Below are 57,332 nucleotides of genomic sequence, written 5' to 3'. Positions count from 1 at the left end.
ACCTAATGGCTGTGTCGCGGCGGATGCCGGCGCAGACAAAGCTGCGAGCCCAGCGGCGAGTGTTGCAACCGCCGCCGCATTTCTGAAAACCGAAAACGGCTTTATTTCCATCAAGGGCATTCGCCTCTCCTATCGGTAGCGAGGCCCCCTTAGCGCCCAACTGCAATCTGCGTCAGTGAAATTCTTACGTCAATGTAAACATGTTCACGCTAAAGCGATAAGTGCTTGAATTGCGGCGGAAACACGGCAATCGTGTCGCAAATGTGGCGCGCCCCCATGCGTATGCGGATGATTGTGGCGGGAATGCGGCGCGCGGCCAATGACGAGACAGAACACCCGATGAGACAAACGCAGAAAACATTTCTTGAGTTCTTCGCCGGCGGAGGAATGGCGCGTTTGGGGCTTGGCGATTCGTGGCGCTGTGCGTTGGCGAATGATCTGGACCCCGCAAAATGCGCTGCGTATCGCGCGAATTTCGGCGGCGGCGATCTGATCGAAGGCGATATCGCCGCGCTAAGCGCTGAAGATTTGCCGGGTGAACGCGTCGACCTCGCCTGGGGATCGTTTCCCTGTCAGGACTTGTCTCTCGCCGGGGCCCGCGGCGGCATGGGCGCCAAACGATCCGGCGCGTTCTTTCCCTTTTGGTCGCTGATGGAAGGTCTGATCGCCAAGGGCAAAGGCCCGCGCATCATTGCGATCGAAAATGTGGTTGGCTTGCTCACTTCCAATGGAGGCCGCGATTTCGCCGGTGTTGTCAATCGCATGGCGAAAGCCGGTTACGCTGTGACAGCGAGCGTGCTCGACGCAAAATCCTTTACGCCCCAATCACGCCCAAGACTTTTTATCCTCGGCTTTGCGGCGGACCTGCAATTGACCAACGCTGCATCGCTTCCCGATGACAATGCGACGCCCGCGTTGATTTCTGCTTATGAACAGATATCGGCGCAATCAAAGGCGCACTGGTTCTGGCTTGCCTCTGCTCCGCGCGCCGGACGCAACATACGCTTCTCCGACATTATCGAGTGGGATGCGCCGGAATGGCATATGCCCGCGCAAACGGAAAAACTCATCGCCATGATGGCGCCGCATCAGCGCGCCCGCATCGACAAGCTGATCGAACATGGCGCGCGCCGCGCCGGCGCCGCTTTTCGGCGTACACGCATCGAAAATGGCGAAACCGTCCAGCGCGTCGAGGCGCGCTTTGACGGCCTTGCGGGATGCCTGCGCACGCCGGCCGGCGGTTCATCCCGGCAAATTGTTTTTGCGATTGAGAATGGCGAAGTCCGCTCGCGCCTTATTTCCCCGCGCGAGGCCGCAAGGCTGATGGGCTTGCCGGAAGATTACCGTTTGCCGCAAAGCGCCAATGCAGCGCTGAAACTCGCCGGTGACGGCGTCTGCGTCCCGGTGGTGCGATGGCTGGCGGAAAATGTGTTTGAGCCGGCGCTTGGCGCTGCAAAATCCCGCAAAGCTGCGTGACGGCGAAGAGCACAGACGTTTTCTCAAAAGAAAAGCGCTCTGAAGTGATGCGCGCGGTCAAAGGCCGCGACACCAAGCCGGAAGTCTTCCTGCGCAAACGGCTTTTCGCCCTCGGCTATCGCTATCGCCTCAATGTCAAAGGGCTTCCGGGCAAACCCGACATCGTTTTTCCAAAACACAAGACAGTGATTTTCGTGCATGGCTGCTTCTGGCACGGTCATCGCTGCAAGCGCGGAAACCGGCAGCCGAAACAGAACGCCGAATACTGGCGCGAAAAAATCGCGCGCAACAAGGCGCGAGACAAAGCCAATGAAGCAGCTTTGAAAAAGCTTGGCTGGCGGGTGATCACCATTTGGGAATGCGAGATTAAAACGCTTGAGCCGGCAAGTCTCAAGATCAAGAAATCTTGATTTGAATTGGCGCCCGCGCGCGGCGCTGGTCTGCTACAAAGCGCCGACGCTATGGATTCCAGAAAGGCCGTCATGACCGAGTCCAGCCCCGACAATGACTTGAATATTCAGCATCAACGCCAGGATGGTCGCGGGCGCTATTGGGCTCGCGTCTCCGGCGGCGAGGCGGAATTGACCTACATATTGCGCAACGACGGCGTGATGATCATCGATCACACTTTTACGCCGCCACAAGCGCGTGGCCAGAGCATTGCGCGCAAACTCGTGGAGCACGTCATCGCGGAGGCCCGCAAGGACGGATTTCTCATCGAGCCGCAATGCCCCTATGTGGACAAGCTTTTTCAGCGGCGCGCGGAATGGGCGCCGCTGCGCGCATAATTGCGCGCTAAGCGCGATAGGCGGCGTGAACCGCCCGCCCCTTTTCCTCATAGCCAAAGGCGGCGGCCGCCTCCGGTGTTTCGTTGAGAAGGGAAACCGCACGCTCGAAAGCGTCAATATTGGTGCAGCGAAGCGAAACCCGTTTCACTTCGGCGCCCTTATTGTTCACAAGCTCGAACCGGTAAGGTTTTTTGGTCATTTCTTTACTCCATCGGCGTTCAAAACGCCTGTTCGTCACATGGAGCAACAGCACTTTTTGCAGATCATGCACGCACAATCTTCTGCATGGATTGGGCTACGCCTGGGCGGTTAACAACCTCCTAATGCGCAGCCCAACCGAGATGAACAATTGGTGAGCTTTGCGGCCGGTCAATCGGCCTTTTCTTTGGCGACCCACTCATCAACACGGCGTTCCAGAATCTCCAACGGCAGCGCGCCGCCGCCCAGCACCGTGTCGTGGAAGCCCCTAATGTCAAATTTTTCGCCGAGTTCGGATCTCGCTTCTTCGCGCAGCTCCAATATCTTCAGCATACCGATTTTATAAGCGGTCGCCTGTCCCGGCCAAGCGATATAGCGCTGAACCTCAGATCTGATCTGGCCTTCTGCGGCGGGAGAATTGGCCATGAAGTAAGCGACGGCTTCTTCCTCGGTCCAGCCCTTGGAATGCACGCCCGTATCGACAACCAGGCGGATGGCGCGCCAGATTTCGGTCGTCAGGCGGCCAAAGTCAGAATACGGATCCTTATAAGCGCCCATTTCCTTGGCCAGGAGTTCGGAGTAAAGCCCCCACCCTTCCTGATAGGCGGTGAACCCCGCTTGCGTGCGGAATTGCGGGACGCTTGTCAGCTCTTGCGCGATCGAGATCTGCATATGATGACCCGGATTACCTTCATGATAGGCGATCACTTCCAATTGCGGGATCGGCATCGCACCCATATCCGACAAATGCGCGTAATAGACACCGGCGCGCGAACCATCCGGCGTGCCGGGGAAGTAGTGTTGCGCGGCGCCGGGCTGCTCGCGGAACGCCTCTACCCGTTTCACTTCAAGGCCGGCCTTTGGCAATATGCCGAAATAGTCCGGCAGCTCCGCATTGATGTAATCGAGATACGCCGTCGCCGCATCAATATAGGCTTGGCGTCCTTCATCGGTGTTCGGATAGTAGAATTGCTTGTCTTCGCGCACGAACTCAAAAAATTCCTGCAAGGTTCCTTCAAACCCGACCAGCGTCTTGATCGCCTCCATCTCGCCCTTGATGCGCGCGACCTCGCTAAGGCCGATCTGATGGACTTCTTCCGGGGTCAAATCCGTCGTCGTCGAATGCGCAAGCCGTTCGGCGTAATAAGCTTCGCCATTGGGGTTTTTGCCGACACCGGTGGCGATCTCGTCGCTATTGAGGCGATCTTCTTCAAACCAGGCGATCAGCGCTTCATAGGCCGGCGCCAATTCATCGAGCAGCGCAGCGCGCGCCGCCGCCTGTAACTCGTCCGCTTTCGCCTGATCGATCTTTCCCGCATCGACAAGCGCCGCGATTTTTGTTTTTGCGTCGGCCCAGATCGGGCTGTCACCCTCGCCTGCAAACGGCGCGCCGGTGATGATCGCACGGGATTGCTCCAGCACGCCGTCATAAGCGAAGCGCGGCGGGCGCGACCCTGCCTCTGCGTTCAGCTTCGCCGATTCCAGCAGCTGCCCCAACGCCCGCGAGGCGCCGCCAATACGCGCAACATAGGCGTCCATGTCGGAAGGCTCATCGACTTTGTGGAACGCGATCAGGAATTGCGCGAGGAATGCCTGCGGCCCCTGCATCTGTGTGAAAACATAAGCATTGCGACGAAACTTGTCGGCCTCCGCCGCGCGCTCATACTGGTAGACCCAGATATCGTAGGAAGTCTTCGCTTCAGGCGTCAGCTTGGAGCGGTCGAAGGTTTTCTTCAGCTCTTCGACAGACAGACGCCGCCATTCGAGTTGCGCATCCTGCCCCGCTTCAGACAGGTCGTCGATTTTGTCATAGTCTGTTTTGTCGCCCAGAAAGGTGCGCTGAATCGGGCTGAATTCAAGCTGCTCTTCGTATTTGGCGTCGAACCATGCATTGAGCCTCTCCGTTTCCGCCGCGATATCTTCCGCTGAGGGCGTGGCCGCGACGGAAACCGCCTTGGGGTTTTCCGGCGCGCCTTGCTGTCCGCACGCCACAAGCGAGGTTGTTCCCAAAAGCAAAGCAATCATCAAACGCATAGCGCACCTTTTTGTTCGGTTCATTTCGGCCGAGGCCCCCAAAAATTTCCGGCATCGTAAAGGGTTCACGAATGACGGCAATTGAAATACGGCGAGACGAATAAAAAAGGCGGCGCCCGGATGCATTCTCTGGGCGCCGCCTGTTTTCGCGGGAAATCTTGGAGGATCGCTCTAAAAAGCCTCCGCCGGAAGCGCCATCATCGCGTCAGCGCCGGTTTTCACCTTGTCGAGATGCATGCCGGTTTCCGGCAGAATGCGCTCGACGAAATAGCGCCCGGTGATGAGCTTGTTCTTGTAGAACTCGTCGCCGGAGTCCTTTTTCTCAATCGCCGCCTTCGCCGACTGCGCCCAGGCATAGGACAAGGCCGTAAGCGCGAACAGGCAAAGATAGTCCATCGAGGATGCGCCCGCATTGTTGAAATTGGACATGGCGTTGGCGCCCATCCATTGCGTCGCCTCAAGCGTACGCCCCTTGGCCAGCGCGAGCCCGTCAAGGAAAGGCTTCAATTCTTCGTCGCCCTGATTGTCGGCGATGAATTCATCGACTTCCGCAAAGAAGGTTTGCCAGGCGCGGCCGCCATCCTTCATGAGCTTGCGGCCCACAAGGTCGAGCGCCTGAATACCGTTCGCGCCCTCATAGATCATGGCGATGCGCGCATCGCGCACAAACTGCTCCATGCCCCATTCCTGAATATAGCCGTGACCGCCCAGCACTTGCTGTGCGTTGGTGGCGTGCCAATATCCTTTTTCCGTCAGATAGGATTTCAGGATCGGGGTCATTAGCCCCATATAATCATCCGCCTTCTGACGGGTTGCTTCATCTTCGGCCTTGGTGTGAAGATCGCCATATAGCGCTGACCAATACATCCAGGCGCGCGCGCCCTCCGTAAAGGCGCGATGATCCATCAGCATGCGCCGCACATCCGGGTGCACGATAATCGGATCAGCCGCCTTTTCAGGCTCGGCAGGCCCGGTCAGCGCCCGCCCCTGAAGGCGGTCTTTCGCATAGGCGGCGCCATTCTGATATGCGACTTCTGAAATCGCCATGCCCTGCAGGCCGACGCCGAGCCGCGCTTCGTTCATCATGGTGAACATGGCGCGCAGGCCTTTATTCTCTTCGCCAAGCAAATAGCCCACCGCGTCATCGTAATTCAGGACGCAGGTGGAATTGGCGTGAATGCCCATCTTTTCTTCGATGGAGCCGCAAGTGACGCCATTGCGTTCACCGAGCGAGCCGTCTTCCTTGATGAGGAATTTCGGCACGATGAACAGTGAAATGCCTTTCACCCCTTCCGGCGCGCCTTCAATGCGCGCGAGGACAAGGTGGATGATGTTATCGGTGAGGTCATGCTCGCCGGCGGAAATGAAAATTTTCTGGCCGGAGATTTTGTAGCTGCCGTCGCCCTGCGGTATCGCCTTCGATTTGAGCAAGCCGAGATCGGTGCCGCAATGAGGCTCCGTGAGGTTCATCGTTCCGCCCCACTCGCCGGCGATCATATTCGGCAGATAGGTTTTCTTCTGCTCGTCCGTACCGTGGTGATAGATTGCGTCCGCGGCGCCGCGCGCCAGTCCCGGATACATGCCGAACGCCATATTCGCCGCCGACACCATTTCCGACACCGCCACCGCCAGAATATAGGGCAAGCCCTGACCGCCATATTCAGGATCGAAGGACAAGCCCTGCCAGCCGCCCTGCTTGTAGATCTCATAGGCTTCCTTGAAGCCTTTGGGCGTGGTCACCGAACCGTCCGGGTGACGGGTGCAACCTTCCTTGTCGCCGGAGTGATTGATCGGGTGGAGGACATTCGCCGCCAGCTTGGCGCCTTCCTCAAGAATGGCCTCGACCACATCCTCGCTCGCATCCGAGAAACCGGGGAGGTTCGAGTATTTCGAAATCTGCAGGACGTCATTGAGGACGAACTGCATGTCTTTTAGCGGCGCATTATAGCTGGTCATGTTTTTCCTCGGCTGGTCGGTGGTCGGCGTTCAGGGTTGGGTCGCGGCGCATGGTCATGCATAGGCGAACATTCAGGGCGGCATTTACACCAGTTTGCCAGCAACAGCGGTAAAAAACACGCGTGAATGGCAGTTCTCCACAGATTAACGCCCTTTTAACCCGCCCCTGCGGCAAGACATTATTAAGGAATGAAGCCCGCCGGCTTCAAGATCAGGCGCTGCGGCGCGCCTGTGCGTCCGCCCTTACCCAACGTAAAGGATTTCCACAGCATACTAGTCACGGGAAAGAAAAAACGACTAAAGCCCAAGATGAGCCGATGGGAAACGCTCTATGACCAAGCAACGTCAGGCGGAGGTAGACCTCCTTGCCAGTGATCGCGACGCCCTTGCGGCGCTTGTCGAGCAGCATGACATGCTGGTGCAGGCCATCCATGCGATGCCGCAAATGTTCTATGTCGTCAAAGACGACAAAGTTCTGTTTTGCAATCGCCAGCTCGCCGAATTTTACGACCTGCCCGAAGGCGTAACCGTCGCCGGAACGCCCTGGAACGAGATGATGCAGGCAATGCTGTCTGCGAACATGTCCGACAAGGCGACGCGCGTTGAGGAAATGAAGTCCGAAGTCCTTCGGCGGCTTCATGACAATGGAAAATTCCGCCGCTCCTGGGCGCTCGAAGACGGACGCCACCTCGTCATCGAGGCGATGGAGTGCGACGACGAAACCATCATCGTCACCTACTCCGATGTCACTGCGCTGAAAAACGCGCAGCGCAAAGCGGAAGCCAGCGAACGCGCCAAGGCGGCGTTCCTCGCCAATATGAGTCACGAGATCCGCACGCCGATGAACGGCGTCATGGGCATGGCCGAATTGCTATGCGCGACGCCATTGTCTGATGCGCAGACGGTCTATGCGTCGACCATTATGAAATCCGGCGAAGCGCTCCTCACGATCATCAACGATATTCTCGACTTTTCGAAAATCGACGCCGGACAGATGAAGCTGCATACGGCGCCGTTTTCCATCGCTGAAGCGATTGAAGATGTGGCGGTGCTGATCTCCTCGCGCATTCGCGACAAGGATCTGGAACTCGCGGTTCGCATACAACAGGACTTGCCGGCGATTTTTGTCGGCGACGCCGGCCGGATCCGCCAGATTCTCACCAATCTTATGGGCAACGCCTCCAAGTTCACCGATGCCGGTCATGTGCTGACGGATTTATCCGGCGAGCCATGCGACGAAGGTTACAAGCTGACCTTCAAGATTATCGACACCGGCATGGGCATCCCTGAAGAAAAATGCGCCAGCATTTTTGAAAAATTCAGCCAGGTCGACGACTCCGCTTCGCGCAAGCATGAAGGCACCGGGCTCGGCCTCGCGATTTCCGCGTCGCTTGTGCATTTGATGGGCGGTGAAATCGGCGTTGAAAGCCGTCCCGGCGAGGGGTCCACATTCTGGTTTTCAATTACGCTGCCGGTTTTCGCCGCCGAAGAAAAACCCGCCACACTGCCTGTCGACGTGTCCGGCGCCTATATCGCCGTTATCGACGACAATGAGGTGAACCGGACGATCCTGAAGGAGCAACTGAGCGGCTGGGGCTACAAATGCTCTTTGTACCAGAGCGGGCATGAAGGGCTTTCCGCCATTAGAGAGCAAGCCCAGCAAGGCGCCGCGCCAGACCTGCTGATCCTTGATCACCACATGCCCGGCATGACCGGCGCCGATGTCGCGACGTTGCTGCGCGGCGATCCGACCTTCAAGACCCTGCCGATTGTCATGCTGACCTCCGTCGATGAAGCCACCGGCGGCGCCGAGTTCATGTCGCTGGGCGTTAATGCGCATCTGACCAAGCCCGCCCGTTCGACCTTGCTGTTCGATACGATTATTCGCGTCCTGCAGGATCATGCGCGGTCGCAACACCAAACCGACGCCGCGCCCGAAGCGAAAACGGGGGCGATTGCGGAGACAGCGCAAGCCGGCGCGCCGACGGATGAAGCCGCGCCATTAGCCACGCCGACAGGCGGGCTGGACGTGCTCGCCGCCGAGGACAATGAGGTCAACCGCCTCGTCCTCACCCATATTCTGAAAGAAACCGGCCTGACCTTCAAAATCGCGATGAACGGCAAAGAGGCCCTGGAGCTTTACGCCGAACGCTCGCCAGCGGTTATCCTGATGGATATCTCGATGCCGGATATGAACGGCCTCGACGCCACGCGCGCGATCCGCGAGGCCGAGGCGGAAAGCGGCAAGCACACGCCGATTATCGCCCTCACCGCCCATGCGATGAAAGACGATAAAGACAAATGCCTCGAAGCGGGCATGGATGATTACATCTCAAAGCCGATTTCGGCGGCGCGCTTGAAAGACCGGTTGGCGCACTGGATGCGCACCGCTGCGGAAGCCGCAGCCTAGGCGGTCACTGGTTTTCCCCGGACCGCAATCCGCACCCCCCTTGCGGGCCGAATCAGCTTTAACGTTTCATTAATAATTGGAGCTTTTTCCTGTCCGCTTAAGGCTTTGCGCCCCTCGCGAAGCAGCTTAACGGTGACCTGTTCGACTTGGAGCATTATTGTGCCTGGCGCACTGGCTCTAGTTGGCGGGAGGGGAACTCGCCCCAGCGAAACACGGTGGAAGACCATGAAATCGAACGCCCCCTGGAGCGTCAAAGGAATTGAACGCGATGCGCGCGAGACGGCGAAAGAAGCCGCGCGCCGGGAGGGCATGACCGTCGGAGAATGGCTGAATCAGATGATTTACAGCCAGGCCGAGGGCGGCGAAGGCGCCGCGCTTGCCGATTCCGAGGTCGAAGGCCTGAAGCTCCGCGATATCGTCACCGCAATCGAGCATTTGCGCAATCGTGTCGTCGATGCTGAATCCAAACAATCCGCCGCGCTTTCCGAACTCACCCGCAGCATGGGCGGCTTTGTCGAACGCGTGCAGCGCCTTGAGCGCGTAAAACCGGTGGATGGCTCCTATCAGGATATCGCCCAGCGCGTGGAATCGCTGGAACGCGCCGGCGGCGACCGCCATCGCATCGACGCCTTGAAGGCGCTTGAAAAAGCCGTGGCGCAGGTCGCGATCCAATTCAACAACGCCCAACGCACGACCCTGACCCGGCTCGACTCCGCCGAAGCCCAGCTTCAGGAATTCGCCGCACGCATCGACAATGTCGGCGATAGCGGTTCGAGCGATCCTGCTGAAATCGGCTCCCTGAAAACCGCCATTGAAGGTCTCGCGGAACGCGTCGCAAAAGCAGAGCGCATTGCGGAGGAAGCGGCGAGCCTGCGCGGTGAAGCCGCTGAGTCTTCCGATCCGGAATTCATTGAACGGACCGGCGCGCGCCTGCGCGTCCTGGGCGATGAGATCAAGCGCGGCGGCGACCAGATCCGCACGCTTGAAGGCACCATCACCAAGCTGTCCGGCCAGATTGAAGCTGCAGAAAAGCGCAGCGCCGACGGCGTCCAGAAAGTCGCCGAGACCATCGCCGAAGTGCGCTCGCAATTGCTCAAGGAAGATGGCGGCGGCACGGAGGAAGTCGAAGCCTTGCTTGCCAGCGTCAAGCGCGAAACCGAAGAACGCCTTGAAGGGCTGCAAAGTTCGCTCGAAGAAATGAATGCGCGCTTTGATGCGCTGGCCAGCGCCGCCGCTGAAGCGCCCGCGCCTGCGGCGGAACCCGCCGCCACTGTTGAAACGGCGGAAGATGACAACCTCGCCGCCGAAATAGAAGACGCGCTTTCCAGCACGCCCGCATCGGCGCCGGCCCGCTCCGCCGCCGCGCGCGCCCCTGCCCCGAACATCATCACGGCCGAGCCCGGCGATGTCGCCGAAGAAATCGAAGACGCCGTCGCCGCCATCGAAGCGGAGGCGGAGGCCGAAACGGATTCCGATCCCTTTGCTTTCTCCGACGAAATTGACGCTGAAAGCGAAGATGACAGCGCAGATGATTTCAGCTTCCAGATCGACGATGAAGCAGGCGCGGCGGATGAAGAAGACGCCGACGACGACATCACCGTCAGTGCCGAAGACGACAATGAAAGCGCAAAAGACGCGCGGTCGCTGCTCGCTGAAGTGCGCAACGCCCTTTCCGGCGACGGCGTAGCGGAAAAAGCTGCGCCGCAAGACGATGAGGATGACGACATCAGCGCGCTATTCGCCGATGACGAAGATAACGACGGTAGCGATGAAGACGATGACCGGCAGGCGCCCAACACCGCCTCGCTTGCACCTGCCGCGACAGATGTAAGCGACGATGAAGAGGCTGACGCTGGAGAAGACGAAAAGCCAAAAGAAGACATGGTGCAGGCTGCACGCCGCCGCGCGCGCGAAGCCGCCGAGCGCAACGCCGCGATGGAAAACCGTCCGCGCCGCGGACAACTGACGGCGAAGCAGCGCGCCATTCTGGCCGCCCGCGCGCGCCAGAAACGCGCCGCCGAAGAAGACGACACAGCGCAAGAACTCGCAGCGCCGGCAATGGCAATCCCCGGCGACGCTCCGACAATAGATCGCGATGAAGACGAAGATGAGAGCCCGCAGGGCCGCTTCGGCAAGATCGCGGCGGCGCTGTCATCTGCGCGCGCACGGATCGGGCGCAAGAAAGACAGCGACGAAGACGATGTTGAAGAGGCGCCGGCGGCGACCGATGAGCGTATCAAGTTCGATGACGAATCCGTTCAGCGCAATGGCGACCGGGCCGCGCTCGACACGCTGCAATCCACTGCTTCTGCACGGCCGCTGACCATCGCTCTCGCCGTCGCCATCATTCTGGCGATCGCGGCGCTTGCCTATCTCGTCAAGGATTTCGTCTTCAAACCGGATGCCGCCGCGACCCGTTCCGCCGCGCAGACGGAACGCCCGACCATCGAGCCCGTCGCCGAAGGCGAAACGACGCTGACATCGGTTCCCGACGCCCCGGCGATCGATCCGCAATCGCTTTATCTTGAAAGCATGAATTCGCTCGCCGCCGCGCAGACGGAAGACGAAGCGCTGGGCGCCGTTCGCCAGCTTCAGGACGCCGCCGCCCTAGGCTTCCCGCCGGCGCAATTACAGCTTGGCGAACTCTACAAAACCGGCCAGGGCGTTGAACAGGATCTTGGCCAGGCGCGCGTCTGGTTCCGCCGCGCCGCGAATGGCGGCAATGTTCTCGCCATGCACCGCATCGGCGTCATGACCGCACGCGGAGACGGCGGCGCCGCCGATCCGCAGGAAGCCATCGCCTGGTTCGAGCAGGCGGCGAATTTCGGCCTTGTCGATTCACAATATAATCTTGGCGCGATCTTCCACCCGAGCGATGACGCCGCTTCTTCGGTACAGGATGCCGGCAAGGCCTATTACTGGTACTCGCTGGCCGCGCGGAACGGCGATGATCAGGCCCAGCCGCTCGCCGCCGGCGTCGCTGTCGCCTTGTCACCGGAGCAACGCGCAGATCTTGATGCGCGCGTCTCCGCCTGGACAGCCAAACCCGCCGACCAGGTCGCCAACACCACCGCCGCCGCGAACTAAGCGCGCCCGCTCCATTGCTCGGGTTTGCTTGCTTCGCGCCGCCGGGCGCGCCTATAAGATTCGCACCGCAGCAGCGTTCCTGATTTCCGGCGTAGCCTCATGCAACTCTATCTCCCCATCGCGGAGATGCCCGTCGATCCGTTTGTGGTGATCACCATGGGCGCCGCTGTCGGGTTTTTATCGGGCATGTTCGGCGTTGGCGGCGGCTTTTTAATGACGCCGCTGCTGATCTTCTACGGCATTCCCCCCGCCGTCGCCGTCGGCAGCGAGACCGTGCAGATCACCGCCTCATCCGTTTCCGGCGCGCTCGGCCATATCAAACGCAAGACCGTCGATTTTCAAATGGGCGGCTTTCTGGTCGCCGGCGGCGCTGTCGGCTCGGTCATCGGCGTCTTGTTGTTTCGCGCATTTTTGAAAACCGGGCAGATCGAAACCCTGATCTCGGTTTCCTATGTGATTTTTCTCGGCGCTATTGGCGCGCTGATGCTCACGGAATCGCTGCGCGCGCTGTTTCGCTCAACCGATGTGAAACGCCGTGCGAGAAAGCGCCGGAGCCCCGCCTGGATGGCCGGCCTGCCCTTTCCCATGCGCTTTCGCACCTCCGGGCTGTATATCAGTCCCTTGCCGCCAATCGTGCTCGGTTTCCTGATCGGCATGCTGGGCGCGGTGATGGGGGTCGGCGGCGGCTTCATCATGGTCCCTGCGATGCTCTATATTCTCAACATGCCCACCAATGTGGTGGTCGGCACGTCGCTGTTTCACATCATCTTCGTCACCGCGATCACGACGCTCCTGCACGCAGCCGCAAACCATACCGTCGATATCGTGCTCGCCATGTTGCTGGTCTTAGGCGGCGTCATCGGCGCACAGCTTGGGGTGCGCGCGGGCATCAAACTCAAAGGCGAACAATTGCGCGCGCTGCTGGCGCTGCTCGTGCTCGGCGTCTGCGCCAGACTGCTGATCGGTCTTGCATTGCCGCCGGGCTCTTTCTTCATTGTGGAGGGCGCGCGATGAAAGCCGCTCTCTTTTCCCTCAGCTTGTTGGCGTCGCAGGCGGTCGCGGCCGATATCGACATCGCCCTTACAGACGACCGGGTAGATGTCGACACAGGCTTCGCCGGCGCGCGGCTGACTTTGTTCGGCTCCATCACGGGCGTTGATGACCCGTCAAAGCTCGACATGATCTCGGTCATTCGCGGCCCTGACGCGCGCTTTGACGTGCGCCAGATGCAAAAGAACGCGCTGATCTGGACGCCGGGCTCCAAATACACGATTGGCCCAGCGCCCGGACTTTACCTCACCTATTCGACCAGGCCCGTTGACGATATTGCGCCGCTGCCCGCCCAGGCCGAGTATCATCTTGATGCGGATTATCTGGACATCGCCGTTGATGCGCATGCAGAGGCGCAATCGCAAAACCAGGCGCTATATCGCAGCGCCTTTTTGAGCGAAGCGGAAGCCATCGGGCTTTATCAAGCCAGCACAACCGGCATCGACTTTAAAAAAGGCGCATTGTTCACCATCTCCGCTCACCTGCCCGCCAATACGCCGGTGGGCGAATATGACGTGGCGGTGTATCTCTTTCGCAATGGCGAGATGATCGGCTCTGATTCAGCAGCGCTCGCGGTCAACCGTGCGGGTATGGAGCGGCGCATCTATGATTTCGCCCATCAGCGGCCGGTTTCCTACGGCATTCTATGTGTCGCGCTGTCCCTGCTCTCCGGGTGGATTGGCAGCCTCGCATTTCGCAAATGACATTTTTGGTCTATCCTTCGCGCGAGCGGGTAAGCGAAGTGCGTTGGGAGAGCATGGGTGGCGAAAATTCGGCAACAGGCGGAGATGACCAAGCTTGGCGTATACGGGCTGGCGCCCTTCTACCTCGCCGCCGCGGCGCTTTGGATCAGCCCGTATCTGCTGCCGCAGCCATTCGCTCTCGACTTCCATCGGATTGCGCTGGCCTATGGCGCGGTGATTGTCGCCTATCTCGCAGGCGCCGGGGCCGGCACAACGCTCACGCCGGCGCAAAAATTGCGCGAGTCCTTTTTACCCGGACAGCTCATCACGCTCGCGGCTTTCGCGGCGATCATTCCTGACGGCGTCTTTTATCTCTCCCTCGGCGCGGTCTGGCGGCATGTGATCATCCTGATCCTGCTGGTCTATTTGCTGATGCGCGATCTCAACGCAACAAATGCCGGGCTGTTTCCGAAATGGTACGGCGCGTTGCGCACGCGGCTCACCTTCTGGGCCGGTCTGGCGCTGCTATTAATTATAAGCCGTCTGCTGCTTTGGGGTTATTACTAAGCGTGTCGCGCTTTCAATCCGAAAACCGGCAACCACTTTTCGGGAAAGCGCGCTAGCCCCTCATGAATCCAGAAACGCTCGACCAACTGACGATCGCGCTTTCGCCCGCATCACAAGGCATGCTCGCCGGTGCGATCATCATCATGATTTTCGCAATCGCCCTTGGATTAAAGCCTGAGCATTTTTCGTTCCTGCGCTCCGATCCGAAACTGTTCTGGGGCGGACTTGCTGCGCAGTTGATCGGTCTGCCCGCCATGACCTTACTGCTGGTGACCATCCTCGCGCCGCATCCTTCCATTGCGCTGGGCATGATCGTCGTCGCCGCCTGCCCCGGCGGCAATGTGTCGAATTTCATGACATGGAGCGCGCGCGGCGACACCGCCTATTCGGTTTCGCTCACGGCCGGGTCCAGCGTTGTCGCCGCATTGTGGACGCCGGCGGCGATCCTGTTCTGGTCTGAACTTTACCCGCCGACGGCGGCGTTGCTCGACACCATCAATTTCAACCGCATCGCCTTCATCATCCAGACCACGGTGATGCTCGCCGCGCCCCTGGCGCTTGGCATGGCGGGCGGGCATTACTTTCCCAAAGCCGCAGAGAAAGCCCGCAAGCCGCTGGGTCTTTTTGGCGGGGCGATGCTGGTCATTGTGATTATTGATGGCGCGATCAAACTGACCGGCGCGCTGCTCCCCGCCTGGGCGCTCATTCTCATTCCCGTCGCACTGCACAATGGCGCAGCCTTCGCGCTCGGCGCGGGCGCAGGCCGCTTGCTCGGCGCATCTGAGGCGCGGCGGCGCAGCCTCGCCTTTGAGGTCGGAATCCAGAATGCCGGCCTCGCAATTGTGCTTTTGCTGGCGCAGCTTAAGGGCCTCGGCGGGGCGGCGGCGATCGCAGCTGTATGGGGCGTTTGGCACTTCTTTTCCGGCGGCGTTATGATCGCCCTCTACAGAACAATCGACGCCAGAAAAGCTCACGGGAAACGCACATGACATTTGATTTCAAAATCACCGGCGGCCTTGTCTTTGATGGCGATGGCGGCGAACCGTTGCGCGCCAATATCGCGGTGAAGGACGGGAAGATCGCCGAGATCGGCCAATGCGACGGCGACGCAAAAGAAACAATCGACGCGGGCGGCGCCATCGTCACGCCGGGCTTCATCGACTTGCACACACATTATGACGGCCAGATTTCCTGGGACGAGGAACTGCGCCCTTCGGTCAATCACGGCGTCACCACTGTCATCATGGGCAATTGCGGCGTCGGCTTCGCGCCGGTGAAAAAATCAGACCGCGACCGGCTGGTGCGCCTGATGGAAGGGGTCGAAGACATTCCCGGCACGGCTTTGCATGAAGGCCTCACCTGGGACTGGGAGACCTTCCCCGAATATATGGACGCCATCGACGCCATGAAGCACACGATCGATTTCGGCGTGATGATCGGACACGATCCGGTGCGTGTTTACGCCATGGGCGAGCGCGCCAGCGCATTCGAAGAAGCAAATGACGACGACATAGCGGAGATGCAGCGCATCGTGCGCGAAGCAATGGAAGCTGGCGCCGCCGGTTTTTCCATTGGCCGCACTGACGTGCACCGCACCGCCGATGGCGACTGGACGCCCAGCGCAGAAGCCAGCGAGAAAGAACTCACCGCATTGTCCGGCGCGCTTGCTGGTCTCGACCATGGCGTGTTGCAAATCGTCAACGACTTTAATCTGGAGCGCGAGGGCGACCAGTTCCACGACGAATTCAAGATCGTCGAGAGCTTCGTGCGCGCCGGAAACGGCAAGCCCGCCTCGATCTCTCTCATGCAGCGGGACATGAAGTCCAATGACTGGCAACGCATTCTCGACGAGACCGACCGTCTCAACAAAGACGGCGTCAATTTCAACGTACAGGTCGCGCCCCGCGCCATCGGCGTGTTCCAGGGCCTGCAATGCACCTTCCATCCGATCATGGCGCAACCGAGCTATATCGCCATCAAGGACAAGCCCTTGGCCGAACGCGTCGCCATCATGCGCGATCCCGACTTCAAGAAAAAATGCCTCACTGAGACGCCGGTGAAACTCGCGGGGCCCGGCTCCTCCGTGCCGCCCATCGCCGATGTGATGATCGCCGCAATTGAAATGGTGGCGAACAAATTCTTCCGGCTTGGTAAAAACCCGGACTACGAACAGTCGCAGGATCAGTCATTGGGCGCCGAGGCGCGCCGCGACGGCGTTTCGACGATGGAGAAACTCTACGACACGCTGTTAGAACTCGACGGCAAGCAGCTCATCTATTTCCCGATCTATAATTACACCGAATTCAATTACGACAATGTCCACGCCATGCTGACCCATCCGAAGGCGCTGCCCGGCCTATCCGACGGCGGCGCCCATGTGGGCACGATCTGCGACGCGAGCTTTCCGACTTACCTCCTGACCCATTGGTGCCGCGACCGCGATCACGGGAAAATTTCTTTGGGGCGCGCGATCCAGATGCTCACCGCTGACGGCGCGGATTACTTAGGGCTGAAAGACCGCGGACGCCTTAAGGTCGGCATGCGCGCCGACATCAACATCATTGACCATGAGAAACTGAAGTTAGGCCCGCCGCGCATGGTGAAAGACCTCCCCGCTGGCGGACAACGCCTGTTGCAGCCAGTCTCCGGCTATCGCGCGACGTTCGTCAACGGCGAACAGGTCATCGCCAATGACGAAGTGACGAAAGCGCGGCCGGGGCGGTTGGTGAGGTTTGGGTAGTGAACCGCTCAAACGCGATAATTCAATGGCTAGCTGCATTTGCAATTTCTTCGATAGCTGTCGCCGCGTACGTATTCACGGCTATTATATTCGCTTCACCGCGTGATCGTGAGATGATGGAAATTTCGCTTACCATTCAAGGCTTGTCCAATTACGTGATCGCCCTGCTTCAATTCGTTGCCGTATATACGCTAATTATAATGGTGATCGCGATAGCCCCGGCGCTTGTTGTAAGCGGCCTTTGGGAGTGGAGCGGTCGCAAGCCTTCTACTCTACTTTACGCCGCCGGAGGTCTCGCGACTGGCCTAGCTTTTATGGCGTTCCTCTTCCTCATTTTCCCGAGTGATAGGATAGACGCAACACAAAGCAAGCTTTGGGTCGAAAATTTGTATTTGCTTTTTATAGCAGGAAGCGCAGGACTTCTCGGCGGCTGCATCATGGCCTGGAGGCGGCGTGCTTATTTTCGCACCTTCCTTGATACTCCTACCGCAACTTTGGAAACATAAGATGCGCATTGGCGGCGATCCGAAACTCTATCTGATCCTGATGGCGCTCGGAATCGTCCTGCCCTATGCCTCCTTTGTTCCCTGGGTCGCCGAAAACGGCCTCGCGCTTGACCGACTGGCGCAACAAGCCTTTGAAACGCGCATCGCCGCCTTTGCCTGGCTCGACGTCATCGTGAGCGCGCTAGCGCTGCTGCTTGCCGCCACGACGACATTGAACGGAGTAAGACTTTTTTCGATCATCGCCGCCTGCCTTATGGTCGGCTTGTCCGCGGCGCTGCCGCTTTTCTTCTATTTTCTCGCCAAAGACAGCGCAGAGGCGCAATCATGAACTTCACCTTTGACACCGTCCCGAACATCATCTTCGAAACCGGCTCAGCCGCGCGGCTTGGCGAAATCGTGAAACCGCGGATGCAGCGGCCCTTCGTCGTCACGGACAAGGGCGTCGTAGGCGCCGGGCTGATCGACGGCGCCTTGAAAAGCCTTGAGGCGGCGGGGCTCGACTACGCCCTCTTCGACGGCGTTGCGGCGGACCCCCCGGCGCAAGTGGTGAAAGGCGCTGTTGAAACCGCGCGCGCGCACAAGGCCGACGGCGTTATCGGTTTTGGCGGCGGTTCCTCTATGGATACGGCGAAGGTGATCGCCGTACTGATCAACTCGTCTCAGACGCTTGAGGAAATTTACGGAACCAATATGGCCCAGGGCGGGCGCGTTCCCCTCGCCTTGCTGCCCACGACCTCCGGCACCGGCTCGGAAGTCACCAACATTTCGGTCATCACCACCGATGACGACCAAAAAATGGGTGTGATCGCGCCGCAGCTCTACGCCGACCTCGCTGTTCTTGACGCCTCACTGACGCTCACCATGCCGCGCCATGTGACGGCGGCGACCGGCATCGACGCCATGGTGCACGCCATCGAAGCCTACACCAACATCCACCGCAAGAACCCGCTGTCGGATGCGCTGGCGCGCGAGGCGCTTCGGCTTTTGTCGTTCAACATCGTCAAGGCCTGCGAAGCGCCGAATGACGTGGCCGCACGCGAGGCGATGCTCTTGGGCGCCATGGTCGCGGGGCAAGCCTTCGCCAACTCCCCCGTCGGCGCAGTGCATGGCATGGCCTATCCGCTGGGCGGGCTGTTTCATATTCCGCACGGGGCTTCGAACGCGCTGATGCTGGAGCCGGTCCTGCGTTTCAACGCGCCAAAGGCCGACCACCAATATGCCGAACTCGCGGACGTCATCGCGCCCGGCGCGAGCGGTACAAAAGCGCAGAAATGCGACGCCTTCATCAAGCGCATTGTCGAGATCGTCGAAGCGACCGGCGTCGAGCGTCGGCTGTCGCAGCTCGGCATCTCGCACAACGACCTGCCGCGCATGGCCGAGGATGCGCTGAAAGCCCAACGGGTTCTCGTCAATAATCCCCGCACCGTCACCTATGAGGATGCGCTGGCGCTTTATACGGAAGTGCTGTGATGGCGGCGGGTTATTCCGGCACGCCGCTCTTGAAAAAACTTGGCGTCAAGGACGGACAGGCCGCGCTGCTCGTCGCTGTTCCGGAAGACGTAAAAGAACTTTCCAACTTCCAGCAATGGCGACGCGTCAAGAATGCGAAGACCGCGCGCGGCATAAGCGGCGGCCCTTATGACTACGCACATTTCTTCACGGCAAGCGAGGCGGCGCTCAACGACGTTCTGCCCGCATTGAAAAAGAACTCGCGCAAGACGGCATGATCTGGGTTTCCTGGCCCAAAAAATCCTCCGGCGTTGCCTCCACCGTCACCGAAGACACAATCCGGAATCTCGCCCTGAAAATCGGCCTTGTTGACGTCAAGGTCTGCGCCGTGGACGATGTCTGGTCGGGTCTCAAACTCGTCATCCCGGTGAAGCTCAGAAACAAGTGATCTTATGACCTCCCGCCATCTCGTCGACCCCGAACTCCTGCCAATGCTGGATGCGTTTCCGGACATTCCCTTAACGCTCGAAACGCTTGCCGACACGCGCAGCCGCATGAGCGAAATGCTGGCGCAGCGCCCAACCGAATTTGAGGGCGCTAAGGAGACGGAAGAAAAAGTTCCAGGGCTGAACGGCGCGCCTTCGGTCCGCATTCTCATCTACAGGCCGGAAAAGAAATTCACCAACGCTCCGGCGCTGCTGCATATTCATGGCGGCGGCTTTGTGGCGGGCGCACCGGACATGTCAGCGCAAACCAACGCCAATGTCGCCGCGAAACTTGGCGCTGTGGTCGTCTCCGTCGATTATCGGCTCGCGCCGGAATTCCCTTTCCCCGCGCCGCTCAATGATTGCTATGCGGCGCTAGCCTGGATGCATCAGAACGCTGAAGCGCTCAACATCGACCGGTTGCGGGTCTCTGTCGCCGGCGACAGCGCCGGCGGCGGGCTCGCGGCGGCGCTTGCCTTGCGGGCGCGCGACAAGGGCGAATACGCGCTTTGTTCGCAGCATCTCAACAGCCCAATGCTGGACGATCGAACGGGTACAGACATTGCCCCGCGCTCATCTTTCAGCGGCGAATTCATGTGGACGCGCGACAAGAACGCTTTTGGCTGGCGATGTTATTTTGGCGACGCCCCGCGGGAAACGCCCCATGCATCGCCATCGCGCATTTACGATCTTTCCGGCCTGCCGCGCGCATGGGTCGCCATCGGCGCGCTTGATTTGTTCCTCGATGAAAATATCGACTATGCGCAACGCCTCGCCGCCGCCGGCGTTTCCGTCGATCTTGAGGTCTATGCTGGCTGCTACCACGGATTTCAGATCGCCGCGGAAGCAGCCGCCTCCAAGCGTTACGCGCGGGACTATCTGGACAGCCTCGCCCGCGCCTGGAAGGCAGCCTGATGAAACCGGAAACCCGCCGCCCCGATTACAAGCATTTTCTACCGCTGCAAACGCGTTGGGCCGACAACGACATTTACGGCCATGTCAACAATGTCGCCTATTACGGTTATTTCGACACCATCGTGAACGAATATCTGATTGGCGCCGGGGCGCTTGAAATTCATGCGGGCGACGTGATCGGTCTTGTGGTCGAAACGGGCTGCAAATATTTTTCTGCCCTTGAGTTTCCGCAAAAGCTCGAGGGCGCGTTGCGCGTCGCACGCATCGGCAATTCATCGGTGCGCTATGAACTGGGGATTTTCAAGCAAGGCGAAAACTCCCCCGCCGCTGAAGGCCATTTCACCCATGTTTATGTGGATCGGGAGACGCGAAGGCCGGCAAAATTGCCGCCAAATCTACGCGCAGCGCTCGAACAAATCGCCGTCTAACGCGCGCCAACCGTCGTCCGGTGGAGCAGCCGCGCATGCCCTTCAAACCCGCCGGTGGCGCGATGGAGGACAGAGCGATTGTCCCACATGACGAGCATGTTCGGCGACCATTTATGTTCGTAGACGAATTCCTCGCGCGTCTGCCATTGATAGAGTTCGGCGAGAAGCGCCATAGACGCGTCCGCCTCCATCTCGGCAAAACCCGTGATGTAACCGATGCAGCCGTAAACACCTTCTTCGCCTGTCTCAGGATGCTTTGCAATGATCGGGTGACGGTGCTCCGCTTTCAGCGCTTCATCTGAGGCCTTGATTGTCATGGACCGCGTCTTGGCGTCCTTCTCTCCATAAACGCCTTCCTTTGCATAAGGGATGCGCGCTGAATGGATAGCCGTCTTTCCCTCCAGCTTGACGCGCAATGCAGCCGGCATTTTTTCCAGCGCCAAATGTTGATTGGCGAAATGGGTGTCGCCCCCATGCGGCGGAATGGTTATGCCGAAGAGACAGGTTCCGGCGGGCGGCTTTTCCTGAAAGCTCCAATCCGTGTGCCAGCTTTCGGCGAAAATCGGCGACGTTTCATCCGCGTCGCGCTTGACCGCAATGATGTGCTTGCGCCCGGGAATTGGTGCAATGAAGGGATCGTCGCCGAATGGTCCGAAATAAAGCGTGAACCGTTCCAGGTCATCATCACTCATCGCCTGATCGGGAAAGCACAGCACATGATGCTTCAGCCAGGCGGCGCGGATCTCCGCAATATCGCTGTCGCTCAGCGGCTTGGTGAGATCGACACCGGTGACTGTTGCACCGCAGGCTGGGCCGCTTTGTTCGATTTTCATTTTCGCACCCTCCGCCGATCCACCGAAGGATAAGCATAGAGGCTGCGCCGCTACAGTCGACGGCGGCGTGCAGTTAGATCCGCTCTTCCAGATCAACTTTCGCGACGTCATAGCCGCGCTTCAGATCGTCAATATGCTTGAGCATCCAGTCGCCGGCGCGGGCCTCGTCGCGCGCTTCGAATGCTTCGATCAGCTTTGCCTGCGCGCTCAAAATGCGTTCTTTCGCTTGCGGCGCTCCGGCGATGACGAGACGCAAGCTTTCGCCGATCATCATGTTGAGCGATTGCAGCATGGCCAGCATGACGCGATTATCGAGACCACGGGCGATGTGCTGAAAAAACTCCACCGCGGCGGCGACCGTCGCTTCGTGATCCTTTGCGGGCGCTTTCTCAAGGTCTTCGCGCACGCGTTTCAGTTCGGCGACATCATCTTCAGAAAGACGCTTCGCCGCCAGCCGCGCAGCCGCCGGATAGAACGTCGCCAGCGCATCCCAGACTTCACGGAAAGTGACGCCGCCAAGCGCAAAGCTCTTGCTCGCCGCCGCCGCAATGTCGGCGCTATCGGGGCGGCGAATGAAAAATTTCTTGCCTGCCCCGCGCACAATCAGCCCGGTCTGTTCAAGCAGTCGCAACCCCTCGCGCACGGTCGAACGCGTGACGCCAAACTGCGCGCATAGTTCCGCTTCCGTCGGCAGATGCGCGCCGTCTTTCAGCGAACCGTCGGTAATCCGCGCTTCGATCGCCTTGAAGACCTTGAGATAGGCCGGTTCGCGTTCCAGCGGTTTGAAAGCTTTGGTCATTGAACTGCTCACTTACAACTACGCACTAAGGGCGAACAATTCCCGCCCCACCAGCATGCGGCGGATTTCAGAAGTGCCGGCGCCGATTTCATAGAGTTTTGCATCGCGCAGCAACCGTCCCGTTGGATATTCATTGATATATCCGTTGCCGCCAAGCAACTGGATCGCATCAAGCGCGACCTGCGTTGCTTTTTCCGCCGCATAAAGAATGCAGCCGGCCGCGTCCTGGCGGGTCGTTTCCTTGCGGTCGCAGGCGGCGGCGACAGCGTAAACATAGGCCTTGCAGGCGTTCATGGTGGTGTACATATCGGCGATCTTGCCCTGCACAAGCTGAAATTCGCCGATTGATTTGCCGAACTGCTTGCGGTCATGCACATAGGGCAACACCACATCCATGCAGGCCTGCATGATGCCAAGCGGCCCAGCCGCTAGCACGGTGCGCTCATAATCCAGCCCGCTCATCAGGATGCGCACGCCATCGCCTTCTGCACCCATCAGGTTTTCCGCCGGAACCTCGCAATCCTCGAAAACCAGCTCGCAAGTGTCAGAGCCGCGCATGCCAAGCTTGTCGAGCTTTTGCGCCGTAGAGAATCCTTTTAAATTCTTCTCGATCAAAAAGGCGGAAATACCGCGCGAACCCTCATCGGGAGACGTTTTTGCATAAACCACAAGAACATCTGCCGTCGAACCATTGGTGATCCACATTTTGTTGCCATTCAAAATGTAGCGGTCGCCTTTTTTCTCGGCCTTCAGCCGCATGGACACCACATCGGATCCGGCGCCGGGTTCTGACATGGCGAGCGCGCCCAGATGTTCGCCGGAAATCAGTTTCGGCAGATAGCGCTCTTTCTGGGCGTGACTGGCGTTCAAATTGATCTGATTGACGCAAAGATTGGAATGCGCGCCGTAAGACAGGCCCACCGAAGCGGACCCGCGGGTGATCTCTTCCATGATGACGCAATGGGCGAGATAGCCGAGGCCGGTCCCGCCGAATTCCTCGCTGGCGGTGACGCCAAGCAGGCCCATCTCACCGAGTTCGGGCCAGAGGTCGCGGGGAAACAGGTTCTTTTCGTCAATCTCCGCCGCGCGCGGCGCAAGCCGGTCATCGACCCAGCGGGCCACCACCTCGCGCATTTCCTCGACCATCGGGTCGAGACCGAAATTCATAGAAAGCTGGCTGTTGGATCGCATTGGCGCGCACTCCCGAATAGGGTCAAATCCAGCGGAGTCCTTGCGGTCCGCCCTGTTGAGACCTTGTTTATCAGATTTTCCTATTGTCGGACAACCGGAATATGCGGTATATGCTGAGATATCGAAAAGAGGCCGAAAAATCATGCCTGTAATCCGCTCCGCCCTTGACCCGCGCTCTGACAGTTTCGCCGCAAACGCCGAGGCGATGCGCACTCTGGTGGCCGTTTTGCAGGCCAATGCGGCGAAGGTCGCCGAAGGCGGCGGCGCCCGTTACGCCGACCGCCACAAGAAGCGCGGCAAGCTGCTGGCCCGCGAGCGCGTGGCGCGGCTCCTCGATCCCGGCGCGCCTTTCCTTGAGATCGGACAGTTCGCCGCCTGGGAAATGTATTCAGGCGATGTAATGAGCGCCGGCGTCGTCGCCGGGCTTGGCCGCATTGCAGGCGTTGAATGCATGATCGTGGCGAACGACCCGACCGTAAAAGGCGGCACCTATCACCCGATGACGGTGAAGAAGCATTTACGCGCGCAGGAGATCGCGCTCGAAAATCGCCTGCCCTGCATCTATCTTGTGGAAAGCGGCGGCGCCTTCCTGCCGATGCAAGATGAAGTCTTTCCGGATAAGGACGATTTCGGGCGCATCTTCTATAATCAGGCGCAAATGTCGTCGAAGGGCATTCCGCAGATTGCGATCGTTCACGGCTCCTGCACGGCGGGCGGCGCCTATGTTCCGGCGATGTCGGACGAAGCGGTCATCGTCAAGAAACAGGGTACGATCTTTCTTGGCGGCCCGCCGCTCGTGAAAGCCGCAACCGGCGAAGTAGTTTCGGCCGAAGACCTTGGCGGCGGCGACACCCATACGCGGATTTCCGGCGTCGCCGACCATCTCGCCGAAGATGACGATCATGCGCTGGGCCTCGCCCGACAGATTGTCGGCCGCCTCAACTGGGTGAAGCAGGGCGAAGTGGTGATGGCCGATCCGGCAATGCCGCTTTACGACGCTGAAGAACTTTACGGCGTCGTCGAGGCGGATGCGCGCAAGCCCTATGATGCGCGCGAGATCATCGCCCGGATTGTCGATGGCTCCGAGTTTGACGAATTCAAGCCGCTTTATGGCTCTACGCTGGTCACCGGCTTTGCGCGCCTTCACGGCTATCCCGTCGGCATTCTCGCCAATAATGGCATCCTGTTTTCCGAAAGCGCCAAGAAAGGCGCGCATTTCATCGAGCTATGTTGCCAGCGCAAAATCCCGCTGGTGTTTTTGCAGAACATCACCGGCTTCATGGTCGGCCGCTCCGCCGAAGAAGGCGGCATCGCCAAGGACGGGGCCAAACTCGTGACTGCTGTCGCGAGCGCCGCCGTGCCGAAATTCACAATTGTTGTCGGCGGCTCTTACGGCGCGGGAAATTACGGCATGTGTGGGCGCGCTTATTCCCCGCGCTTCATGTTCATGTGGCCGAATGCGCGCATCTCCGTCATGGGCGGCGAACAGGCGGCGAGCGTTCTCGCCACCGTGAAACGCGACGGATTGCGCGAAGGCGAGATATGGAGCGAGGCGGAGGAAGAAGAATTCAGAAACAAGATCCGCGAAGGCTATGAGGCCCAGGGCTCGCCCTATTATTCCTCCGCGCGGCTGTGGGATGACGGGATTATTGATCCCGCACAGACGCGCGACGTGTTAGGCTTGTGCCTATCGGCGTCGATGAATGCGCCGGGAGAGGAAACGCGCTTCGGCGTGTTCCGGATGTAATAAGCGGGACGCATTGCCGACCTGGAATTGAAGCGTCCGCTTTGTTCTAGTGTTCAAAGGCAACTGACATAAAATTTGACGATTGGGTTTGCGATGACTGACAAAACGAAGGACGGGCAGATGAACGAACAGGTTCTCATCACCACCATTGATCATCGCGGCGTTGCCCGCCTCACCATGAACCGGCCCGACATCCGCAACGCATTCAATGAACAGTTGATTGGCGAGATTTGCGATGCGATGGGCCGTCTCAGCGCCGATCCGAATGTCCGCGTGATCGTCCTGACCGGCGCCGGCAAAGCGTTCTCCGCTGGCGCTGATCTCAACATGATGAAACGCGCATCGGGTTTTTCCGCAGCCGAGAACAAGGACGATGCGCGCCGCCTCGCCCATATGCTGTCGACCATTTATCACGCGCCGAAGCCGACCGTGGCGCTGGTCAATGGCCCTGCTATGGGCGGCGGCCTTGGCCTGATCGCCGCCTGCGACATCGCCATCGGCGCCGACACCTCATTTTTCGCCTTGTCGGAGGTGCGCGTCGGGCTCATTCCCGCCGTGATTTCTCCCTTCGTTATTCAGGCGATCACCGTGCGCCAGGCCCGGCGCCTTTTCGTTACGGGCGAGCGATTTGATGCGAGCGAGGCGCGGCGCATCGGCCTGCTCCACACCGTTGTGAACGCCGACGCCTTGAATGACGCGCTGGAAGAAACGCTTGAAGGGCTGCTTGTTTGCGGCCCCAGCTCGCAAGAGCTGGCGAAAGAACTCATTCGCAAAGTGGCTTACCGCCCCTTGGGTGACGCGGTGATGGAAGAAACCGCAGGCATGATCGCCAAGACCCGCGCCAGCGACGAAGGCAAGGAAGGCGTCACCGCATTCCTGGAGAAACGCAAACCGGATTGGTTGAAAGACTAAATGACCCTGGGCCTTCTCATTCGCAAGGTGAAAACCGAAGACCGCGAAGCGCTTTCCGCGCTGATCGCCAGCGCATTCGACCGCGATGATGAAGCGAAGCTTGTCGAAAAGCTCTGGTCTGAAAACGCCATCAAGATCGAGCGGCTCGCAGAGATCGGCGGCGTCCCGGTTGGGTATTGCGTGTTCAGCGCCGTCACCTGCAAACCGGAACTTGACGGTTTGCTGCTTGGCCTCGGCCCGCTCGCCGTTGCGCCAGACCATCAAAACCAGGGCGTCGGCGCGGCGTTGGTCAAAGAGGGTTTGAAGCTTTGCCGCGAAAACAACGCCCGCTTGATCGCGGTGCTGGGTGAGCCGGATTATTACGGACGGTTCGGGTTTGAACCTGCCGCGACGCGAAAAATGACATGGGCCGGATCTCGACGCCGGTGACGCTTTTCGCATCATCACGAAAGAAGACGACAATTTCGGCGCGGTCGCAGCGGACGATATCCGAACCATCCACTACCATCCCGCATTCGATATGGTGAGCTAATGTTCAAAAAAATCCTGATCGCCAATCGCGGTGAGATCGCTATTCGCGTCGCCAGGACCGCGCGCAAAATGGGCGTCGCGACGGTGGCGGTTTATTCCGACGCAGACCGGAACGCACCGCATGTCAGAGCCTGTGACGAGGCCGTCCATATCGGGCCGGCCGCAGCGGCGGAAAGTTATCTGCGCGCGGAAAAGATTATCGACGCCTGCAAAAAGACCGGCGCCGAGGCTGTGCATCCCGGCTACGGCTTTTTGTCGGAGAATGCCGTCTTCGCCGATGCGCTGGACGCCGCCGGGATCGTCTTTATCGGCCCTACAGCAAAAACCATTCGCGCTATGGGATCGAAATCTGCGGCCAAGGATTTGATGGAAGCCGCAAAAGTCCCGACGACGCCGGGCTTCCAGGGCGAAGATCAGGCGGTCGCGACATTCAAGCGCGAAGCAAAACGCATCGGCTACCCGGTGCTTTTGAAAGCAACGGCGGGCGGCGGCGGCAAGGGCATGCGCATGGTCGCGCAGGAAAGCGACCTCGAAGACGCGCTCAAATCCGCCCAGCGCGAAGCGAAATCCGCCTTTGGTGATGACCGCTTCCTGATTGAGAAATATGTGACCCGCGCGCGCCATGTTGAGGTTCAGATATTCGGCGACGGCAAAGGCGATGTCGTCCATATGTTCGAACGCGATTGTTCCGTGCAGCGCCGCCACCAAAAGGTGATCGAAGAAGCGCCGGCGCCGAACCTTCCCGCGAAAACCCGCGCCGCGCTGCTCAAAGCTGGCGTCGATGCCGGCAAGGCGGTTGATTATCGCGGCGCCGGCACGGTGGAATTCCTTTACGACGCTGATAATGACGCCGTTTATTTCATGGAGATGAATACGCGGCTGCAGGTGGAGCACCCCGTTTCAGAGATGATCACCGGTCTCGATTTCGTCGAATGGCAATTGCGCATCGCGGCGGGCGAAGGCTTGCCGCTGGGGCAGGACCAGATCACCGAAAACGGTCACGCCTTCGAAGCGCGGCTTTATGCGGAAAATCCGAACCAGAATTTCGCACCGTCAATCGGCACGCTGACGACATTACGCCTGCCCGCCGACATTGCACGCATTGATTCCGGCGTCGAAGAAGGACAGGCGATCACGCCTTTTTACGATCCGATGATCGCCAAGATCATCACCCATGGCGCGGGCCGCGAAGAAGCGTTGGGCGCCATGCGCGCGGCGCTGTCGCAGACCCGCGTCGCCGGACTAGAGACCAATGCGGCGTTCCTCCATGCGCTGGCCGCCGAAGGTGATTTCATCAAGGGCGACGTTTCAACGAAGTTTATCGAGGAGCATGATGCCGCGCTTTTCGAACAAACGCCCGCAGGGCCGAAACAATGGGCGGCGGCGGCGATGTGGAAACGCGCCTCAACCGCCAGCAATGACAATGACCCCTGGGGCTCGCTCTCCGGCTTCCGGCTCAACCGGCCGCGCCACGAAGTGATGTGGATCGAGCATGATGGCCAGGCCGCCCTGCTCCGCCTGTCGAAGACTGGTGATCAATTCAAAGCGACGCTGGAGCCCGATGCTTCCGCCGCCGCGCGCCGCGAGGGGCGCGAAGCGCAAACGCCAATCGAGTTTTCGTTTTCCAGCGCTGCAGATAGCGACGGCGCCCTGCGGCTTACCCATATGGGTGAGGATTTCACCGCTTTCACAGCGCCACATGGTGACACGCTTCGTGTATGGATTGGCGCAAACCATTGGGACATCGCCTTTCCCGATCCGCTGGCTGGCATTTCTGCGCATCATTCAAGCGAAGGTTCGCTGACCGCGCCGATGCCGGGCGTCGTGACCTTGCTTTCGGCCAAACCGGGCGACAAGATTGAGGCGGGCAAGCCCCTGCTCGTCATGGAAGCGATGAAGATGGAGCACGCAATCAAGGCGCCTTTCGACGGCGTCATCAAAGGCTACAAGTTCAAGCCCGGCGATCAAGTCAAGGACGGCGACTTGCTGGTGGAGTTCGAGGAAAGCGCGTGACCAACCCCATCACCCTTGTTGAAGTCGGTCCGCGCGACGGATTGCAAAACGAAGCGCAGACTGTCGATGTCGCGACCAAGGTCGAGCTGATCGAACGGCTCGCCGCTTGCGGCTTTAAACATGTGGAAGGCGGCGCCTTCGTTTCGCCGAAATGGGTGCCGCAAATGGCGGCGTCCGACGAGGTGATGACGACAATCAAACGCGCAAGGGGCGTTTCCTACCCCGTTCTGACGCCAAACATGAAGGGCTATGAAGGCGCACGGGCAGCGAAAGCCGATACGGTTGCGGTCTTCGGCGCCGCGTCGGAGAGCTTTTCCCAGAAAAACATCAACTGCTCCATCGAGGAAAGCCTTGAGCGCTTCAAACCGGTGATCGAGGCGGCGAAAGCCGACGGCATTCGCGTTCGCGGCTATGTTTCCTGCGTGCTCGGCTGCCCCTATGAAGGCGACATATCACCGGCGGCTGTGGCGCCGGTCGCTGCCGCGCTATACGAAATGGGCTGCTATGAAATTTCGCTCGGCGACACGATCGGCGTCGGCACGCCGGAAGAAACCAGAGCGCTGATCCGCGCCGTTTCGAAAGCCGTGCCTGTCAAAGCGCTCGCCGGGCATTTCCATGACACATACGGACAAGCGCTCGCCAATATCTGGGCGGCGATTGACGAAGGCGTCGCCGTATTCGACTCCTCCGTCTCCGGATTGGGCGGATGCCCTTATGCGCGGGGCGCATCGGGCAATGTGGCGAGCGAGGATGTGGTCTACTCCCTCGCCCGCTCCGGTTTTGACACTGGCGTAAATCTCGACGCCCTGATCGAAACCAGCATCTGGATTTCAGAAAAGCTCGGCCGCAAACCGGGGTCGAAAGTCACGCTCGCGCGCTCCGGCGGCTGACCCCGCGTCTTCAGGCCGCTTTGCGCGAACGGCTGATCTCCGCGGCGATCCTCTCCACATGGCGCAGATCTGTCCCGCAGCACCCGCCGAAAATCGTCAATGACGGCACAAGGCGTCGCAACGCCTCATTTTCCAGCGCAAGCTCGCCCGGATTGCCGTCATCCAGCACTTCCGCCTCATCAAGCTCTGCATGCGAACATTGAGAAGCGTTCGCGCGCACGCCTCGCAGGCGCGAAAGCCACAGGCCGTCATCTTGAAGCACTGAAGTGAAATGCGTCGGATGCGCGCAATTGATCATGTAATAGGTCGGCGCCACGCGCGCCTCGAAATCGGTTTCCATGATGGCTTCGCTTAGCGCCTGCCCCGAGGGCAAGCGCCCATCTGTTTCCACGGTGAATGAAACGACGCAGGGCATCTTTGCGCGCGCGGCGGCGTTGGCGAACCCCACCGCTTCGGGCGTATTGGTCATGGTGAAGGCGGAAATGAAATCAGCGGCCGTATCGGCGAATATTTCCGCCTGAAAGGAATGATACTCTTCCGCTTCTTCCGCGCTCATTAAGCTGCGCAGCTCATATCCGTCACCGCGCGGACCGACATTGCCTGAAATGACAAAAGGCGTTTCAAGGCCCGCACGGTCACGCACATGCTCCACAAAAGCAATCGCGTCGCGGTTCACCGCTTCAAGCGCCGGCAGATCATAGCCAAGTTTGCGCCCCCAATCCGGGCTCGCCCGCCAGGTTGCGCTTTCAAAAATAAAACCGAGTCCGTGCCGTCTCGCCAGCGCCGCATGAGCAAGACAATATTCTTGCATCGCTGCGCGGCCTTTTGGGTCTTTCAATAATGGGAAAGACGCAAAACACGGGAGTTCAAATCCCTTGTTAAAGAGCAGGTCGGTTTCCATGCCGCTATCCGTCAGGAAAAGCTCTCCACTGAGCTGCGGTAAGTCGGTTCTATAGGTCGACACGGTGTTCTCCTTTTTTTGGAGAACGGAAATAGGCGGCGGAAAGGACGAGCGTTACTGACAAATGGATTACGGCGTTCCTGTCTTTCGACAGGGACGCCGCATCTCACATTTTCGTGTGCGCGCTACAATTTATCTTTGTAGACGGGCTGAATATCAACCGGCAAATGCGTAAGCGCCGCAATGACATTCAACGCCGCATCATCAAGCACGGCATATTCGGCTAGAAACGCTTTCGCGGCTTCATAGTCGCCATCGCCCTGAAGCACGACAATATCGCGGGTCAGATCCGAAACCGCCTGCTCAAGCTTGGCGAAATCGAGCCGGAATTTTCCGTCCTCAACCGTGAAAGCGCCAGCTTCCTGAAAGTAGGTGTATTGAAACGCGGCGCCCTTGCCATGGGCCTCGTTAATGCCGAACCGCATCGCGCGGAAAAGCCCGACAAAGTAAGTCGCGAGGAAATTTTCTTTCTCCGCGACCGGCAATTCACCGCGCTCCATCATGTAAAGAATGTTGTAGGCGCCCATGACATCGGCCTTGCCTTCTTCGGTCATGGTGTAGAGTTCCTGCAACCGGGCGCTCACCGTCGTTTCTTCATCGTCAATGATGATTGTTCCCGGCCCGAGACTGTGGGCGAGTTCATGGAACAGCGTTTCGCCGGACATATACTCCTTCATCAGAAGCGACGCCTGATCGGCGACCAGCACGTCCTTAGCCATGGGCGCCAGGATGCGGTCGAATTTGGCGCCGAGCACATTGTTGAGCAGGACTTTCTTGGCGCCTTTCGCCTCACGCACCCGCTCATCATTCGGCAGGTTGAATGCAATGGTCTGCACGCCCGGCACATTGTCGCCGCCGCCATGCACCTGATAGGTCACCGCGATCGGCGATTCAAAACCGCGCTTGAAATTCTTGTAGGCTTCAGCGACCGGAAGATTTGCTTCCATATCGCGCAGGAAATCCTTGTATTTCGCTAGCGCGGCGCTTTCTTCCGGATTGACGATCGTGATGAAGGCTTCAAACGCCGTCTTGTAGCCGAAAAGCCCGTCCGTATAGACCTCATACGGCCCAATCGCGGCCTCAATCGGACCTTCAAGATCCATCCACGCCATTTCCGATTCATAATAATCGTCGGTCAGGAATGACTCAGCGCGCAGGGTGAGAAAATTCTTCAGGCTTTCATTCGTCGTAATCTCTGCGGCCTCGCGCATGAGCTGCGCGGCCGGCTCAAGCCATTCCCGGTAATGTTGTGAATAGGGAATGGCGACAAGACCGCCCTCTTCCGTGCGGCGGATGACGGTGTAGCCGCTTGTAAAAGCTTCTTCATCTTCCGGATGATCGGCGACCCATGCAGCGAATTCTTCTTTCGACATGTCCGCCGGATAGAATGCCGCGCCCGCCGGCATTTCCTGATCGCCATAAAAAACTCTGTTGTGATCAAGCGTGTCCCACGGGCCGAAATGCAGGTTGAACATTTCCTGCAAGCGCTTGTTTCCGCTGGCCGCGATTTCCTTGCGCCATTGCGGGTTCATCTCGCTGCGCTGGCGGAAATAGATTTCCGACATCAGATTGCCGACCTGATTGAGCTTGTTGACGACCTGGCGCTCCTCCGCGCTAAGGAAGGAGGTGTCTACATCCATCTCCACCACAGCGAACTGCGCGCGCATGGTTTCAAGCGCATCCGCCTCCGCCATTACAGCCTCGCCCGCAATCACGGCTTCCGTTGCATCGCCCTCCGGCGCGGCGGGCGGCGCCTCACGCGAGCAGGCAGCAGCAAGCGCGAGCGCTGACATGGCGGCGGCGGAGAAAAGCGAACGTTGAAGCATTGGGAGCCCTTTTAAAATGCACATGGGTCGTTATAGCGGCGCTTGGCGCGGCCCATTCGTTAACGCAATCTAGCCCGCCAGGCGCTGATCCGCAAAGTACGCCATAATACGGCCTTGCGGCCCCGTTAGGGTTTGAATATTGCTTTGCTACTATGAATCTTGGCCGATTGTTTGATTCGCGTGGATAGAAGGGGAACGGCATGAAGAAATGGCTCGCAGGACTGCTCGCAGGACTTGGCGCCGCCGTCTTGCCCGCAAGCGCAGCCTACGCCGAACCGGCCGACTTTGAGCGCTGGGTCGAAGGCTTCCGCGCGGAAGCCGCCGCCGCCGGCATTTCCGAGGCTGTGCTTGATGACGCGCTGGAAGGCCTGTCCATCAACCCCCGCGTTTATGAATTGAACGACAATCAGCCGGAATTTTCGCGCGGCGTCTGGGACTATCTCGACAGCGCCGTTTCGCCCACCCGCATTCAAAACGGCCGGGCGAAATTCGCCGAAAACCGGTCGCTCCTCACGCTGATTGAAAACGCCTATGGCGTCGATGCGGAAATCGTCTCTGCGATTTGGGGGCTTGAATCGTCCTACGGCGCCATCATGGGGAACTATGATGCAATACAAGCTTTGGCGACGCTCGCCTTTGAAGGCCGCCGCACCGGCTATGGGCGCAGCCAGCTTATCGGCGCGCTGAAAATCATTCAGCATGGTTATGCCGGCCGGAACGAACTCAAGGGCTCCTGGGCTGGCGCCATGGGCCATACGCAATTTATTCCGACGACTTACCTTTCTTACGCCGTTGATCATGATGGCGATGGGCGTCGCGACATCTGGAACAATCTTGGCGATGTGTTCGCCTCTACCGCAAACTATCTTAGCGTTTCCGGCTATCGCGCGAATGAAGCCTGGGGGCTTGAAATTCGCCTGCCCGCAGATTTCGATTACGCACTTGCAGACAACAACATCAAAAAGGCCGTAGTTGAATGGGCTGCGAGCGGCGTTGATGTCGCGCAAGGCAAATCCCTTATCGAACGCTTCGATCCGAATTCACGCGGCCGATTGATTTTACCGGCGGGCGCTCGCGGTCCGGCGTTTCTGGTTTTCGGCAATTTCGAAGCGATCCTGAAATACAACCGCTCCACCTCTTACGCGCTTGCCGTCTCGCTGCTTTCTGACGAGATCGCCGGGCGCAGCGGCGCCATTGTCGGCGCCTGGCCGCGCGATGACCGCCCGCTTTCCTTAGATGAGCGCAAAAGCTTGCAGCAGGCGCTGAAGGATCGCGGCTTTGACCCCGGTCCGGTCGACGGCATTATTGGCGCCGGCACCAAAAAGGCGCTGCGCGCCTGGCAAAAACAAGCCGGCCTTCCCGCAGACGGCTACGCCTCAGCGGCCATGCTCAACGCCCTTAAAGGCTAGCCCTCCCCAAACCACAGAGGGCTTTCTCCCTAAACCATGCACCCAATCTCGGGTCGCATTGCGCGCAAACCCGCGAATTTTAGTGACTTGCGAATTATTATCAGAATCATTCGCAAAGCAGTTGCGAATGATTCTTAATTACGTTACGAGCAAGCGGCCGGCCTGGACCGGGGCCTTCACACTCTCGTTTCGTTCACTTCCATCAAACTGGGGACATATCGTGCGCCGCACATCTGTAAAACAACCGAAATCACTCCGCTTCATCGCTTCGCAAACCGCTCTCGCGGGAATCGCGGGCGCGGGCGTCGCCGGCGTTGCGCCTGCGACCGCCGAAGAAGCAATCCTTCTCGCCTCTGCTGCACCGAGCGTGCGCGACGAAATTATCGTCGAAGGCGAAAAGCACGGCTCCAACCCTTACGCGGATCCTGCCGCCCCCTACAAAATCGACCGTTCCGCTTCATCCAAACTCACGGAAGACCTTCTCAACACAGCCAAGTCTGTTTCGGTGATTTCGAAAGAACTGATCGACGATGCCGGCGCGACGTCCTTCCGGGACATCGTCCGCACCCAGCCGGGTGTCACCATTGGGACCGGCGAAGGCGGCAACGCCTTTGGCGACCGGATCTTTATTCGCGGCTTTGATGCGCGCAACGACGTCTATGTGGATGGCGTGCGCGATCCCGGCGTTGTGAGCCGGGAAGTTTTCGCAGTTGAACAAATCGAGATTCTAAAAGGCCCGTCAGGCTCCTTTGCGGGTCGCGGCTCTACGGGCGGCGCAGTCAGCCTGGTCTCGAAGGCGCCGCAGCTGACAAGTTTCGGCGACGTCGAAGCAACAGTCGGCACCAGCGACACCTACCGCCTCACCGGCGACTTCAACTATGCGTTTAACGATACGCTCGCGCTTCGGGTCAACGGCATGTATCACGAATCCGATACGCCGGGCCGCGATGAAGTCTTTAACGACCGCTGGGGCGTGGCCGCCGCATTGCTGTGGACGCCAATTGAATCGCTAGCCTTCACGCTGGATTACTACCATCTCGACACGGATGAGATGCCCGATTACGGCCACCCATGGAACGGCGACGCCAATGCACCTTTCGATGTTGACCGCGATAATTTCTACGGCCTCGTCAATCGCGATTTCCGCGAAACCTTCGCCGACATCTATACCGGACGCATCGAATATGCGCCGACGGAAAACGCCACAATTCGCAGCGTCACCCGCTATGGCAGAACCGGCAATGCTTATGTCGTCTCCGCGCCGGAGCGTCCGGACATTTCCGATCCGGATCCGGCCAACTGGACGCTGCGGGCGAACCCGAAAAACCGCAATTCGGTGAACGACTATATCGCAAACCAGACCGACGCGACGGTCGATCTCAATATTGGCGGTCTCGACCATACAATCGTCGCCGGTTTCGAAATCAGCCACGAAGAAATCGAAAACCGCCCCTTTGCGTTTTTGGACTCCGAAGATCCGTCGACCGGCAATCCGATTTCCCCTTCGACGGTATTCCAGAACATTTTCAATCCGGACCCGTTTGCGGCATGGCCCTTCCCGGTTGAAGAAAGCGGCGCTTACTCGCTCGCAAAAGTCGACTCAAATGCGCTGTATTTCCTCGACACCATCAAATTCGGCGAAAGCTTTTCGGTATTTGGCGGCGTTCGTTTCGATGATTATTCGATCGAGGTTGAATCCGTCGGCGGCCGCGGCGCGGGCTCCTTCGCCAATGACACCAACTTTGTGAACTGGCATCTCGGCGCGCTTTGGAAGCCTGCAGAAAACGCCAGCATCTATGCTTCCTTCGGTTCGTCATCGAACCCGTCTGGCGAGCAGGTTGACGGCCTCGGCGATTCCTATGGCGGCATCACCGCGTCAACGGAAAATCTCGATCCCGAGCGCAACAAGTCCTATGAGATCGGCGCCAAGTGGAACATTTTCGACGAGCACCTCGCGCTCACCGCAGCAATCTACCGCACGGACAAAACAAACGCGCGCGTGCAGATCGAGCCGGGCTTTGGCGGCGCTTTCGGCCTTGAAGGCGAGCAACGGGTGCAAGGTATTGAGCTCGGGTTTTCCGGCAATGTGACGGAGCAATGGAGCCTTTATGGCGGCCTCTCGCTTCTGGAAGCGGAAATCACCGCCGCCCCCGATCCCGAAGACGTCGGCGGTAAAATTCCCAATGTTGCGGAAACGAGCTTCAACGCGCTGTCGCGCTATGAAATCACCGATCGCATTCATATTGGTGGTCAGGCGAGTTACCAGGGTCCGCGGGCCGGCGGCAGCACCGTCGATATTGGAACGGAAATCCCCGGCTATTGGCGTTTCGACTTCTTTGGCGGCTGGCAGGTGACGGACCGGGTCGGAATTTCGTTCAACGTGCTGAACGCGACAGACAAGGTCTATTACGACGCGCTCTATCGCTCGGGCACGCCGTTCGTCTATATCGCGCCGGGCCGCTCCGCCTTGTTTACGGTGGATATCGATATCTAAGGTGTGCGCCCTATCCCTCCCGGCGTTATCACCTATGCTCCGCCTGCCCGATTATATCGGGCGGCGGAGTAGCCTTTAGAAAGTGACGTGCCTCAATGTTGTTGCCAATTCCTGATGTTCTGAGCCCGGATGAGGTCGCAGACTTTCGCGCGAAACTCGACGCCGCCCAATGGGTCGACGGACGTGAAACCGCTGGCGCCCAATCACGCCAGACCAAACACAATTTGCAATTGCCGGAGACCAGTCCCGTCGCGCGCGACCTCGGCGATCGCATCCTCGATGCGCTCTCGCGCAATAATCTCTTCGTCTCGGCCGCCCTGCCCTTGCGCATTTTCCCACCGCTGTTCAATAAATATGAGGGCGGCGGGTCATTTGATGTGCATGTCGACAATGCGATCCGCGGCGTGCCCGGCACGCCGGTTCGCTTGCGCACCGATCTCTCTGCGACGCTGTTTCTCAGCGAGCCGGAAAGCTATGAGGGCGGCGAACTGCAAATCGAAACCCCCTTCGGCGCGCAGGATGTAAAGCTCCCCGCAGGGTCCATGGTGCTCTACCCTTCCTCCAGCCTCCACCTCGTCACCCCGGTGACGAAGGGCGCCCGCGTCGCCTCATTTTTCTGGATCCAGAGCATGATCCGCTCCGCCGAGGACCGGTCGACCCTGTTCGATCTGGACCAGACCATCCAGACCCTGGGCCAGGAAAAAGGCCTCAATGACCCGGCGGTCCTCAATCTTTCTGCGGTTTACCACAATCTCGTCCGTCGTTTGGCAGATACTTGACATACCCCCCTTGCTGCGCTGCACAAAAAAGCCTATAGGCGCGGAATGCTGCGCCGCAACATTGCGGGCGCGGTCCAGGGAGATATCAGGAGGCCATTATGGCGACCACGAAAAAAACCGCGGCGAAAGCCATTCCCGCCGCTGCTGCCAAAACCAAAACAATCGAGATGCCTGACGTGATGTCGTTTTCCGCCGGCGCTGACTGGGCCGAGAAAGCGAAAGAGCAGTATGAGACGATGATGTCGTCCTTCACGGGCAATTTCGACGAAATGCGCGAGCAGGCTGAAGAGCTCGCGGAAACCACGCAAGCGCGCATCAAGACCGTTCAGGACCGCGCTACGAAAACCAATGCAAGCCTGATGGAAGCCGCTCAGGACGAAATGAGCCAAGCAGTTCAGTTCGCTCAAGACCTCGGCAAAGCAAAAAGCTTCACCGACGCTGTTGCAGTCCATCAGTCTTACTGGACCAATCTTTTCGAAACCCGCATGGCGCGCACGCGCGAGCTGACCGAAGCCACGGTTGAGACCGCACGCGAAACCATGACCCCGGTGGAGCTTCCCTTCACCAACATGAAAGCGTTCGAAAAGTTTTTCGCCTTCCCGCTGAAAGCCTAGCACCAGCGAGACTTCTCTGCGCGTTTCAGCTAATGCTTTCCGCCTATGAGCGACGGCAAGCAAATATATGAAGCGGCGATCGAATGGGGCGCGCCCGGCGACGGGGACGCGCCCTTTTTGTTGGCGCCCCATTCCGTTCAGTTTGACGATGTTTATTTCTCCGGCGATGGGCCGGCGGAAACCCGCCATGTTTTTCTGGATGGCAACGCCCTGCCCGCGCGCTTCAACGCGCAACGCTTCGCCATTGGCGAGCTGGGCTTCGGCACCGGGCTCAATTTCCTGACGGTCTGGGATGCATGGAAAAAGGCGCCGAAGCCTGCGGGCGCGCGGCTTTCGTTCTTTTCCGTCGAAGCCTATCCGCTGGCGCCGCAGGACATGGGCCGCGCGCATCAGGCCTGGCCGGAATTTGCACAGCTTGCGGCGCGGTTGCGCGCAGCGCTGCCGCCCGCGCATCCGGGTTTTCACCATCTCCAATTCGGCGATGTATCCCTGACGCTGTTTTACGGCGATGCGGCGAGCGGCCTTGCGCGCGCAGAAGGCGGCGTCGACGCCTGGTTTCTTGACGGGTTTTCGCCGGCGAAAAACCCCGGCATGTGGTCGGAAGAAATTTTCAGCGAACTCGCCAGGCTGTCAAATGACGGTGCGAGCTTTTCCACCTTCACGGTGGCGGGCGGCGTGCGCCGGGCGCTCGAAACTGCAAATTTTGAATGGGAAAAGCGGCCGGGCTTCGGGCGCAAAAAGCAAATGCTCGCGGGCCGCATCACAGCGCTGGCGCCCGATGACAAACCCGAGCCCAATCGCGCGCCATGGCTCACCGCGGGAGAGACCTTAAATCCCGGCGCGCGCATCGCGGTCATCGGCGCCGGCATCGCCGGGGCGAGCCTTGCGCATGCCCTCACGCAAGCAGGCTTTTCACCATCCGTTTACGAAGCATCCGCGCCGGCAAGCGGCGCCTCCGGCAACCCGGCGGGTCTCGTCATGCCGCGCCTCGACGCTGGCGATACGCCGGCGGGGCGTTTCCATGTGAGCGCCTATCTTCATACGCTGTGCCTATTGGAAGAATTGAGCGGCGTCTTCAATCCTTGCGGCGTCGTCTTTCACGCCAAGGATGACAAGGAGCGCGAGAGGCAGGAAAAGCTCATCGCCATGGCTGCGTTGCCAGCGGAAATGATGGACGCGCGCGCCGAAGGCCTGTTCTTTCCGCAAGCCGGGATTGTCGATCCGCCGGCCTTGGTTAAAGCGCTGCTCGGCGAGACGCCGCTCATCAAGCAGCGTGTCTCGCGCCTGATGCAGACCAGCGAAGGATGGCGCGTCATCACAGACAAAAGCGACGACGCGTTCGATGCGGTGATCATCGCCAACGGGCTTGATGCTCTGCGCTTCGCTGAGGCGCGCACCTTGCCGCTCGCCGGGTCCGCCGGTCAGATCGACTGGTTTCCGGACGCGCAGCCGCCAGCCAGTGCTCACGCCTTCGGGCCTTATGCAGCGCCGGCGCCGAAGGGCGGCGCGATTATCGGCGCCACCTATGCGCCGATCACCATAGGCGCAGAGGCGCGTTTCACGGCGGAGGCGACGCAATCGAACATCGCCGCCGTGGCGCGCACGCTTCCCGACTTCGCCGCGACGCTGGACGCTGCAAAGGCCCAGCCGCGCGCCTCCATCCGTTGCACGACGCCGGACCGCCTGCCGGTTTGCGGGCCTCTGCCTGACTGGGGTATTTACAGCGGCGCCTATGACGGCCTTCGAACCGGCAAGCCACATGACTATCCGCGCGGCGTGATGCGGCCCCGCCTATTCGCCCTGACCGGGCTTGGCTCGCGCGGGCTCGTCACCGCGCCTTACGCCGCAGCGCTCCTCGCCGCAGAACTTTCCGGCGCGCCCGTGGACAGCACAATCCTGCAAGCGCTTCACCCTGCGCGCTTTTTCATCCGCGATTTGAAGCGTTCCGGCGCCAGATAATCCCTCGCCTTGCGGGGCGGCTGCGCTTTAGGGTAAGCCGCGCTTACAAGAAATTGAGGATTCCTCCCATGCGCGAAACTCCCTTCGGCCCAGTCTATGACAGCGTTCTTGAGGGCATTGGCAAGACGCCCATGGTGAAGGTCTCGGCGCTCGACACCGGCCCTTGCGAGCTGTTTTTGAAACTCGAATCCTCCAATCCCGGCGGCTCGATCAAAGACCGCATCGGCGTCGCCATGATCGAGGCCGCTGAGCGCGAGGGCAAGTTGAAGCCCGGCGGCACGATCATCGAAGCGACCGCCGGCAATACCGGTCTCGCCCTCGCCCTCGTCGCCGCGCAAAAGGGCTATAAGACGATCATCGTTGTGCCCGATAAGATGGCGCAGGAAAAAATCTTTCACCTGAAGGCGCTCGGCGCCGATGTGCGCCTCACCCGCTCCGATGTGGGCAAGGGACATCCTGATTATTACCAGGACATGGCCGCGCGCATCGCCGAAGAAACCGGCGCCTTTTATGTCAACCAGTTCTCCAATCCCGCGAACCCGAAAGCTCATGAAGATACAACGGGTCCGGAGATTCTCGGCCAGCTTGACGGCGATGTGGACGCCATTGTCGCCGGCGTTGGTTCAGCGGGCACGATCACCGGCCTGTCGCATTTCTTCAAAGAGCACTCGCCGAAAACCGATGTCATTCTCGCGGACCCCAAAGGCTCGATCCTGACCGACCTTGTGAACAAGGGCGCGCCGCCAAACGAAGTCGGCTCCTGGCTGGTGGAAGGCATCGGCGAAGACTTCATTCCCGACATCGCCGATCTTTCGCATATCAAGAAAGCCTATGAGATCACCGACAAGGAGAGTTTCGAGGCGGCGCGCGATTTGCTGAAAAAAGAAGGCATTCTCGCGGGCTCTTCGTCAGGCACGATCCTCGCCGCTGCCTTGAAATATTGCCGCGAGCAGAGAGAGATGAAGCGCGTCGTCGCCTTTGTCTGCGATCGCGGCGACAAATATCTTTCCAAGATGTTCAACGACTATTGGATGTATGATCAGGGCTTCCTGAAACGCCAGCCCAAGGGCGACCTCACCGACCTCATCACCCGGCGCCATTCCGAACGCGCGACTGTCACCGTCAAGCCCGACGACACGCTGATGCAGGCTTACGGAAAGATGAAACTCTACGACATCTCGCAATTGCCGGTGCTCGACGATGAGGGCGTCGTCTCCGGCTTGCTCGACGAAGAAGACTTGCTGTTCGCGGTGGTGCGCAATCGCGACAAGTTCAAAGACCCGGTGAAATCGGCCATGACCTATCGCGTAGAGACCGTTGAAGCGAAGCAGGACATGCAGTCGCTGCTGCCGATCTTCGCCAAGGGTCATGTGGCCGTTGTGCTGCATGACGGGAAATTCGAGGGACTGATCACCCGGACAGATTTGTTGAATTATCTGCGGCTTCAGGTGGCTTGATGGCAATCCAACAACGAGACCTAAATGATAAAGGGCTATTACCATGCCAATCATTGCTCGTTACGGCTGGACCATTTATTGGGCGCATTTGCTACAATGATAATGGTGATTATTTTCAAAAATCCGACCTTAATGATTTCGAACTCGACTGGTTTGAGGAGGCCGGCATATCTTGGGAAGAATATAAGCATAAGGATGGTGATACAGGCGAAAATATAACTGAGCTTGGCACCCATTGTGAGATAGTTACTTTTGGCAACTACTTACTTTCAAAAGGATCTTACCGCATCCCTCATCAATTTCTTAAGCCAGCAAGCATGAAAGATTTGATGCAAAGGTGGAACGATCTTCAAAACTTAATAATGAAGTCTTCTTACGGTGTTGAACCGGTCGATAGTGATGAGTTATCAGATTTGGTAATAGAATTGTTGTATGTTTCTCATGAAATTCGTGATCGTGACATGGCTATACGATATGAAAACGCCGGTGGTTTAACTTTATTTTTGTGCCATGCTTCACTGGACAAACCGTTTGTCCGAAATGTGCAAGCTGACTTATCCGCTGCTGGGTACGATACTTGGATAGATGAATTTGAGATCAAAGTTGGAGATTCTATTGTTGATAAAATCGATCAAGCATCCGGAACCGCTGATGCACTATTGATCTTTCTTTCAAAAGCTTCGATCAACTCTCCTTGGGTTAAGAGAGAATGGCAGTCTTCTCTAGCTAGGGTTTTGTCTGGTTCAGAAACAAAAATATTCCCCCTACTCATTGAAGAAGTGACATTACCAAATATCATCTCAGATATTAAATACGCCGATTTTCGAAGGAGTTATGATAAAGGGTTTAGCGAACTCATACACGCACTTACACACCTTAAGCAAACTGATTGAACATGATCCTTTACGGCCTTAAAAACTGCGATACCTGCAAGAAAGCGCGCAAAGCGCTGGAAGCGGCGGGCAAGGCGCCCGAATTCCACGATGTGCGCGCCGACGGCGTGACGAAAGCACAGATCGCGAAATGGGCGACTTCGGCCGGCTGGGAAAAGCTGCTCAACAAATCATCCACGACCTGGCGCGGCCTTGATGACGCGGACAAAGACGGCGTCACGGAGAAAAAAGCGCTGGCCCTGATGGCGGCGCATCCGACCCTAATCAAACGCCCAATCATCGAAAACGGCCCAACGCAGGTTTATGTCGGCTGGTCCAAGGACGTTCAGGCCGAATTGTTAAAATAGTCGGGTGGCGCCTTCTTCCCCCGTTTACGGGGGAAGTCCCGGCCCAGCCGCGAAGGCGGCTTATGATAATAAGCGCTCGTTCGCGCGCGGGGCCGGGGATGGGGCTTTCGACGGTATAGAAACCACCCCCTCCGCCCGCTTCGCGGACACCTCCCCCGCAGGCGGGGGAGGAAAAACGCACAATGCTGACGCAGGTAAGATGCTTATGACAAGTGAAGAGAAAATTGAAATTCTTGTCGACGCCGACGCCTGCCCGGTGAAGGAAGAAGTCTACAAAGTCGCCTTCCGTCATGAGACGCCGGTGACGGTCATCGCCAATGCGCCGATCCGCATTCCGCGACACGAGCTCATCAAACGCGTCACCGTCAATGATCACTACGACGCCGCTGACGACTATGTCGCGGAGCACGCCCATCCTTGCGCCGTGGTCATCACCGCCGACATATTGCTCGCCGAACGCTGCCTGCTCAAAGACGCCGTCGTGCTGGGCCCGAAAGGCGATCCGTTCACAAAGGACTCCATCGGCGGCGCCCTCGCCGCCCGCGCGTTGATGGCGGATTTGCGCGCCGGCGCCGAAAGCACGATGGGCGGGCCAGCGCCTTTTCAAAAGGCCGACCGGTCACGGTTTTTGCAGGCGCTGGACGAAGCGCTTGTCCGCCTGAAGCGCGCAGCAATTTGAGCTGCGTCAATAAATAAAATTTTTTCGCGCGCATCCTGACCGGACTTGAAGACAGGCGCACTTAACCTATCTCTCGTCCGTCAATGGGAAGCGTCCGATTGGCGCTTTCCTTTGGTGTTTCATTTTTGACTTTGACCTCAACCGAGACCCAAAGGAGACAATGTTATGTTCAAAGCCCCCAGCGTCTTTAATCGCAACCGGAACGCCCCCGCCCTGGCGGATGAGGCGAACGGCGCGCCGTTCTTCCAACTGCATCGGGAGATGAACCGGCTCTTTGACGACTTCTTTTCCGATTTCGGAGCGCCGTCGCTGTTTGCAGAAGGCGGAAAAAACGGCGCCCGCGCCATCCATATTGACGTCAAGGACAAGGGTAAGTCGCTTGTCGTTGACGCAGAACTTCCGGGCGTAGCCGAAGACGACATTGATGTCGAACTTCACGACAACCTCCTCACCATTCGCGGCGAACGCAAGGATGAGGAAGAAAAAGAAGGCGTCTCGCGGCGCTCTTACGCATCCTTCCAGCGTTCCATGTCGCTGCCCTTTGATGTGGACCCCGATGCGATTGAAGCGAAATTCAAAAATGGCGTGTTGAAACTCGTCCTGCCGAAGCCGCCGGAACTCGAAGCGAGAACGAAGAAGATCACGGTCCAGCACGGCTAAACCGTTGCCGGGCCGGCCGGGGCGGCGCTCCCTCGCCGCCCCAGTCGCAGCATTGTGGAACTGAAGCGCCGTCCATGCGTTTTCTCTGCGGAGAGTGATGCGAATGACGGTATATTTGACCTATTTTGACGCCGCAGGCGCCGACATGGATGGTTTCGCGCAGGAAACCCGCCATAAACGGCTAAGTGATGGCTTGTACTTCGTCGAGAGCAACGAAACGCGCTCGCGCCTATATCACCGCATCAAGCGATACCTGAAAAAGGACGCCCCCTTGCTTGTCGCTCCACTGGACCAGGCGCCAAAGTTCAAGAAGCTGGAAGACGGCGCGCTAAAGTGGATACGGGCCCGTTTTTCCTGATGCTGTCCGCCGCTGAGGGGTGTGGAAATGGCCGTGTTGAAGCTGTATGCCTTGGACAAATTCCAGCCAGAGGCATTTCATGAAACACGACGGAAAAAACCGCCCCGCTTTCGCCACCCGCGTCATTCACGCCGGCCAGGAACATGACCCGACCACCGGCGCAGTGATGCAGCCGATTTACCAGACCTCGACCTACGCCCAGGAAAGCCCCGGCGTGCATAAGGGCTTTGTCTATGCGCGCGGCGCCAACCCGACACGCCACGCCTATGAGCGCTGCATCGCCGACCTTGAAAACGGCGCGCGCGGATTTGCATTCGCCTCCGGCATGGCGGCGATCTCCACCATGCTCGAACTCTTCCCTGCCGGGTCGAACATCATCGCCATGGACGATGTTTATGGCGGCACGTTTCGACTGTTCGAAAAGGTGCGTCGCACATCCGCGAATTTGTCATTCACCTATGTTGACCTCACCGATCCGAAAAAATTCGAAGCCGCGATTACGCCGGACACGAAACTTGTCTGGCTGGAGACGCCCACCAATCCCTTGCTGAAAATTGTCGACATTGAAGCGATTGCAAAGATCGCAAAGAAGCATGGGATCGTTGTCGGCTGCGACAACACTTTCGCTTCGCCCTATTGTCAGCGTCCGCTCGATTTCGGCGCAGATATTGTCATGCATTCGGCGACGAAATATCTCGGCGGACATTCCGATGTCATTGGCGGCGTGCTTGTGGTCAATGACAAGGAGTTAGGCGAGCGCATCGCCTTCCTGCAAAACTCGGTCGGCGCCATTCAGGGCCCATTCGATTCCTTCCTCGCCCTGCGCGGATTGAAAACACTGGCGCTGCGGCTTGAACGCTCATCATCGAATGCGCTGGCGCTGGCCGAATGGCTGGAAGCCCACCCCGCCATTGATCGCGTCACCTATCCGGGGCTCAAATCGCATCCCGGCCACGCCGTCGCCAAACGCCAGATGGACGCCTATGGCGGCATGGTCACGATTTTTGTCAAAGGCGGCCTCGATGCGGCGAAAACATTCCTCGAGCGTGTGGAGCTCTTCACCCTCGCTGAATCGCTCGGCGGCGTTGAAAGCCTGATCGAGCATCCGGGCATCATGACTCACGCCTCTATCCCGCCGGAGCGGCGCAAGGAGATGGGGCTCGACGATTCCCTGGTGCGTCTGTCCGTGGGCGTCGAAGATTTCGGCGACCTTCAACGCGACCTTGAGCATGCGCTAGCCGGCCTTTAAAGGCATGACCTTTCCATCCGCTCTTTCCCGCGAAGGCGGGAATCCAGATAGCCAGCGATAGCCAGGCAACCGACGCAGTTCCTGATCGGCTGGATCCCCGCTTGCGCGGGGATGCGCGGTGGGAGTGGATTTCTTTCCCGAAGCCCCTATGATTCAATGGTAGATATACGGATTAAACCATGGCCGACGCCCCCAGCCTAGCCGAGCGCATTGACAATGCGCTGACCCCGGTCAGCGATTTCGTTTCATCGATCATCTTCTATTCTGTCGATATCGCCGGCGTGTCGCTGCCCTTGGTCGTCATCTGGCTGATGACAGCGGCGATTATTCTCACCTTCTCGCTCGGCTTCATTAACCTGCGCGGCTTCCGCCATGCCTGGAGCCTGGTGCTCAATCCCCACGACCAGCAAGGCGCCCATGGCGAGATATCGCATTGGCAAGCACTAAGCTCCGCCCTTTCGGGCACGGTCGGGCTTGGCAATATCGCCTCCGTGCCGGTCGCCATCGCGATAGGCGGGCCCGGCGCCGTGTTCTGGATGGTGGTCGCCGGCTTTTTCGGCATGTCGTCGAAATTCGCCGAATGCGCGCTCGCTGTGAAATACCGCAAGGTGCGCCCTGACGGTTCGACGCTTGGCGGGCCAATGTACTACATCGAGGAAGTATTCCGCCGGCTTGGCATGAAAACACTCGGCAAAGCGGCGGCGATTTTCTTTGCGATCATGGCCATTGGCGCGTCGATCAGCATCTTTCAGGTGAACCAGTCCCATGCGCAGTTCGCCAATGTCACAGGGCTGAAAATTCCCGTCCTTTTCGGAATCGTCATGGCGACGGGCGTTGCGATTGTTATTCTTGGCGGCATCAAACGCATTGGCAAGGTGACCGGCATCCTCGTGCCGCTGATGGGCGCAGTATATCTTAGCGCTGGTCTGGTCATTCTCGCCATGAACTTTTCCGCGATACCCGACGCTTTCCGCACCATTTTCGAAAGCGCCTTCGGTCTGGATGCGGCGGGCGGCGGATTTGTCGGCGCGCTGATCAACGGCATTCGCCGCGCCACCTATTCCAACGAAGCTGGCGTCGGCTCGGCGGCGATCGCGCACTCTGCGGTGAAAACCAATGAACCTTTGACCGAAGGTTATGTGGCGTTGCTCGAACCCTTCATCGACACGATCGTGGTGTGCACCATCACCGCGCTCGTCGTTATCGTCACCGGCGCTTATGAACCCTTTCTTTATGGCGAGAATGTCGTCGGAATCGAAATCACCTCGGCCGCCTATGAAAGCGCATTCAGCTGGTTCCCCTATATCCTGCTGGTCGCCTCTGTGCTTTTCGCCTTCACGACCCTCGTCAGCTGGGCGTTTTACGGGGCGCAGGCGGCCGCTTACCTTTTCGGCGACACCAAGAAAGTCGATGTGCTGTTCAAGCTGTCGCTGTGTTTCGTTCTGTCCACCGGCGCCGCCGTGTCGCTATCGTCGATCATCAACTTCATCGACTCCATGCTGTTCGGCATGTGCATCCCGAACATCATCGCGCTCTACTTCCTGTTGCCGGAGCTGAAGCGTGACGTGAAAACCTACAAGGCGAAGTTCGGCGTTTAACGCTATCTAAGCGCGCGGATGCGCCTTGTCGAAAGCGCGCAAGAGACTGTCGCGATCGATCTTGGTATAGCGCTGCGTCGCCGCAAGCGAGGAATGGCCCAGCAATTCCTGGATCGCGCGCAGATCCCCGCCCGCCGATAAAAGGTGCGTCGCGAAGGCGTGGCGCAACGCATGGGGCGTGGCGGAATCCGGCAGCCCGAGCGCCACGCGAAGCTTCGCCATGGTGCGTTGCGCAAGCGTCGCGCTTAAGGGCTTGCCGCGGGTGGAAAAGAACAGTGGATCGCCCGCCTCCCCGCCATAGGGGCATAAAGCGGCATAGGCGTCGATCGCTTCGCGCGCGGCCGGCACGACCGGCACAAGCCTTGTCTTCGCACCCTTGCCCTTGATGCGCAGCGCGTCTTCCAGCGGAGCCTCGCCCCAGCGCAACGACAAGGCCTCGGAAATGCGCAGGCCGCATCCGTAAAGCAGCGTCATCAGCGCGGCGTCACGCGCCTGCTCCCAGTTCTGCTTTTTAGATGTGGTCTTCATCGTCTGCGCCGCATCGATCAGCGCATGCGCGTCAGCTTCGTTCACCGGGCGCGGCAGGCGCTCTTTCGCCTTTGGTCCGCGCATGATGGCGATGGCGTCATTGTCGATATCCGCACGCTTGCGCAGGAATTTGTAGAACGTTTTGATTGCGGAGAGTTCCAGCTTGATCGATGGCGGCGCAAGCCCCTCGTTTCGTCTCTCAGCGAGGAACGCGCGGAAGTCTTTCGTCTCCAGCGCCGCGAGTTGATCCAGCGTCACAGTCCCGCCGAGATAGCCGCGCAGAAAACCATCGAACCGTTCCAGCGTCGCGCTATAGTTGCGCAGCGTATAGGCGCTTGCGCGCTTTTCCGATTTCAGATGCCGCTCAAATGCATCGCGCCAGTTTGCGAGCGTCATTTCTGCATTGGAAGAAGCCTTGGCCATAAGCCTAGATCGCACCGATGAAGGTTAACAAAACCTTACCGAGTGCGTCAGCGCAGGGAAAGCGCCGCCAAATCCGCCCGCAACAGATCGATGCCATCGCCTTTTTCTGCGGAGGTGGCGCGCACGATGGGGTGCGCGGCGGGACGCCGGACGATCTGTTTTTCGGTTTCACCGACAACATGCGCAAGCGCCGTCGGTTTGATCTTGTCCGCTTTGGTCAGGATGATCTGGTAGTTCACCGCCGTCTCGTCGAGCAGGCCCATGATCTCAAGATCCGTCGGCTTCAACCCATGACGGGAATCGACCAGCAGGCACACCCGGCGCAACACGGACCGCCCGCGCAGGAAGTCCTTGGTCAACGCCGTCCACCGCTCCACATCCTTGCGCGGCGCTTTGGCATAGCCATAGCCGGGCAAGTCAACGAGGCGGAGCTGGCCTTCAATGTCGAAATAGTTGAGCTCCCGCGTGCGGCCCGGCGTGTTCGACGCGCGCGCGAGGCCGTTCTGTCCGACCAGCGCATTCAAAAGCGTCGACTTGCCCACATTGGAGCGGCCGGCGAAGGCAATCTCGGACGGGCCCTCTTCCGGCAGGCTGTCGAGATCGACAACACCCAACATGAAGACGGCCGGGCGCGCGAAAAGCAAACGCCCAGCCTCAATTTCTTCCGGTGAAAACTCGTCAGGCGACGTCACTTCGCGGCGCCGTCTTCGGCCTTTTTGGCCCAGGGCAGTTTCAATCGCTCGCCCAGCTCAACCTTCACGCCGTTTTTCTTCATGATGTACCATTGCTGCAAAATGCCGAGCGTGGTGTTCCAGAACCAGTAGAGCACCAGACCCGCCGCGAAGGGTGCAAAGATAAAGACAAAGACGAACGGCATCAGGCCAAAAATCTGCGCCTGCACCGGATCAGCCGGCGGCGGGTTCAGCTTGGTCTGGAACCACATGGCGACGCCCATCAGCAATGGCAGGAAACCAATCCCCAAAAACGCGCCGATCAGCGGCAGCGCGGTCGGGTCAAAGGGCAACAGACCGAAAAGGTTGAAAATCGTTGTCGGGTCCTGCGCCGACAAATCCTGAATATAGAGGAATGGCTGGTGACGCAGCTCAATCGTGACGAACAGCGTTTTGTAAAGCGCGTAGAAGATTGGCATCTGCAACAACATCGGCAGGCAGCCCGCAAGGGGATTCATCTTCTCCTTCTTGTAGAGCGCCATCATCTCCTGCTGCAGCTTCATCTTGTCGTCGGTGTAACGCTCCTGCAGTTTTTTAATTTCCGGCTGCAGCTTTTTCATTTTCGACATCGACTCATAGCCTTTGTTCGCCAGCGGGAACAAAATCAGCTTGATCACCAATGTCAGCAGCAAGATAGCGACGCCGAAATTGCCAATCTTGTCGCCGAAAAAGTTGAGCGTGTAGAAAATAGGACGGGTCAGGAAGAAAAGGTGTCCCCAATCAACCGCCTTGTCGAAATCATAAACACCGAGCCCGCCATCTTCCGGCTGTGCTTCATATGACTGCAATAGATCGACGTCTTTCGGCCCGCCGAAAATATAGGACTGAAACACATCGCTCTCGCCCGGCGCCAGGGTAAGCGCCGGCGTTGCGTAGAACGCCTCGAAGATCGGGCTTTCTGTCGTGCCGCGATTGGTGAGCAGCGCGTTGATTTCCTGATCCGCCGGCGGAACGACCGCAGCGAGCCAGTTCTTGTTGGTGATGCCGACCCAGCCGCCAACGCCGGATTCTTCGATCTTCGCTTTCTTGTTCTTTTTCAGCTTGTTGTATTTGCGCTCAAAAAGTTCTTTGCCGATCACGCCAAGCGGGCCTTCATGCAGGATCATGAAGTTGCGGTAGTCTTCGGGAATGTTCCGTTGGGTGACGGTGGCAAAGGCCTGCAATGAAACTGTTTCGCCATTATTGTTCGTCACTTTCTGAGTGACGGTGAACATGTATTTTTCATCAATGGCGAAAGTCTTTTCAAAGACCAGCCCATTGGATTCGCGGGTCAGCGTCACCGGCGTGGTCGTTGTCAGCACCGCGCCTTCCGGTGCGGCCCATAAGGCGCGCGCGCCATTATCGCGCCCCGCCGCCCAGCCTTGCTGAACGAAATGCCCATGGGTTGTTTCTTCCGGGCTCAGCAGACGGATCGCCGGGCTCTCATCGTCGATCGTCTCGTGATATTGAAGCAGCACCAGATCGTCGAGGCGGCCGCCCTTCAGATTGATCGATCCTTGCAGCGTCGCGGTTTTGATCGGCACCCGCGCCGTGTTCTGCGCTAGCGCCTCCTCAACGGAAAGCTGCGCCTCGCCGCCAATCAACCCGCCGCCAATTGAGGCGTCGGAAACACCCTGCTCCGCGGCTTTCTCGGCCTGTTCAGCCTGCGCCTGGCGAGCCGCCTGCTGGGCCTGCTGCTGCGGGCCGATTACGAATTGGTCCCAGACCAAAAACACGCCCATGGAGAGGACGATCGCCAAGATCAAATTGCGGTCCATGAAAAATCCCGATGAATTGCTGAAACCGCGCGAAGGCCCGCGCCCCACGCCTGTCGTTGCTATGTAGTGTTGTGCGAGAGCCTTAAAAGGGCGCGCTTCATATCGTCAAGCAGCGCATTGAAATTGCGATCATACGCCGCCATTCGCGCTATTAGCACATAATCGCGCCCTGCGGCGGCATGGTCAGGAAAAACTTCCCGCGCGGCCGCCCGCAGGCGCCGGCGAATGCGGTTGCGGACCACCGCCCCGCCCAGCTTTTTCGTAACTGTCAGGCCGAGACGGGACATGGACTGGTTTTCCGGATTGTCCCGAACAAGCATCAGAAATGACGGCGCATGGGCTTTTTCCGCCCCGCGCATCGCCAGGAAATCCGAGCGCTTTTTGATAACGCCCATGGGAATAGCTGCGCTGGAAGCGCTAGCCGATTGATTTGGTTGTGATTCTTCCGCCAGAGTTAGGCGGAGAGCCGCTTGCGGCCCTTGGCGCGGCGCGAGGCCAGCACTTTTTGGCCGCCCTTGGTCGCTTTGCGCGCGCGGAAGCCGTGGCGGCGCTTGCGCTTCAGCCGGCTCGGTTGAAAAGTGCGTTTCATCGTTCAGTCCTCAAGACGGGGTGGAATCGCGGCGCGCGCCGCCCATTCGACAGTCAAACAAGAGGCGGGGGAATAAACCGGCCAAAGCCCGGCGTCAACACTACAGGAGCCGGATTCCAGCGGCTTCGAGGCCGAATTCACCGATTTCGCCCCATAGCGGAGACTTCGCGGCCTTGTGACCGTTAACCAGGACATCGTGAGCGCAATTCGGGCCGGCCTTCGCTAGAAAAGGCCGCGACCGGCGCTGCGCCAGTCTATAGTCCCCCGGCCGCTGATTCCCTATGGCCAACCCAAGATTCGTCCCTCCTCTTCAGGTAAGCAATGCCCCAAGCCTCCCCCAGCCTCCTAAAACGCGCTCTGCCGCTCGCCATCATCGCGATTGCGCTCATCGCTTTTTTCTCCCTCGGGCTTCAGCGCTATTTCACCCTGGACACGCTGCGAGACAATCGCGAGGCCCTGCGCGCCTGGGTCGAGGCGGACCCGCTGCGCGCCATGGCGATATTTCTGGGTGTCTACGCAGCGGCGGTCGCGATCTCATTTCCGGGGGCGAGCATCCTCACGATCTTTGGCGGCTTTCTGTTCGGCCTGTGGCCAGGAACGCCGCTTATTGTCGTCGCCGCCACGATTGGCGCGACGCTCATTTTCCTCGCGGCGCGCACGGCGCTCGGAGACATGCTGAGCAAACGCGCCGGCGGGTTCGCCAAACGCATGGAAGAAGGATTTCGCCAGGGTGAGCTGTCCTACATGTTCGTGCTGCGGCTGGCGCCGGTATTCCCATTCTGGGCGGTGAATATCGCGGCGGGTCTGATGGGCGTTTCGCTGCGTAATTTTCTCGTGGGCACGTTTTTCGGAATCATTCCCGGCTCCTTCGTCTATGCGAGCATCGGCGCAGCAGCGGGCGCCGCCTTTGATGCGGGTGAAGACATTTCCCTTTCCGGCGTTTTGTTGAAGCCGGAAACCATCACGCCGATTATCGGCCTCATCGTTCTGGCGCTGATCCCGGTCTTTCTGAAACGCAAAGCCGCGCCGGAGACGCCATAAGCATGTCGCAAACAATCAAAGCGGATATTTGCATTATCGGCGCGGGATCGGGCGGCCTGTCCGTAGCCGCAGGCGCCGCCATGCTGGGCCGCAAGGTCGTCCTGATCGAAGAAGGCGCGATGGGCGGCGATTGCCTGAATACCGGATGCGTCCCGTCAAAGGCGCTGATCGCCGCCGCCGCTCGCGCCGAAGACATGCGCAATGCGGCGAAATTCGGCATTGCGAATGTAGAGCCGCAGATCGATTTCGCCGCGGTCATGGATCATGTGCACGGGGTCATCGACACGATAGCGCCCATCGACAGTCAGGAACGTTTCGAAGGTCTCGGCGTCACCGTCTTGCGCGCGCATGCCTCCTTTACCGGTCCGCGCGAAGTGAAAGCCGGCGAGCAAACCGTCGCAGCAAAACATTTCGTCATCGCGACGGGGTCAAAGCCCTTTGTCCCGCCCATACCGGGCCTCGCGGACGTTTCCTATTTCACCAATGAAACGATCTTCGAAAACCGCACGCGCCCCGATCATCTGATCATCATTGGCGGCGGACCGATCGGCGTTGAAATGGCGCAGGCCCATCGCCGCCTCGGATCGGACGTCACCATCATCGAGGGCGGTAAAATTCTGGGCCGGGATGATCCAGAACTTGTCGAAATTGCGCGCGCGCGTCTCGTCAAGGAAGGCGTTGAAATTGTTGATGACGCAAAAGCGGAAAAGATTTCAAAAACTGAAAAAGGCGTCAGCGTTTCAATCGGCGCACGCGCGATTGAAGGCTCGCATCTCTTGGTTGCCGTCGGCCGCAAAGCCACCGTGGACGGTTTGAATCTCGAAGCGGCGGGCGTCGACTATTCCGATAAGGGGATCAAGACGGATAACCGGCTGCGCACGACCAATAAACGCATCTATGCGGTTGGCGATGTCGCCGGCGGTCGGCAGTTCACGCATGTGGCGGGCTATCACGCCTCTGTCGTCGTCCGCAACATGCTGTTCAAAATGCCTTCGAGCAATAATGAGCATCTCGCTCCACATGTAACTTATTGCGACCCGGAGCTTGCCCAGATCGGCCTCACGGAAAGCCAGGCGCGCGAACAAGACAGAAATATCAAAGTCGTCCGCTGGCCATTTGCTCAAAATGACCGCGCCGAAGCTGAACGCGACACCGAAGGGCTGGTCAAAGTCGTCACCGACAAAAAGGGCCGCATATTGGGCGCAGGCATTGTCGGACCCGGGGCCGGAGACCTGCTCCAGCCGCTGACTCTCGCAATCTCCGCAGGGCTTAAAATCCGCGCCTTCACTGATATGATCGCGCCCTATCCGACCCGTAGCGAAGCCAGCAAACGCGCCGCGGGCGCATGGTATTCAGATACGCTCTTTTCGCCGCGGACCCGAATGCTTATTTCTATCCTCTCCATGTTCGACTAGAGCCCGCATCCCACAGAGTCCTATGTCCGCCGCTATTGCAAAACGATCACTCTCAACCAAGCTGCTTTTGCTGACGATCGTTTTCGTTTTCGTGGCGGAACTGGTTGTGCTCGTTCCGTCTGTCGCGAAACAGCGCCTGGACTGGTTCAATTTGCGATTTGAAGAAGCCTATCTCGCCAGCCTGGCGCTTGAGGGGCCGCGAGAAATCGCGCTCGATGAAACCCTGGTGCGTCAGCTATTCAGCACAGCGAACATTCTTGGCGTTACAATCAATAGCGATGACATGCGCATGCTGATTCTCGCGCCGGAAATCAATCCGCATGGCGCGCCGAACATGTTGTCCGTCGATCTTATTGAGGAGAACTCGCTGACCCTCATCACCAACGCATGGGGAACAATGTTCTCAAGCGGCGATCATTTGATTCAGGCGACCGGAGCGCCGAAATTCGTTCCTGGACAAACGGTCGACATCATCGTGTCGCAGAAAGCCTTGCGAAACGATCTGCATGCCTATGCGGCGAATATTTTAAAACTGTCGCTGGTGATCTCCACTCTGACCGCCGGGCTTGTCTATTGGGCGCTCAACCGGATGATCGTGCATCCGGTGAAACGATTGACCGCCAATATCACCGCCTTTGACGCCGATCCGGAAAACGCACATGGCGTGTTGACGCCGTCAGGACGCAAGGACGAAATCGGCGCGGCGGAACAAAGTCTCGCCGCCATGGAATCCAGCGTACGCGGCCTGCTGGGCGAACGCCGCCGCCTCGCCGCGCTCGGCGCAGGCATATCGAAGATCAGCCATGATTTGCGCAACATTCTCGCCTCTGCGCAATTGATGTCTGACCGGCTGTCGAAATCAGACGACCCAAGCGTCCGGAAACTGGCGCCGCGCCTGATCTCGGCGCTTGATCGCGCCATCGCGCTTAGTCGCGACACGCTAACCTATGGCCGGATGGAATCCCGCCTACTCGATAAATCGCCCTTTGTCCTGCATGAGCTTGTTGAAGAAGTCTTCGAAGACACAGCAGCGATGGGCATTGTCGCGGAAAATAATGCGCCTGAAGATCTTTCCATCGTCGCCGACCGCACGCAACTTTACCGGACGCTGTTCAACCTCGTGCGCAACGCCATGGAAGCGATGACCGAGAATGCAGACGGATCCGAGACCGCCGAATTCGGCAAGGTGACCATCGACGCCGTTATTGAAGGCCGGGAATTGCTGATCACCATCGCGGATACCGGCCCCGGATTGCCTGAACACGCCAAGGCCGATCTCTTCGAACCATTCAAGGGCTCGCAAAAGCCCGGTGGTTCCGGCCTCGGCGTCGCCATCGCGGCTGAAATCACCCGCGCCCATGGCGGCGCGATCACGCTGGTGAAGAGTGATGACACGGGCGCGGCTTTCCGCGTCCGCCTCCCCCACGCCAGCTAGGCGCTAATCCGCTTCCACCACGCCGGTGAGCCAAACGCCTTCGCGGCGAGGATCGGCGCCGCCTTCGAAGGTCCCGTCCGGCAACCGCTTGAAGGCGTGGACGCCGCTATTGAGATCTCGCGTTTCCACCGGATGCCCCATCGCCTTCAGCCCTTCGATGACCTGTGTATCAAAGCCGCCGGCTTCCAGCATCGGCGCGCCGCGCGGATACACCGCGTTGGGCAGGTCCACCGCTTCCTGCGTCGACATGTTCCAGTCGATCATCGCGATCAGTGTTTTGGCCACATAGCCGATAATCGCCGGCCCGCCCGGCGAGCCCGCAGCAGCCCAAACGGCGCCATCCTTATCGAACACAATGGCAGGCGACATGGAGCTGCGCGGACGCTTGCCCGGCGCCACCGCATTCGCCACCGGCTTGCCATCGCGCACCGGCAGGAACGAAAAATCAGTGAGCTGATTGTTCAGCACCATGCCCGCCGCCATCAGATGACTGCCAAAGGCGAACTCAACCGTCGTCGTCATGGACACCACATTGCCGTCGCCATCGACAATGACAAAGTGACTGGTCGAAGGCGGTTCCGGCGATGCGTCGGCGCCATAGCGCTTCCACTGGCCCGCCCCTTCCGCAAGGTCAAAAGCGGAAGGATCGCCAGCCTCTACTGATTCCGCCGCCTTCGCGGCATCGATAAGCGCCGAACGCGCCTTAAGATAGGCGGGGTTCAACAGCCCCGCGATCACCGCTTCCGGCGACAGACCGTCATCGGACAATTGCTCATTGTCGGCGAGATATTCGTTGCGATCCGCATAGGCGAGCCGCGACGTCTCGAAAATCAAATGCAACGCCTCGATCGATCCGGAGCCGGCGCCCGCCATGTCAAAATCCTGCAGCATGGACAGGATCTGCAGCAGCGTCACGCCGCCTGAACTTGGCGGCGCCATCGAACAAACCTGATAAGCACGGTAGTCGCCGCATACGGGATCCAGCTTCACCGCCCGATAGGCTTTCATATCTTCCAGCGTCATGCCGCCGGGCTGTGGCGCGCCATTCACTGCCGCTACAATCTCCTCGGCGATCGGCCCTTCATAGAACGCGTCAGCGCCGCCATTGGCGACGGCTTTCAGCGTCTGTGCATAGGCTGGGTTCTTCAGCACATGCCCGACCGGCCATGGCGCGCCGTCTTCCGCATAGAAATAGGCGGCGGCGGCGGGCAATTGTTTCAGGCGCGGAATGCGCTCCAGCAATCCATTGAGCCGCGGGGACACGTTAAACCCCTCTTCGGCCAGTGAAATCGCCGCGTCAAAATCTTCAGCCCAGGCAAGCTTGCCATGCTCTTGATGCGCAAGCTCAAGCATCCGCACCGCGCCCGGCACGCCCACAGACAGGCCGCCGACCACTGCGTCGTAAAAATTCATCGGCGTGCCGTCATCCTTCAAAAAGCGGTCCGGCGTCGCCGAGGCGGGTGCAGTTTCGCGCCCATTATAGGTTTCAAGCGTGTCAGACCCGGCGTCGTAATGAATCAGGAAGGCGCCGCCGCCAAGGCCGGAAGATTGCGGCTCCACAAGCCCCAGCACGGTCTGCGTCGCGATTGCGGCGTCCACCGCCGAGCCGCCTTTTTTGAGGATTTCCGCGCCGGCTTCCGCCGCATAGGGATTCGCGGCGGCAATAAACCAGTGTTGCTCGGCGGGCGCCTGCGCTTCTTGCACTTCCGCCGTTTCGCGGCTGCAGCCGGCCGCGAAGACTGCCGCCAGCACCATCAAACGCGCCGCCGCGCCCGACCTGAAAACCCGTTTCATACCGCTATTCATCGCCGCGCCCCGCTTTCAGTTGCTCACTGTTCACCCGCCCTTCTTACGCGAGCCCGAGCCGGCTTTCGACCCCATTCCTTGCGCCGTCATGCGGATACGGGGCGCAATGAGGGCGCCTTTCGCCGCAGCCGCACGCCCGCACCGCCATGGGCCAGTTCACAAGCCTCCCCTGCCAGCGACGCGGCCGAAATACAGAAAATCGGCGAAATCACGGGAAAGCATCACTCCGCCCCGCCAGGGCGCTTGCAATTCTCACCGCGTTGGGGTTAAACCCGCGCCTCGCGCCGCCATATGACGCGATACGCACCCGTAGCTCAGCTGGATAGAGCACCAGACTACGAATCTGGGGGTCTGAGGTTCGAATCCTCACGGGTGCGCCATTTTTTCAATGACTTAGAGTGGCCCGACTTGGACCGTTTACAGGCGGTTTACACCTGTGTTCCAGTTTTTAACCACGCCGCTAACTCCACGGCCATAATGATATTACGTTGGCGATGATATTTTTGGGCACGTTCCACACAAAGAATGGCAGCCCGAAAGCATACATTATAGCGATCATGATTATTCGTATTGGCTTGCTTTCGTTTTGCGCACCATGCCACTTGGTTCGAAGCTCTTTGAGATCATTTTCAACAT

The 57,332-nt window shown here is 59.1% G+C and carries 53 protein-coding genes and 1 tRNA gene (1 of these 54 cut by a window edge); 40 read left to right on the top strand and 14 right to left on the bottom strand.

The window, feature by feature from the left end; translation table 11 throughout:
• The 4 genes from AC0L8G_RS07450 to AC0L8G_RS07435 all read left to right on the top strand — a co-directional run.
• Positions 1–139, top strand: partial view of a hypothetical protein gene (locus AC0L8G_RS07450; protein WP_473388065.1) — the 3' portion only. It extends 50 nt beyond the left edge of the window; only the last 139 of its 189 coding nucleotides appear in the window; the start codon falls outside the window, past its left edge; the stop codon is at positions 137–139.
• A 200-nt stretch (positions 140–339) separates the two neighbouring features.
• Positions 340–1,476, top strand: a complete 1,137-nt coding sequence (locus AC0L8G_RS07445; RefSeq protein ID WP_473388064.1) for a DNA cytosine methyltransferase — start codon at positions 340–342, stop codon at positions 1,474–1,476.
• A gap of 47 nt (positions 1,477–1,523) precedes the next feature.
• Positions 1,524–1,886, top strand: coding sequence for a very short patch repair endonuclease (locus AC0L8G_RS07440; RefSeq protein ID WP_473388835.1), 363 nt, complete (start codon positions 1,524–1,526; stop codon positions 1,884–1,886).
• A gap of 72 nt (positions 1,887–1,958) precedes the next feature.
• Positions 1,959–2,264: a GNAT family N-acetyltransferase gene (locus AC0L8G_RS07435; RefSeq protein WP_473388063.1), complete on the top strand. Its 306-nt coding sequence runs from the start codon at positions 1,959–1,961 to the stop codon at positions 2,262–2,264.
• 7 nt (positions 2,265–2,271) lie between these two features.
• Here AC0L8G_RS07435 and AC0L8G_RS07430 read toward each other — a convergent pair whose 3' ends face one another.
• The 3 genes from AC0L8G_RS07430 to AC0L8G_RS07420 form a co-directional block, all read right to left on the bottom strand.
• The gene (locus AC0L8G_RS07430) at positions 2,272–2,463 is read right to left on the bottom strand and encodes a hypothetical protein (protein WP_473388062.1); all 192 of its coding nucleotides are present in this window, start codon (positions 2,461–2,463) and stop codon (positions 2,272–2,274) included.
• A 170-nt stretch (positions 2,464–2,633) separates the two neighbouring features.
• Positions 2,634–4,496 carry a DUF885 domain-containing protein gene (locus AC0L8G_RS07425; protein WP_473388061.1) on the bottom strand — a complete coding sequence of 621 codons (1,863 nt, stop codon included), beginning with the start codon at positions 4,494–4,496 and terminating at the stop codon, positions 2,634–2,636.
• Positions 4,497–4,667: 171 nt separating this feature from the next.
• A complete protein-coding gene (locus AC0L8G_RS07420; protein WP_473388060.1) occupies positions 4,668–6,452 on the bottom strand; it encodes an acyl-CoA dehydrogenase C-terminal domain-containing protein in 1,785 nt (594 codons plus the stop codon).
• A 331-nt stretch (positions 6,453–6,783) separates the two neighbouring features.
• Between AC0L8G_RS07420 and AC0L8G_RS07415 the strand changes: the two genes are divergently transcribed.
• The 14 genes from AC0L8G_RS07415 (at position 6,784) to AC0L8G_RS07350 (ending at position 20,772) form a co-directional block, all read left to right on the top strand.
• Positions 6,784–8,862 (top strand): response regulator, encoded by a 2,079-nt coding sequence (locus tag AC0L8G_RS07415; protein WP_473388058.1) that lies wholly within the window; start codon positions 6,784–6,786, stop codon positions 8,860–8,862.
• 225 nt (positions 8,863–9,087) lie between these two features.
• Positions 9,088–11,949, top strand: coding sequence for a tetratricopeptide repeat protein (locus AC0L8G_RS07410; protein WP_473388057.1), 2,862 nt, complete (start codon positions 9,088–9,090; stop codon positions 11,947–11,949).
• A gap of 99 nt (positions 11,950–12,048) precedes the next feature.
• Positions 12,049–12,963: a sulfite exporter TauE/SafE family protein gene (locus tag AC0L8G_RS07405; protein WP_473388056.1), complete on the top strand. Its 915-nt coding sequence runs from the start codon at positions 12,049–12,051 to the stop codon at positions 12,961–12,963.
• Complete coding sequence (locus AC0L8G_RS07400) at positions 12,960–13,703, top strand: TIGR02186 family protein (protein ID WP_473388055.1); 744 nt, start codon at positions 12,960–12,962, stop codon at positions 13,701–13,703. The genes AC0L8G_RS07405 and AC0L8G_RS07400 overlap by 4 nt, the downstream gene beginning before the upstream one ends.
• Before the next feature lie 57 nt (positions 13,704–13,760).
• Positions 13,761–14,249 carry a DUF3429 family protein gene (locus tag AC0L8G_RS07395; protein WP_473388053.1) on the top strand — a complete coding sequence of 163 codons (489 nt, stop codon included), beginning with the start codon at positions 13,761–13,763 and terminating at the stop codon, positions 14,247–14,249.
• A gap of 62 nt (positions 14,250–14,311) precedes the next feature.
• Positions 14,312–15,238, top strand: a complete 927-nt coding sequence (locus tag AC0L8G_RS07390) for a bile acid:sodium symporter family protein (protein ID WP_473388052.1) — start codon at positions 14,312–14,314, stop codon at positions 15,236–15,238.
• Positions 15,235–16,989, top strand: a complete 1,755-nt coding sequence (locus tag AC0L8G_RS07385; protein WP_473388051.1) for an N-acyl-D-amino-acid deacylase family protein — start codon at positions 15,235–15,237, stop codon at positions 16,987–16,989. The genes AC0L8G_RS07390 and AC0L8G_RS07385 overlap by 4 nt, the downstream gene beginning before the upstream one ends.
• A 113-nt stretch (positions 16,990–17,102) precedes the next feature.
• Positions 17,103–17,495, top strand: a complete 393-nt coding sequence (locus tag AC0L8G_RS07380; protein ID WP_473388050.1) for a hypothetical protein — start codon at positions 17,103–17,105, stop codon at positions 17,493–17,495.
• Position 17,496: 1 nt separating this feature from the next.
• Positions 17,497–17,823 (top strand): DUF2834 domain-containing protein, encoded by a 327-nt coding sequence (locus AC0L8G_RS07375; RefSeq protein ID WP_473388049.1) that lies wholly within the window; start codon positions 17,497–17,499, stop codon positions 17,821–17,823.
• Entirely contained in the window at positions 17,817–18,965 is a 1,149-nt protein-coding gene (locus AC0L8G_RS07370; RefSeq protein ID WP_473388834.1) for an iron-containing alcohol dehydrogenase, read from the top strand. The genes AC0L8G_RS07375 and AC0L8G_RS07370 overlap by 7 nt, the downstream gene beginning before the upstream one ends.
• Entirely contained in the window at positions 18,965–19,222 is a 258-nt protein-coding gene (locus tag AC0L8G_RS07365; protein WP_473388047.1) for a hypothetical protein, read from the top strand. Before AC0L8G_RS07370 ends, AC0L8G_RS07365 begins: the two co-directional genes overlap by 1 nt.
• Positions 19,219–19,392, top strand: a complete 174-nt coding sequence (locus tag AC0L8G_RS07360) for a hypothetical protein (protein WP_473388046.1) — start codon at positions 19,219–19,221, stop codon at positions 19,390–19,392. The genes AC0L8G_RS07365 and AC0L8G_RS07360 overlap by 4 nt, the downstream gene beginning before the upstream one ends.
• A gap of 4 nt (positions 19,393–19,396) precedes the next feature.
• Positions 19,397–20,344 (top strand): alpha/beta hydrolase, encoded by a 948-nt coding sequence (locus AC0L8G_RS07355; RefSeq protein WP_473388045.1) that lies wholly within the window; start codon positions 19,397–19,399, stop codon positions 20,342–20,344.
• Positions 20,344–20,772: an acyl-CoA thioesterase gene (locus AC0L8G_RS07350; RefSeq protein WP_473388043.1), complete on the top strand. Its 429-nt coding sequence runs from the start codon at positions 20,344–20,346 to the stop codon at positions 20,770–20,772. Before AC0L8G_RS07355 ends, AC0L8G_RS07350 begins: the two co-directional genes overlap by 1 nt.
• Here the strand turns inward: AC0L8G_RS07350 and AC0L8G_RS07345 are convergent.
• From AC0L8G_RS07345 to AC0L8G_RS07335, 3 genes are all read right to left on the bottom strand, one after another.
• Positions 20,769–21,605: a TauD/TfdA dioxygenase family protein gene (locus AC0L8G_RS07345; RefSeq protein WP_473388041.1), complete on the bottom strand. Its 837-nt coding sequence runs from the start codon at positions 21,603–21,605 to the stop codon at positions 20,769–20,771. The genes AC0L8G_RS07350 and AC0L8G_RS07345 overlap by 4 nt on opposite strands.
• Positions 21,606–21,678: 73 nt before the next feature.
• Complete coding sequence (locus AC0L8G_RS07340) at positions 21,679–22,404, bottom strand: FadR/GntR family transcriptional regulator (protein WP_473388039.1); 726 nt, start codon at positions 22,402–22,404, stop codon at positions 21,679–21,681.
• An 18-nt stretch (positions 22,405–22,422) separates the two neighbouring features.
• Positions 22,423–23,595, bottom strand: a complete 1,173-nt coding sequence (locus AC0L8G_RS07335) for an isovaleryl-CoA dehydrogenase (protein ID WP_473388037.1) — start codon at positions 23,593–23,595, stop codon at positions 22,423–22,425.
• Positions 23,596–23,737: 142 nt separating this feature from the next.
• Between AC0L8G_RS07335 and AC0L8G_RS07330 the strand changes: the two genes are divergently transcribed.
• The 5 genes from AC0L8G_RS07330 to AC0L8G_RS07310 all read left to right on the top strand — a co-directional run bounded on the left by AC0L8G_RS07330 (position 23,738) and on the right by AC0L8G_RS07310 (position 29,688).
• Positions 23,738–25,342, top strand: coding sequence for a carboxyl transferase domain-containing protein (locus tag AC0L8G_RS07330; protein WP_473388035.1), 1,605 nt, complete (start codon positions 23,738–23,740; stop codon positions 25,340–25,342).
• Between the two features lie 93 nt (positions 25,343–25,435).
• Entirely contained in the window at positions 25,436–26,254 is an 819-nt protein-coding gene (locus AC0L8G_RS07325; protein WP_473388034.1) for an enoyl-CoA hydratase/isomerase family protein, read from the top strand.
• Positions 26,255–26,683, top strand: a complete 429-nt coding sequence (locus AC0L8G_RS07320) for a GNAT family N-acetyltransferase (protein WP_473388032.1) — start codon at positions 26,255–26,257, stop codon at positions 26,681–26,683.
• A gap of 102 nt (positions 26,684–26,785) precedes the next feature.
• Entirely contained in the window at positions 26,786–28,798 is a 2,013-nt protein-coding gene (locus AC0L8G_RS07315) for an acetyl/propionyl/methylcrotonyl-CoA carboxylase subunit alpha (RefSeq protein ID WP_473388031.1), read from the top strand.
• Complete coding sequence (locus tag AC0L8G_RS07310) at positions 28,795–29,688, top strand: hydroxymethylglutaryl-CoA lyase (RefSeq protein WP_473388029.1); 894 nt, start codon at positions 28,795–28,797, stop codon at positions 29,686–29,688. The genes AC0L8G_RS07315 and AC0L8G_RS07310 overlap by 4 nt, the downstream gene beginning before the upstream one ends.
• 10 nt (positions 29,689–29,698) lie before the next feature.
• Here the strand turns inward: AC0L8G_RS07310 and AC0L8G_RS07305 are convergent, their stop codons facing one another.
• Together AC0L8G_RS07305 and AC0L8G_RS07300 are read right to left on the bottom strand one after the other, a co-directional pair.
• Positions 29,699–30,652, bottom strand: coding sequence for a homocysteine S-methyltransferase family protein (locus tag AC0L8G_RS07305; protein WP_473388028.1), 954 nt, complete (start codon positions 30,650–30,652; stop codon positions 29,699–29,701).
• Positions 30,653–30,774: 122 nt separating this feature from the next.
• Positions 30,775–32,475, bottom strand: coding sequence for a dipeptidyl-peptidase 3 family protein (locus AC0L8G_RS07300; protein WP_473388026.1), 1,701 nt, complete (start codon positions 32,473–32,475; stop codon positions 30,775–30,777).
• Positions 32,476–32,675: 200 nt separating this feature from the next.
• Between AC0L8G_RS07300 and AC0L8G_RS07295 the strand changes: the two genes are divergently transcribed.
• From AC0L8G_RS07295 to AC0L8G_RS07235, 13 genes are all read left to right on the top strand, one after another.
• The gene (locus AC0L8G_RS07295) at positions 32,676–33,884 is read left to right on the top strand and encodes a lytic murein transglycosylase (protein WP_473388025.1); all 1,209 of its coding nucleotides are present in this window, start codon (positions 32,676–32,678) and stop codon (positions 33,882–33,884) included.
• A 220-nt stretch (positions 33,885–34,104) separates the two neighbouring features.
• Positions 34,105–36,378, top strand: a complete 2,274-nt coding sequence (locus tag AC0L8G_RS07290; protein WP_473388023.1) for a TonB-dependent receptor — start codon at positions 34,105–34,107, stop codon at positions 36,376–36,378.
• A gap of 95 nt (positions 36,379–36,473) precedes the next feature.
• Complete coding sequence (locus AC0L8G_RS07285; RefSeq protein ID WP_473388021.1) at positions 36,474–37,157, top strand: Fe2+-dependent dioxygenase; 684 nt, start codon at positions 36,474–36,476, stop codon at positions 37,155–37,157.
• 98 nt (positions 37,158–37,255) lie between these two features.
• Positions 37,256–37,771 (top strand): phasin family protein, encoded by a 516-nt coding sequence (locus AC0L8G_RS07280; protein WP_473388019.1) that lies wholly within the window; start codon positions 37,256–37,258, stop codon positions 37,769–37,771.
• Between the two features lie 45 nt (positions 37,772–37,816).
• Complete coding sequence (mnmC, locus tag AC0L8G_RS07275) at positions 37,817–39,730, top strand: bifunctional tRNA (5-methylaminomethyl-2-thiouridine)(34)-methyltransferase MnmC2/FAD-dependent 5-carboxymethylaminomethyl-2-thiouridine(34) oxidoreductase MnmC1 (RefSeq protein ID WP_473388018.1); 1,914 nt, start codon at positions 37,817–37,819, stop codon at positions 39,728–39,730.
• Positions 39,731–39,798: 68 nt separating this feature from the next.
• Positions 39,799–41,187, top strand: coding sequence for a pyridoxal-phosphate dependent enzyme (locus AC0L8G_RS07270; protein ID WP_473388016.1), 1,389 nt, complete (start codon positions 39,799–39,801; stop codon positions 41,185–41,187).
• Entirely contained in the window at positions 41,187–42,080 is an 894-nt protein-coding gene (locus tag AC0L8G_RS07265) for a toll/interleukin-1 receptor domain-containing protein (protein WP_473388015.1), read from the top strand. Before AC0L8G_RS07270 ends, AC0L8G_RS07265 begins: the two co-directional genes overlap by 1 nt.
• Before the next feature lie 2 nt (positions 42,081–42,082).
• Complete coding sequence (locus AC0L8G_RS07260) at positions 42,083–42,427, top strand: arsenate reductase (RefSeq protein WP_473388832.1); 345 nt, start codon at positions 42,083–42,085, stop codon at positions 42,425–42,427.
• 205 nt (positions 42,428–42,632) lie between these two features.
• Positions 42,633–43,106: a YaiI/YqxD family protein gene (locus AC0L8G_RS07255; RefSeq protein ID WP_473388831.1), complete on the top strand. Its 474-nt coding sequence runs from the start codon at positions 42,633–42,635 to the stop codon at positions 43,104–43,106.
• 165 nt (positions 43,107–43,271) lie between these two features.
• Positions 43,272–43,766 carry an Hsp20/alpha crystallin family protein gene (locus tag AC0L8G_RS07250; protein ID WP_473388013.1) on the top strand — a complete coding sequence of 165 codons (495 nt, stop codon included), beginning with the start codon at positions 43,272–43,274 and terminating at the stop codon, positions 43,764–43,766.
• 115 nt (positions 43,767–43,881) lie between these two features.
• Positions 43,882–44,124, top strand: coding sequence for a hypothetical protein (locus AC0L8G_RS07245; RefSeq protein WP_473388010.1), 243 nt, complete (start codon positions 43,882–43,884; stop codon positions 44,122–44,124).
• A gap of 46 nt (positions 44,125–44,170) precedes the next feature.
• Positions 44,171–45,373, top strand: coding sequence for a cystathionine gamma-synthase (locus tag AC0L8G_RS07240; RefSeq protein ID WP_473388008.1), 1,203 nt, complete (start codon positions 44,171–44,173; stop codon positions 45,371–45,373).
• 179 nt (positions 45,374–45,552) lie between these two features.
• Positions 45,553–46,971: an alanine/glycine:cation symporter family protein gene (locus tag AC0L8G_RS07235; protein WP_473388006.1), complete on the top strand. Its 1,419-nt coding sequence runs from the start codon at positions 45,553–45,555 to the stop codon at positions 46,969–46,971.
• 6 nt (positions 46,972–46,977) lie between these two features.
• Here the strand turns inward: AC0L8G_RS07235 and AC0L8G_RS07230 are convergent, their stop codons facing one another.
• Genes AC0L8G_RS07230 through rpmH form a run of 5 tightly spaced genes read right to left on the bottom strand, consistent with a single transcriptional unit; the run spans position 46,978 to position 50,999 of the window.
• Complete coding sequence (locus tag AC0L8G_RS07230; protein ID WP_473388004.1) at positions 46,978–47,922, bottom strand: tyrosine recombinase XerC; 945 nt, start codon at positions 47,920–47,922, stop codon at positions 46,978–46,980.
• Positions 47,923–47,969: 47 nt separating this feature from the next.
• Positions 47,970–48,614, bottom strand: coding sequence for a ribosome biogenesis GTP-binding protein YihA/YsxC (gene yihA, locus AC0L8G_RS07225; protein ID WP_473388001.1), 645 nt, complete (start codon positions 48,612–48,614; stop codon positions 47,970–47,972).
• A complete protein-coding gene (gene yidC / locus AC0L8G_RS07220) occupies positions 48,611–50,410 on the bottom strand; it encodes a membrane protein insertase YidC (RefSeq protein WP_473387999.1) in 1,800 nt (599 codons plus the stop codon). The genes yihA and yidC overlap by 4 nt, the downstream gene beginning before the upstream one ends.
• Positions 50,411–50,469: 59 nt before the next feature.
• Positions 50,470–50,805 carry a ribonuclease P protein component gene (gene rnpA / locus AC0L8G_RS07215; RefSeq protein WP_473387998.1) on the bottom strand — a complete coding sequence of 112 codons (336 nt, stop codon included), beginning with the start codon at positions 50,803–50,805 and terminating at the stop codon, positions 50,470–50,472.
• Between the two features lie 59 nt (positions 50,806–50,864).
• Positions 50,865–50,999 carry a 50S ribosomal protein L34 gene (rpmH, locus tag AC0L8G_RS07210; RefSeq protein WP_473387996.1) on the bottom strand — a complete coding sequence of 45 codons (135 nt, stop codon included), beginning with the start codon at positions 50,997–50,999 and terminating at the stop codon, positions 50,865–50,867.
• A gap of 321 nt (positions 51,000–51,320) precedes the next feature.
• On the opposite strand from rpmH, the gene AC0L8G_RS07205 reads away from it, so the two are divergent.
• The 3 genes from AC0L8G_RS07205 to AC0L8G_RS07195 are packed head-to-tail and all read left to right on the top strand — an operon-like array spanning position 51,321 to position 54,890.
• Positions 51,321–52,040, top strand: coding sequence for a TVP38/TMEM64 family protein (locus tag AC0L8G_RS07205; RefSeq protein WP_473387995.1), 720 nt, complete (start codon positions 51,321–51,323; stop codon positions 52,038–52,040).
• Between the two features lie 2 nt (positions 52,041–52,042).
• Complete coding sequence (locus tag AC0L8G_RS07200; protein WP_473387993.1) at positions 52,043–53,455, top strand: dihydrolipoyl dehydrogenase family protein; 1,413 nt, start codon at positions 52,043–52,045, stop codon at positions 53,453–53,455.
• A gap of 22 nt (positions 53,456–53,477) precedes the next feature.
• The gene (locus tag AC0L8G_RS07195) at positions 53,478–54,890 is read left to right on the top strand and encodes a sensor histidine kinase (RefSeq protein ID WP_473387992.1); all 1,413 of its coding nucleotides are present in this window, start codon (positions 53,478–53,480) and stop codon (positions 54,888–54,890) included.
• A gap of 3 nt (positions 54,891–54,893) precedes the next feature.
• Here the strand turns inward: AC0L8G_RS07195 and ggt are convergent, their stop codons facing one another.
• Positions 54,894–56,684 carry a gamma-glutamyltransferase gene (gene ggt, locus AC0L8G_RS07190; RefSeq protein ID WP_473387991.1) on the bottom strand — a complete coding sequence of 597 codons (1,791 nt, stop codon included), beginning with the start codon at positions 56,682–56,684 and terminating at the stop codon, positions 54,894–54,896.
• Between the two features lie 315 nt (positions 56,685–56,999).
• Here ggt and AC0L8G_RS07185 point away from each other — a divergent pair.
• Positions 57,000–57,076 (top strand) — tRNA-Arg (locus AC0L8G_RS07185).
• The last annotated feature ends 256 nt before the right edge of the window (positions 57,077–57,332 follow it).

The organism is Hyphococcus sp. D3-15, assembly GCF_055809375.1.
This window is presented reverse-complemented; position numbering and strand designations above follow the sequence as displayed.

Coding starts and splice junctions, on each gene's coding strand:
- AC0L8G_RS07240 (WP_473388008.1), top strand. CDS start 44,171: ATGCCTTGGACAAATTCCAGCCAGAGGCATTTCATGAAACACGACGGA.
- AC0L8G_RS07325 (WP_473388034.1), top strand. CDS start 25,436: ATGACTGACAAAACGAAGGACGGGCAGATGAACGAACAGGTTCTCATC.
- AC0L8G_RS07375 (WP_473388049.1), top strand. CDS start 17,497: ATGCGCATTGGCGGCGATCCGAAACTCTATCTGATCCTGATGGCGCTC.
- AC0L8G_RS07380 (WP_473388050.1), top strand. CDS start 17,103: ATGATGGAAATTTCGCTTACCATTCAAGGCTTGTCCAATTACGTGATC.
- AC0L8G_RS07405 (WP_473388056.1), top strand. CDS start 12,049: ATGCAACTCTATCTCCCCATCGCGGAGATGCCCGTCGATCCGTTTGTG.
- AC0L8G_RS07350 (WP_473388043.1), top strand. CDS start 20,344: ATGAAACCGGAAACCCGCCGCCCCGATTACAAGCATTTTCTACCGCTG.
- AC0L8G_RS07195 (WP_473387992.1), top strand. CDS start 53,478: ATGTCCGCCGCTATTGCAAAACGATCACTCTCAACCAAGCTGCTTTTG.
- AC0L8G_RS07260 (WP_473388832.1), top strand. CDS start 42,083: ATGATCCTTTACGGCCTTAAAAACTGCGATACCTGCAAGAAAGCGCGC.
- AC0L8G_RS07340 (WP_473388039.1), bottom strand. CDS start 22,404: ATGACCAAAGCTTTCAAACCGCTGGAACGCGAACCGGCCTATCTCAAG.
- AC0L8G_RS07230 (WP_473388004.1), bottom strand. CDS start 47,922: ATGGCCAAGGCTTCTTCCAATGCAGAAATGACGCTCGCAAACTGGCGC.
- AC0L8G_RS07440 (WP_473388835.1), top strand. CDS start 1,524: ATGCGCGCGGTCAAAGGCCGCGACACCAAGCCGGAAGTCTTCCTGCGC.
- AC0L8G_RS07330 (WP_473388035.1), top strand. CDS start 23,738: ATGCCTGTAATCCGCTCCGCCCTTGACCCGCGCTCTGACAGTTTCGCC.
- AC0L8G_RS07390 (WP_473388052.1), top strand. CDS start 14,312: ATGAATCCAGAAACGCTCGACCAACTGACGATCGCGCTTTCGCCCGCA.
- AC0L8G_RS07425 (WP_473388061.1), bottom strand. CDS start 4,496: ATGCGTTTGATGATTGCTTTGCTTTTGGGAACAACCTCGCTTGTGGCG.
- AC0L8G_RS07205 (WP_473387995.1), top strand. CDS start 51,321: ATGCCCCAAGCCTCCCCCAGCCTCCTAAAACGCGCTCTGCCGCTCGCC.
- ggt (WP_473387991.1), bottom strand. CDS start 56,684: ATGAAACGGGTTTTCAGGTCGGGCGCGGCGGCGCGTTTGATGGTGCTG.
- AC0L8G_RS07435 (WP_473388063.1), top strand. CDS start 1,959: ATGACCGAGTCCAGCCCCGACAATGACTTGAATATTCAGCATCAACGC.
- AC0L8G_RS07420 (WP_473388060.1), bottom strand. CDS start 6,452: ATGACCAGCTATAATGCGCCGCTAAAAGACATGCAGTTCGTCCTCAAT.
- AC0L8G_RS07400 (WP_473388055.1), top strand. CDS start 12,960: ATGAAAGCCGCTCTCTTTTCCCTCAGCTTGTTGGCGTCGCAGGCGGTC.
- AC0L8G_RS07235 (WP_473388006.1), top strand. CDS start 45,553: ATGGCCGACGCCCCCAGCCTAGCCGAGCGCATTGACAATGCGCTGACC.
- AC0L8G_RS07200 (WP_473387993.1), top strand. CDS start 52,043: ATGTCGCAAACAATCAAAGCGGATATTTGCATTATCGGCGCGGGATCG.
- rpmH (WP_473387996.1), bottom strand. CDS start 50,999: ATGAAACGCACTTTTCAACCGAGCCGGCTGAAGCGCAAGCGCCGCCAC.
- AC0L8G_RS07285 (WP_473388021.1), top strand. CDS start 36,474: ATGTTGTTGCCAATTCCTGATGTTCTGAGCCCGGATGAGGTCGCAGAC.
- AC0L8G_RS07320 (WP_473388032.1), top strand. CDS start 26,255: ATGACCCTGGGCCTTCTCATTCGCAAGGTGAAAACCGAAGACCGCGAA.
- AC0L8G_RS07365 (WP_473388047.1), top strand. CDS start 18,965: ATGGCGGCGGGTTATTCCGGCACGCCGCTCTTGAAAAAACTTGGCGTC.
- AC0L8G_RS07410 (WP_473388057.1), top strand. CDS start 9,088: ATGAAATCGAACGCCCCCTGGAGCGTCAAAGGAATTGAACGCGATGCG.
- AC0L8G_RS07345 (WP_473388041.1), bottom strand. CDS start 21,605: ATGAAAATCGAACAAAGCGGCCCAGCCTGCGGTGCAACAGTCACCGGT.
- AC0L8G_RS07250 (WP_473388013.1), top strand. CDS start 43,272: ATGTTCAAAGCCCCCAGCGTCTTTAATCGCAACCGGAACGCCCCCGCC.
- yidC (WP_473387999.1), bottom strand. CDS start 50,410: ATGGACCGCAATTTGATCTTGGCGATCGTCCTCTCCATGGGCGTGTTT.
- AC0L8G_RS07255 (WP_473388831.1), top strand. CDS start 42,633: ATGACAAGTGAAGAGAAAATTGAAATTCTTGTCGACGCCGACGCCTGC.
- AC0L8G_RS07295 (WP_473388025.1), top strand. CDS start 32,676: ATGAAGAAATGGCTCGCAGGACTGCTCGCAGGACTTGGCGCCGCCGTC.
- AC0L8G_RS07355 (WP_473388045.1), top strand. CDS start 19,397: ATGACCTCCCGCCATCTCGTCGACCCCGAACTCCTGCCAATGCTGGAT.
- AC0L8G_RS07270 (WP_473388016.1), top strand. CDS start 39,799: ATGCGCGAAACTCCCTTCGGCCCAGTCTATGACAGCGTTCTTGAGGGC.
- AC0L8G_RS07300 (WP_473388026.1), bottom strand. CDS start 32,475: ATGCTTCAACGTTCGCTTTTCTCCGCCGCCGCCATGTCAGCGCTCGCG.
- AC0L8G_RS07385 (WP_473388051.1), top strand. CDS start 15,235: ATGACATTTGATTTCAAAATCACCGGCGGCCTTGTCTTTGATGGCGAT.
- AC0L8G_RS07335 (WP_473388037.1), bottom strand. CDS start 23,595: ATGCGATCCAACAGCCAGCTTTCTATGAATTTCGGTCTCGACCCGATG.
- rnpA (WP_473387998.1), bottom strand. CDS start 50,805: ATGGGCGTTATCAAAAAGCGCTCGGATTTCCTGGCGATGCGCGGGGCG.
- AC0L8G_RS07445 (WP_473388064.1), top strand. CDS start 340: ATGAGACAAACGCAGAAAACATTTCTTGAGTTCTTCGCCGGCGGAGGA.
- AC0L8G_RS07360 (WP_473388046.1), top strand. CDS start 19,219: ATGATCTGGGTTTCCTGGCCCAAAAAATCCTCCGGCGTTGCCTCCACC.
- AC0L8G_RS07315 (WP_473388031.1), top strand. CDS start 26,786: ATGTTCAAAAAAATCCTGATCGCCAATCGCGGTGAGATCGCTATTCGC.
- AC0L8G_RS07265 (WP_473388015.1), top strand. CDS start 41,187: ATGGCAATCCAACAACGAGACCTAAATGATAAAGGGCTATTACCATGC.
- mnmC (WP_473388018.1), top strand. CDS start 37,817: ATGAGCGACGGCAAGCAAATATATGAAGCGGCGATCGAATGGGGCGCG.
- AC0L8G_RS07415 (WP_473388058.1), top strand. CDS start 6,784: ATGACCAAGCAACGTCAGGCGGAGGTAGACCTCCTTGCCAGTGATCGC.
- AC0L8G_RS07430 (WP_473388062.1), bottom strand. CDS start 2,463: ATGACCAAAAAACCTTACCGGTTCGAGCTTGTGAACAATAAGGGCGCC.
- AC0L8G_RS07280 (WP_473388019.1), top strand. CDS start 37,256: ATGGCGACCACGAAAAAAACCGCGGCGAAAGCCATTCCCGCCGCTGCT.